44 protein-coding genes are annotated in these 43,762 nt (G+C 63.4%); 31 read left to right on the top strand and 13 right to left on the bottom strand.

Features of this window, described 5'->3' with window-relative positions; all coding sequences use genetic code 11:
- The first annotated feature begins 362 nt into the window (after positions 1–362).
- From tauA to NKK51_RS29580, 9 genes are all read left to right on the top strand, one after another.
- Positions 363–1,376 carry a taurine ABC transporter substrate-binding protein gene (gene tauA, locus NKK51_RS29620; protein WP_352555718.1) on the top strand — a complete coding sequence of 338 codons (1,014 nt, stop codon included), beginning with the start codon at positions 363–365 and terminating at the stop codon, positions 1,374–1,376.
- A gap of 125 nt (positions 1,377–1,501) precedes the next feature.
- Positions 1,502–2,293 carry a taurine ABC transporter ATP-binding protein gene (locus NKK51_RS29615; protein ID WP_023813438.1) on the top strand — a complete coding sequence of 264 codons (792 nt, stop codon included), beginning with the start codon at positions 1,502–1,504 and terminating at the stop codon, positions 2,291–2,293.
- The gene (locus tag NKK51_RS29610; protein ID WP_352555716.1) at positions 2,290–3,150 is read left to right on the top strand and encodes an ABC transporter permease subunit; all 861 of its coding nucleotides are present in this window, start codon (positions 2,290–2,292) and stop codon (positions 3,148–3,150) included. The genes NKK51_RS29615 and NKK51_RS29610 overlap by 4 nt, the downstream gene beginning before the upstream one ends.
- Positions 3,151–3,181: 31 nt before the next feature.
- Positions 3,182–3,367 (top strand): hypothetical protein, encoded by a 186-nt coding sequence (locus tag NKK51_RS29605; protein ID WP_031213663.1) that lies wholly within the window; start codon positions 3,182–3,184, stop codon positions 3,365–3,367.
- A gap of 183 nt (positions 3,368–3,550) precedes the next feature.
- Positions 3,551–3,838: a GIY-YIG nuclease family protein gene (locus tag NKK51_RS29600; protein WP_352555722.1), complete on the top strand. Its 288-nt coding sequence runs from the start codon at positions 3,551–3,553 to the stop codon at positions 3,836–3,838.
- Positions 3,839–4,094: 256 nt separating this feature from the next.
- Complete coding sequence (locus tag NKK51_RS29595) at positions 4,095–5,066, top strand: sulfonate ABC transporter substrate-binding protein (RefSeq protein WP_352555714.1); 972 nt, start codon at positions 4,095–4,097, stop codon at positions 5,064–5,066.
- Positions 5,067–5,157: 91 nt separating this feature from the next.
- Positions 5,158–6,321 (top strand): FMNH2-dependent alkanesulfonate monooxygenase, encoded by a 1,164-nt coding sequence (gene ssuD / locus NKK51_RS29590; protein ID WP_352555720.1) that lies wholly within the window; start codon positions 5,158–5,160, stop codon positions 6,319–6,321.
- A complete protein-coding gene (locus tag NKK51_RS29585; RefSeq protein ID WP_352555712.1) occupies positions 6,318–7,094 on the top strand; it encodes an ABC transporter permease subunit in 777 nt (258 codons plus the stop codon). Before ssuD ends, NKK51_RS29585 begins: the two co-directional genes overlap by 4 nt.
- A 10-nt stretch (positions 7,095–7,104) precedes the next feature.
- Entirely contained in the window at positions 7,105–7,896 is a 792-nt protein-coding gene (locus NKK51_RS29580; protein ID WP_127268050.1) for an ATP-binding cassette domain-containing protein, read from the top strand.
- 235 nt (positions 7,897–8,131) lie between these two features.
- On the opposite strand, the gene NKK51_RS29575 is transcribed toward NKK51_RS29580, so the two are convergent.
- The gene (locus NKK51_RS29575) at positions 8,132–8,308 is read right to left on the bottom strand and encodes a hypothetical protein (RefSeq protein ID WP_352555710.1); all 177 of its coding nucleotides are present in this window, start codon (positions 8,306–8,308) and stop codon (positions 8,132–8,134) included.
- Positions 8,309–8,617: 309 nt separating this feature from the next.
- Here NKK51_RS29575 and NKK51_RS29570 point away from each other — a divergent pair, with 309 nt between their 5' ends.
- From NKK51_RS29570 to NKK51_RS29550, 5 genes are all read left to right on the top strand, one after another.
- Positions 8,618–8,977: a septal ring lytic transglycosylase RlpA family protein gene (locus tag NKK51_RS29570; protein WP_127297693.1), complete on the top strand. Its 360-nt coding sequence runs from the start codon at positions 8,618–8,620 to the stop codon at positions 8,975–8,977.
- Positions 8,978–9,224: 247 nt separating this feature from the next.
- Positions 9,225–10,502: a polyhydroxyalkanoate depolymerase gene (locus NKK51_RS29565; protein WP_352555708.1), complete on the top strand. Its 1,278-nt coding sequence runs from the start codon at positions 9,225–9,227 to the stop codon at positions 10,500–10,502.
- Between the two features lie 235 nt (positions 10,503–10,737).
- On the top strand, positions 10,738–11,355 hold the full coding sequence (locus NKK51_RS29560) for a transglutaminase-like cysteine peptidase (RefSeq protein ID WP_352555706.1): 618 nt from the start codon (positions 10,738–10,740) through the stop codon (positions 11,353–11,355).
- 186 nt (positions 11,356–11,541) lie between these two features.
- Positions 11,542–12,348, top strand: coding sequence for a glycosyltransferase family 25 protein (locus NKK51_RS29555; RefSeq protein WP_128305612.1), 807 nt, complete (start codon positions 11,542–11,544; stop codon positions 12,346–12,348).
- 247 nt (positions 12,349–12,595) lie between these two features.
- The gene (locus NKK51_RS29550; protein ID WP_352555704.1) at positions 12,596–12,769 is read left to right on the top strand and encodes a hypothetical protein; all 174 of its coding nucleotides are present in this window, start codon (positions 12,596–12,598) and stop codon (positions 12,767–12,769) included.
- Between the two features lie 85 nt (positions 12,770–12,854).
- Here the strand turns inward: NKK51_RS29550 and NKK51_RS29545 are convergent, their stop codons facing one another.
- From NKK51_RS29545 to NKK51_RS29530, 4 genes are read right to left on the bottom strand one after another with little or no spacing between them, the layout of a single operon-like run.
- On the bottom strand, positions 12,855–13,223 hold the full coding sequence (locus tag NKK51_RS29545) for a helix-turn-helix domain-containing protein (protein WP_013528719.1): 369 nt from the start codon (positions 13,221–13,223) through the stop codon (positions 12,855–12,857).
- Positions 13,224–13,248: 25 nt separating this feature from the next.
- On the bottom strand, positions 13,249–13,776 hold the full coding sequence (locus NKK51_RS29540) for a Smr/MutS family protein (protein ID WP_023813424.1): 528 nt from the start codon (positions 13,774–13,776) through the stop codon (positions 13,249–13,251).
- On the bottom strand, positions 13,773–14,891 hold the full coding sequence (mltA, locus tag NKK51_RS29535) for a murein transglycosylase A (protein WP_352555702.1): 1,119 nt from the start codon (positions 14,889–14,891) through the stop codon (positions 13,773–13,775). Before mltA ends, NKK51_RS29540 begins: the two co-directional genes overlap by 4 nt.
- Before the next feature lie 25 nt (positions 14,892–14,916).
- The gene (locus tag NKK51_RS29530; protein ID WP_352555700.1) at positions 14,917–15,624 is read right to left on the bottom strand and encodes a Tim44/TimA family putative adaptor protein; all 708 of its coding nucleotides are present in this window, start codon (positions 15,622–15,624) and stop codon (positions 14,917–14,919) included.
- A gap of 217 nt (positions 15,625–15,841) precedes the next feature.
- Between NKK51_RS29530 and NKK51_RS29525 the strand changes: the two genes are divergently transcribed.
- The 3 genes from NKK51_RS29525 to NKK51_RS29515 all read left to right on the top strand — a co-directional run bounded on the left by NKK51_RS29525 (position 15,842) and on the right by NKK51_RS29515 (position 17,503).
- Positions 15,842–16,342 carry an FxsA family protein gene (locus NKK51_RS29525; protein ID WP_023813421.1) on the top strand — a complete coding sequence of 167 codons (501 nt, stop codon included), beginning with the start codon at positions 15,842–15,844 and terminating at the stop codon, positions 16,340–16,342.
- 129 nt (positions 16,343–16,471) lie between these two features.
- A complete protein-coding gene (gene secB, locus NKK51_RS29520) occupies positions 16,472–16,969 on the top strand; it encodes a protein-export chaperone SecB (protein WP_023813420.1) in 498 nt (165 codons plus the stop codon).
- A gap of 246 nt (positions 16,970–17,215) precedes the next feature.
- The gene (locus NKK51_RS29515) at positions 17,216–17,503 is read left to right on the top strand and encodes a GIY-YIG nuclease family protein (protein ID WP_023813419.1); all 288 of its coding nucleotides are present in this window, start codon (positions 17,216–17,218) and stop codon (positions 17,501–17,503) included.
- Positions 17,504–17,668: 165 nt separating this feature from the next.
- Here the strand turns inward: NKK51_RS29515 and dnaQ are convergent, their stop codons facing one another.
- The 5 genes from dnaQ to NKK51_RS29490 all read right to left on the bottom strand — a co-directional run bounded on the left by dnaQ (position 17,669) and on the right by NKK51_RS29490 (position 21,900).
- Positions 17,669–18,373 (bottom strand): DNA polymerase III subunit epsilon, encoded by a 705-nt coding sequence (gene dnaQ, locus NKK51_RS29510; RefSeq protein WP_023813418.1) that lies wholly within the window; start codon positions 18,371–18,373, stop codon positions 17,669–17,671.
- A 296-nt stretch (positions 18,374–18,669) separates the two neighbouring features.
- Positions 18,670–19,269: a dephospho-CoA kinase gene (coaE, locus tag NKK51_RS29505; protein ID WP_352555698.1), complete on the bottom strand. Its 600-nt coding sequence runs from the start codon at positions 19,267–19,269 to the stop codon at positions 18,670–18,672.
- Complete coding sequence (locus NKK51_RS29500; protein ID WP_352555697.1) at positions 19,266–20,108, bottom strand: shikimate dehydrogenase; 843 nt, start codon at positions 20,106–20,108, stop codon at positions 19,266–19,268. The genes coaE and NKK51_RS29500 overlap by 4 nt, the downstream gene beginning before the upstream one ends.
- Positions 20,101–20,700, bottom strand: coding sequence for a Maf-like protein (locus tag NKK51_RS29495; protein ID WP_352555695.1), 600 nt, complete (start codon positions 20,698–20,700; stop codon positions 20,101–20,103). The genes NKK51_RS29500 and NKK51_RS29495 overlap by 8 nt, the downstream gene beginning before the upstream one ends.
- A 378-nt stretch (positions 20,701–21,078) precedes the next feature.
- On the bottom strand, positions 21,079–21,900 hold the full coding sequence (locus tag NKK51_RS29490; protein WP_023813414.1) for a pyruvate, water dikinase regulatory protein: 822 nt from the start codon (positions 21,898–21,900) through the stop codon (positions 21,079–21,081).
- 403 nt (positions 21,901–22,303) lie between these two features.
- Here NKK51_RS29490 and hemE point away from each other — a divergent pair, with 403 nt between their 5' ends.
- The 4 genes from hemE to yddG all read left to right on the top strand — a co-directional run bounded on the left by hemE (position 22,304) and on the right by yddG (position 26,460).
- Positions 22,304–23,335 (top strand): uroporphyrinogen decarboxylase, encoded by a 1,032-nt coding sequence (gene hemE, locus NKK51_RS29485; RefSeq protein WP_352555693.1) that lies wholly within the window; start codon positions 22,304–22,306, stop codon positions 23,333–23,335.
- Positions 23,335–23,871: a protoporphyrinogen oxidase HemJ gene (gene hemJ, locus NKK51_RS29480; protein ID WP_352555691.1), complete on the top strand. Its 537-nt coding sequence runs from the start codon at positions 23,335–23,337 to the stop codon at positions 23,869–23,871. Before hemE ends, hemJ begins: the two co-directional genes overlap by 1 nt.
- Positions 23,872–24,101: 230 nt before the next feature.
- Positions 24,102–25,367, top strand: coding sequence for a transcription termination factor Rho (gene rho, locus NKK51_RS29475; RefSeq protein ID WP_013528732.1), 1,266 nt, complete (start codon positions 24,102–24,104; stop codon positions 25,365–25,367).
- 172 nt (positions 25,368–25,539) lie between these two features.
- Entirely contained in the window at positions 25,540–26,460 is a 921-nt protein-coding gene (yddG, locus tag NKK51_RS29470) for an aromatic amino acid exporter YddG (protein WP_352555689.1), read from the top strand.
- Position 26,461: 1 nt separating this feature from the next.
- On the opposite strand, the gene NKK51_RS29465 is transcribed toward yddG, so the two are convergent.
- Positions 26,462–28,480 (bottom strand): thioredoxin domain-containing protein, encoded by a 2,019-nt coding sequence (locus NKK51_RS29465; RefSeq protein ID WP_352555688.1) that lies wholly within the window; start codon positions 28,478–28,480, stop codon positions 26,462–26,464.
- Positions 28,481–28,542: 62 nt separating this feature from the next.
- Between NKK51_RS29465 and mnmE the strand changes: the two genes are divergently transcribed.
- The 5 genes from mnmE (at position 28,543) to NKK51_RS29440 (ending at position 34,620) form a co-directional block, all read left to right on the top strand.
- Positions 28,543–29,874, top strand: a complete 1,332-nt coding sequence (gene mnmE / locus NKK51_RS29460; protein WP_352555686.1) for a tRNA uridine-5-carboxymethylaminomethyl(34) synthesis GTPase MnmE — start codon at positions 28,543–28,545, stop codon at positions 29,872–29,874.
- A 420-nt stretch (positions 29,875–30,294) separates the two neighbouring features.
- A complete protein-coding gene (gene mnmG / locus NKK51_RS29455) occupies positions 30,295–32,175 on the top strand; it encodes a tRNA uridine-5-carboxymethylaminomethyl(34) synthesis enzyme MnmG (RefSeq protein WP_352555684.1) in 1,881 nt (626 codons plus the stop codon).
- Entirely contained in the window at positions 32,172–32,804 is a 633-nt protein-coding gene (rsmG, locus tag NKK51_RS29450; protein ID WP_031213658.1) for a 16S rRNA (guanine(527)-N(7))-methyltransferase RsmG, read from the top strand. Before mnmG ends, rsmG begins: the two co-directional genes overlap by 4 nt.
- Positions 32,805–32,859: 55 nt before the next feature.
- Positions 32,860–33,660: a ParA family protein gene (locus NKK51_RS29445; RefSeq protein WP_013528736.1), complete on the top strand. Its 801-nt coding sequence runs from the start codon at positions 32,860–32,862 to the stop codon at positions 33,658–33,660.
- Positions 33,661–33,729: 69 nt separating this feature from the next.
- On the top strand, positions 33,730–34,620 hold the full coding sequence (locus tag NKK51_RS29440) for a ParB/RepB/Spo0J family partition protein (protein WP_352555682.1): 891 nt from the start codon (positions 33,730–33,732) through the stop codon (positions 34,618–34,620).
- Between the two features lie 370 nt (positions 34,621–34,990).
- On the opposite strand, the gene holA is transcribed toward NKK51_RS29440, so the two are convergent.
- Positions 34,991–36,034 (bottom strand): DNA polymerase III subunit delta, encoded by a 1,044-nt coding sequence (gene holA / locus NKK51_RS29435; protein ID WP_352555680.1) that lies wholly within the window; start codon positions 36,032–36,034, stop codon positions 34,991–34,993.
- A 515-nt stretch (positions 36,035–36,549) separates the two neighbouring features.
- On the opposite strand from holA, the gene NKK51_RS29430 reads away from it, so the two are divergent.
- The 4 genes from NKK51_RS29430 to lpdA all read left to right on the top strand — a co-directional run bounded on the left by NKK51_RS29430 (position 36,550) and on the right by lpdA (position 41,791).
- Positions 36,550–37,782 carry a 3-methyl-2-oxobutanoate dehydrogenase (2-methylpropanoyl-transferring) subunit alpha gene (locus NKK51_RS29430; protein ID WP_128305948.1) on the top strand — a complete coding sequence of 411 codons (1,233 nt, stop codon included), beginning with the start codon at positions 36,550–36,552 and terminating at the stop codon, positions 37,780–37,782.
- Between the two features lie 3 nt (positions 37,783–37,785).
- Positions 37,786–38,799 (top strand): alpha-ketoacid dehydrogenase subunit beta, encoded by a 1,014-nt coding sequence (locus NKK51_RS29425; protein ID WP_027162844.1) that lies wholly within the window; start codon positions 37,786–37,788, stop codon positions 38,797–38,799.
- 1 nt (position 38,800) lies between these two features.
- Entirely contained in the window at positions 38,801–40,195 is a 1,395-nt protein-coding gene (locus NKK51_RS29420) for a dihydrolipoamide acetyltransferase family protein (protein ID WP_352555678.1), read from the top strand.
- A 198-nt stretch (positions 40,196–40,393) separates the two neighbouring features.
- Positions 40,394–41,791, top strand: a complete 1,398-nt coding sequence (lpdA, locus tag NKK51_RS29415) for a dihydrolipoyl dehydrogenase (RefSeq protein WP_023813399.1) — start codon at positions 40,394–40,396, stop codon at positions 41,789–41,791.
- Between the two features lie 158 nt (positions 41,792–41,949).
- On the opposite strand, the gene NKK51_RS29410 is transcribed toward lpdA, so the two are convergent.
- A complete protein-coding gene (locus NKK51_RS29410; protein ID WP_352555676.1) occupies positions 41,950–43,053 on the bottom strand; it encodes a saccharopine dehydrogenase family protein in 1,104 nt (367 codons plus the stop codon).
- Positions 43,054–43,168: 115 nt separating this feature from the next.
- Here NKK51_RS29410 and NKK51_RS29405 point away from each other — a divergent pair, with 115 nt between their 5' ends.
- On the top strand, positions 43,169–43,597 hold the full coding sequence (locus tag NKK51_RS29405) for an Lrp/AsnC family transcriptional regulator (RefSeq protein ID WP_023813397.1): 429 nt from the start codon (positions 43,169–43,171) through the stop codon (positions 43,595–43,597).
- Positions 43,598–43,762 lie beyond the last annotated feature (165 nt).

Here is a 43,762-nt window from a genome sequence, read left to right as displayed (position 1 = left end):
GCCTCCACAAAACTGAACTGACCGCTCGGCTTCGTCGTCATCGCAAGATCCCTGTTTCAAAAACAGGGAATCACATCCACACAATTTTGCAACAGGCCCCTTGCGGGGGAGATGGCCGGCAGGCCAGAGGGGGTGCTGTCCCGCCGACATCGGAAGACTTCGGACAGTAGCCGAGCCCCCAACGTCACGGCTTGGATCAAGCCAGGAGATCGCTTGCAGCCGCCACATCCGCTTCGCCACCCAGCACCGACAGCTTTTTTCTAACAAGCTCGCCTTGGTTGGAAGGATTTAACTCTACAAGAGCGATAGAATTAGCTGACTATCATAGGGCATTCCGGTTTTTCTCTTTTCAGGAGCCCTTCATGTCCACCATTTCGCGACGCATTATTCTGCTCTCGTCGGCGGCACTGGCCGGTGCGGCCTTCCTCGGCCCGGCCCTTGCCGACGACCTCAAGATCACCATCGGCTATCAAACGGTAGTCGAGCCTTCGAAAGTGCCGCAGGCCGACGGCGCCTATGAAGAGGCGACGAAAGCCACCATCGACTGGCGCAAATTCGATTCCGGCGCCGATGTCATCGCCGCGGTCGCTTCCGGTTCGGTCGATATCGGCTATGTCGGCTCGAGCCCGCTGGCGGCGGCGGCGAGCCGCGAGCTGCCGATCCAGACCATCTTTATCGTCGGCCTGATCGGCGAATCCGAGGCGCTGGTGGCGCGCAACGGCGCCGGCATCGCTGGGGTCGCCGACCTCGCCGGCAAGAAGGTCGCCGTGCCCTTCGTCTCGACGACGCATTACAGCCTGCTCGCCGCGCTGAAGCACGAGGGCGTCGATCCGAAGTCGGTCGAGATCCTCAATCTGCGGCCACCGGAAATCGCGGCGGCCTTTTCCCGCGGCGATATCGACGCGGCCTATGTCTGGGATCCGGCGCTCGGCCAGATCAAGACGACCGGCAAGGTGGTGGTGGATTCCTCGCAGGTCGCCGCCTGGGGCGCGCCGACCTTCGACGCCTGGATCGTGCGCACCGACTTCGCCGAAAAGAACCCTGAGGCAGTGCGCGACTTCGTCAAGGTGACGGGCACCGCCTATGCCGAGTTCCTCGCCAAGCCCGACGCCTGGTCGGTGTCGTCGCCACAGGCGGCCGCGATCGCCAAGATCACCGGCGCCAAGCTGGAAGAGGTGCCGCAGCTGCTCAAGGGCTATGTCTTCCCGACGCTCGAAGAGCAGGCTTCGGACAAGTTCCTCGGCGGCGGCACGGTCAAGGCGGTGGAAGCGACATCCGCCTTCCTCAAGGAGCAAGGCAAGATCGACGCCGTGCTTCCCGATTATTCCAAATACGTGTCGTCGAAATACGTCACCGAGGCGCTTGCCTCGAACTGAACGCCTGACGCCAAACGAACGCGCGCGGATCTTCTTCCCTGACGCCGCGTGCTGCCTGCCCCGGAACCGCTGACGAGGAGCGGTTTCGGGGCAGTCGGATTTGCTTCAAAATCGGCGAGGTATCCATGCCGCATCTCGTGCTCGACCCCCATCTCGTACTGGACAAGGTCTCGATCCACTATGACGGCCAGGCGGAGCCTGCCGTCGAACGGGTGTCGATCGATGTCGCCAAGGGCGATTTCGTCGTGCTGGTGGGCCGTTCCGGCTGCGGCAAGACCTCGCTGCTCAACGTCGCCGCCGGCCTTGTCGCGCCGGCGCGAGGTACGGCTTCCATCGACGGCAAGCCGATCACCGCGCCGGGCTCGGACCGGGCGGTGGTGTTCCAGAACGATGCTTTGTTCCCATGGCTGACGGCGCGCGAAAACGTTGCCTTCGCGCTCAGGCTGCGCGGTGTCAGGCCAGCCGAGCGAGCCCAGCGCGCCGATGAGTTGCTGGCGCTGGTGAAGCTCACCGACGCCGGCGACAAGCGCATCTGGGAGCTTTCCGGCGGCATGCGCCAGCGCGTCGGCCTGGCCCGGGCGCTCGCCGCCGAACCCGAATTCCTGCTGCTCGACGAACCGCTCGGCGCGCTCGATGCGCTGACGCGCGAACGCATGCAGACGACGCTGCTCGATCTGTGGACGGCAAGCGAGGTCGGCGTGCTGATGGTGACGCATGGCATCGAGGAGGCGCTGGTGCTGGCCACCCGCATCGTCGTGCTGGCGCCCGGGCCGGGCCGCGTGGTGCGGACTTTTGAACCCGGCTTCTCCAGGCGCTACGCGTCTGGCGAAGCCATTCGCACGATCAAGGCCGATCCGATTTTTTCCGAAGCCCGCGCGGACTTGACCGATGCGATCTTCGAAGGAGAAGCGGCATGACCGTTACTTCCTACACGGAGCGACCGGGACACAAGATCGACGAGGCCGACGGCCTGTCGGTGCCATGGTCGCGACCCAGCCCCAAGCGTAAAGGCGTTTCGGCCCGCGCGGTCAGCGCTGTCACCATCCTGGTGGTGCTGGCGCTGTGGGCGCTGTCGGCCCGCCTGCAACTGGTGTCGCCAGTGTTTCTGCCATCGCCTGCCGCCGTGTGGAACAAGTTCATCACCGTCGCTCGTGACGGCTTCGTCGATGCGACGCTGCTGCAGCATGCCGTCGCCAGCCTGTGGCGGATATTCGCCGCGCTGGTCGCCGCCATCCTCATCGGCGTGCCGGTTGGGCTCGCCATCGGCATCAGCACGATCGGGCGCGGCATCTTCGATCCGCTGCTGGAATTCCTGCGGCCGATCCCGCCGCTCGCCTACCTGCCGCTGGTCATCATCTGGTTCGGCATCGGCGAGCCGTCGAAGATCCTGGTGATCGCCATTGCCATGCTGGCGCCGGTGGCGCTGTCGACCGCGTCCGGCGTTCGCGGCGTCTCGCAGGAGCGCATCAATGCGGCGCGCTCGCTGGGTGCTACCCAGCGCCAAGTGGTCCGCCACGTCATTCTGCCCAGCGCGCTGCCGTCGATCCTGACCGGACTGCGCATCGCGCTCGGCGCCGGCTGGTCGACGCTGGTCGCCGCCGAACTGGTGGCGGCGACACGCGGGCTTGGCTTCATGATCCAGTCGGCCGCCCAGTTCCTCGTCACCGACGTGGTGGTGATGGGCATATTGGTGATCGCGGCCATCGCCTTCGTGCTCGAATTCACCATCCGCAGGCTCGAACGCGTCCTCGTCCCGTGGGCGGGACGCGAATGATTGGAAACCAGAAGAGCAGGAGAGAATGACGATGACCCATTCCACCGCCGTGCTGTTCGCCCAAGCCGGTAACTGGCTTCTCGCCTGGACCAGGGAAAGCCAGCCGCTAGAACAGCAACTGAAATCGCCAACGCCGGTCCGCTGGGACGCCGAGCGCGACCGCCTGCCGCCACGCGACGAGAGTTTTTACTGGGCCTGGCAGTATTGGTCGCAGTGAAGGGCGTGGGGCACGACTTGTGTCACGAAGACGGCTTAACTTAAGCTTCGTCATCCTAGGGCGAAGCAAGGAGCGAAGCGACGCGGCGCAGGCCCTAGGATCCATGCCGTGACGGTGGTCGTAGAATGCGGCGGATCAGAAATGTCGCTTTGCACGCCAACTCACGCGGGCTACCCTTCAACCATGACCGGCTATGCCTACATGACCGCGAGTCAGAAGCGCCGTACGATCTACATCGGTGTCACCAACGACCTCGGCCGCCGCGTACCCGAGCACAAGTCCGGCCAAGGCTCAGGCTTTACCAGTCGCTACGGCGTGCAACGCCTTGTCTGGTACGAAGAGTATTTCGACATTACCGACGCCATCCAACGTGAGAAATCACTGAAGCGCTGGCCACGACAATGGAAGATCGAACTGATCGAGAGGGCCAATCCGGAGTGGTTCGAGCTCTTTCGTGGAACCGGCTGGTAGGCGCTCGGTTCCTTGCACCGCCGGAGCATAGCATCACCGTCACGGCATGGATCCTAGGGTCTGCGCCCCGTCGCTTCGCTCCTTGCCTCGCCCTAGGATGACGAAAGCTGGGGCTGCCCGCAGAAAACAAATCCGCTCTTCAAGTCCATCTCGCAAAATCATTCCTCTACTAAATTTATAGAACTACCTAGCCTGATTCATCTTCCAACCGGCGAGGTCATTTCCGGCGCCGATCCGCAGCGAAGGAGAGGGATCAATGTTCAATCTGACCAAGCCTTTCAATCTGACGAGACGTGTTTTCGGCATCGGCCTGCTGGCGGTGACGGTTGTCCTGTCATCCGGCGCCACAGCGCAGGAGCTGAAGCAGCTCAGCATCGGCTATCAGAAGACCGGCCTGCCGGTGATCGCCAGGCAGCAGCAGGTGATCGAAAAGGCACTTGAAGACAAGGGCGTGACGGTCAAATGGGTCGAGTTCACCGCCGGGCCGCCGCTGGTCGAGGCGCTCAATGTCGGCGCCATCGATGTCGGCTGGACCGGCGACGCACCGCCGATCTTCGGCCAGTCGGCCGGCGCCAACATCGTCTATGCGGCGGCGCTGCCGTCGAATGGCGACGGCGAGGCGATCTTCGTCAAGCCGGCGTCGCCGATCCAGTCGGTCGCCGACCTCAAGGGCAAGCGCGTCGGCGTCGGCAAGGGCACCAGCGCTCACAACCTGCTCGTCGCCGCGCTGGAAAAGGCCGGTGTTCCGTTCGACCAGATCACGCCGGTGTATCTCAGCCCGGCGGATGCGGCCGCAGCCTTCGCCAGCGACCAGATCGATGCCTGGACTGTTTGGGATCCGTTCTTCGCCATCGCCGAAACCCGCTACCAGCCGCGTGTGCTGGCCCGCTCCAGCGAGGTGCTCAAGGTCAACACCTACTTCCTCGCCAACAAGGATTTCGCCAAGGCGCACCCCGAAACCGTCACGACGACGATATCGGCCCTCGGCGAGGCGGCGAAATGGGCCGACCAGAACCGCGACAAGGTGGCCGCGGCGCTGCATGAGGTGACGGGTGTGCCGCTCGACGCGCAGATCATCGCCGCCAACCGCACCAAGTTCGGCATCTTTCCGATCACCGACGAGATCATCGCCGGCCAGCAGGCCACCGCCGACCGCTTCTATAAGCTCGGGCTGATCCCGAAAGCGGTCCGCATCTCCGACGCGGTGTGGACAGCACCCGGCAACTAACTTGTCCCCTGACGGCGCCGGGTGAGAACGCCCGGCGCCATTTGCGTTTGCACCCATATCTCCAGGAGATCCGCCCGTGACTGTGCCAGACATGACCGCGCCTGCCAGCACCGCACCGCTCGATTTCTTCTGGTTCATCCCGACGCATGGCGACGGTTCTTATCTCGGTTCCGAGGAGCAGCAGCGACCGCCCGAATTCGGCTACTTCAAGGAGATCGCGCAAGCGGTCGACCGGCTCGGCTTTCCCGGCGTGCTGCTGCCCACGGGTCAGAACTGCGAGGATTCCTGGATCACCGCGACAGGTCTCGCGACGCTGACCGAAAAGCTGAAGTTTCTCGTTGCGCTGCGGCCGGGCGTCACGCTGCCGACTTTCGCCGCGCGCCAGACCGCCGCCCTCGATCGCTTGAGCAATGGCCGCCTGCTGCTCAATGTCGTGGTCGGCGGCAACCCGACCGAGCTCGCCGGCGACGGCGTCTTCCTGCCGCATGACGAGCGCTATGCCCAGGCGCATGAGTTCCTGACCATCTGGCGCGGCCTGGTGTCGGGCGAGCGGGTTAATTTCGACGGCAAATATTACCGCGTCGAGAGTGGCCGCCTCGACCTTCTGCCGCACCAGGAGCGGCCGCCGCTCTATTTCGGCGGGTCGTCCGACGCAGGCCAGGACCTCGCCGCCGACCTCGTCGACATGTATCTGACCTGGGGCGAGCCGCCGGCACAGGTGGCCGAGAAGCTCGCCTCGGCGCGCGCAAAGGCGGCACTGTGCGGCAGAAAACTGCGTTTCGGCATCAGGCTGCATTTCATCGTCCGCGAGACCGAGGACGAAGCCTGGCGCGCCGCCGACCGGCTGATCAGCCATGTCACCGACGCGCAGATCGAAAACGCGCAGGCGCGCTTCCTCAACCAGATGGATTCAGTCGGCCAGCGCCGTATGGCGCAATTGCATGGCGGACGCCGTGACAGGCTGGTCGTCTCGCCCAATCTGTGGGCCGGTGTCGGGCTGGTGCGCGGCGGCGCCGGCACGGCGCTGGTCGGCACGCCGGAACAGATCACCGAGCGCATCCGGGAATACCAGGCGATCGGCATCGATACCATCATCGGCTCGGGCTATCCGCATCTCGAGGAGGCCTACCGCGTCGCCGAGCTTCTGTTCCCGAAACTCGGGCTCGGCACCAGACGGCAGCGGGCGCATGAGAACATCGCCAACGAATTCTCGGTCGGCTTCCATGGCGCCAACCGCCTGCAGGCTTCGTCATGAGCTTTTCCACGCGCCTGCATAGCAATGCCATCGGCTGGCTGCTGCCGGCGCTGGTTATTGTCGGCTGGGAGATTGCCAGCCGCGCGGGCGTCATGCCCGCCAACGTGCTGCCGGCGCCGAGCGCGGTCGCCGAAGCCTTCTGGCGGCTGACGCTGTCAGGCGAACTGATCCGCAACATCGGCGTTTCGACCGCGCGCGCCCTTGCCGGCTTCGCCATCGGCGGCTCGATCGGCTTTGCGCTTGGCCTTGCCAACGGGCTGTCGACGCTCAGCCGCGGCCTGACCGACACGACGCTGCAGATGATCCGCAACATCCCGCACCTGGCGCTGATCCCGCTGGTCATCCTGTGGTTCGGCATCGACGAGGAAGCCAAACTGTTCCTGGTGGCGCTCGGCGTGTTCTTTCCGATCTACGTCAACACGCTGCTCGGCATCCAGAGCGTCGACCCGCAGCTGGTCGAGATGGGCCGCGTCTACGGCATGGACCGACGCGCCCTGTTCTTCCGCGTCATCCTGCCCGGCGCGCTGCCGGCGATCTTCGTCGGCCTGCGCTATGCCCTGGGCATCATGTGGCTGACGCTGATCGTCGCCGAAACCATCTCGGCCAGCTCCGGCCTCGGCTACATGGCCATGCAGGCGCGCGAATTCCTGCTGATCGACGTCGTCGTGCTGTCGATCCTGATCTACGCGCTGCTCGGCAAGCTCGCCGACAGCCTCGCCCGCCTGCTCGAGCGGCTGTCGCTCGGCTGGCATCCGGCCTTCCAGAACGGATGAGAGATTGCCCATGACCGCCGCCAGCCTGACCGCAGCCCGTTCCTTCGTCGCCACGCCGGTGCGGCCGATCGGCTCCGTCGAAGGGCAGCGGGCCTTTGCCTTCAGGCAAGCCGGCAAGCGCTTCGGCGACAAGACCGTGCTCGACGGCATCGACCTGGACGTGCCGGCCGGACAGTTCCTTGCCGTCATCGGCAAGAGCGGCTGCGGCAAGAGCACGCTTTTGCGGCTTCTGGCCGGGCTCGACCGGCCGACATCGGGATCGCTGACATTCGGCGTCGAAGAGGAAGGACACAGCCGCACGCGCTTCATGTTCCAGGAGCCACGGCTCCTGCCCTGGGCCAGCGTGGTGAAAAACGTCGAGGTCGGGCTGACCGGGATTGCTTCCGGCGCGGAGGCAAGGCAACGCGCGCTCGACATTCTCGGCGAGGTCGGGCTTGCCGATCGGGCCGACGAATGGCCTTCGGTGCTGTCCGGAGGTCAGAAGCAGCGCGTGGCGCTGGCCCGCGCGCTGGTCGGCCACCCGCAGATCCTGGCTCTCGACGAGCCGCTCGGCGCACTCGACGCCCTGACCCGCATCGAGATGCAGCAGCTTCTGGAACGCATCTGGATCGCGCAGAAGTTCACGGCTGTGCTGGTCACGCATGATGTCGCCGAAGCGGTCGCGCTGGCCGACCGGGTCGTGGTGATCAGCGAAGGCCGGATCGCGCTTGATCTGGATGTGCCCGTGGAACGGCCGCGCCGGCGCGGTTCGGTGGAGTTGGCCCGGCTGGAGGGCAAGATTCTGGATCGGCTGTTCGGGTAGCTTTTTGACGATATACAACATTTGGAGGCGTCGGCGGGACAGCGCGCCCCTCTGCCCTACCGGGCATCTCCCCCTCGAGGGGGAGATTAGCAGCTTCGGCCTCGCTGCCCTCTTTCAATGATGGAGATTAGCGAAAGCAGTGATGACGGCCAATCTCCCCCCTCGAGGGGGAGATGCCCGGTAGGGCAGAGGGGGGCGCCACAGATCGCCGCCCCTCGTTCTACAGCTCACACCCCTACCGGTTCGCCCACACCAATCCCACCAGCCCGACCAGCATGGTGACGACGCCGATATAGAGCCATTGCGACTGGCCGGTCATGAAGCTGCCGCCGACCACGCCGAGGCCTTGTAGCGACCACAGCGCGCCGACGGCAAGCACAATCAAGGCCAGCAGATTTTTGCTCATCCTCATTGCCGGATCTCCCTTTTCAAGTCGATTGGTTGCAGCATCGGGGCCGCGATAAAAGAGCTAAAGGAAGTGGTCCGACCGCGCCAGACTCTACTTGGATATTAATGTTCGATCTTGTCAAACGGATGCCTGGCAGCAGGACAAAGATCATCATTGACAGATCATCGCGCGGCGGAAAATGCCTGACAAACTGTTACCCAGCGACTCCAAACGTGTGCCATTGCCACGGAACCGCCAGATGACTGCCGCATTTCGCGCCTTATTTGGCACCTAACGGCTGGGGTCTGTCAAAAACGGAGCCATCCCCCAAATATGAAGAACCCAAAACAGACCGCGCTTGTCGCGGTAACGATCGCTGCTGGCCTGATGGTCGGCGCTTCTTCGGCAACCGCGGCCAGCCAGTGCGGCCGCGCCTCGTGGTATGCCCTGCACTCCAAGACCGCATCGGGCGAGCGCATGAACCCTTCGGCGCTGACCGCTGCCCACCGAACCTTGCCTTTCGGCACCAAGCTCCGAGTGACCAACAAGAACAACGGCCGCAGCGTCGTCGTGCGCATCAACGATCGCGGTCCGTTCATCAAGGGACGCGTGCTCGACCTGTCGAAGGGTGCGGCCGGCCAGCTCGGCTTCATCGGCTCCGGCCACACGTCCGTGTGCATGGCGCGCGTCTAGAGCTTCCTGTGTCCGGCAAGAGAGCCGGACACATTGCCTACACATTTCGGCTTACACATTTCGCAGTCGCACACTGAGCCGGCTGGCACCGTTCGGCCCCGATTTCCACGGCCTTGAACCAAAGAAGCATTGGTCACGCCGCGTGACGTATTGCATCGCAGCAATTAGTTGTTAACTTCCCCGCGAGACATCTAGGGCTCGGCGCGGCTCGTCGTCCCTTCGGTCGCAGGCAGCAGCGGGGTTCTCGATGTTCTACCAGCTCTATGAGATGAACCACGCGGCCCTGCAGCCGGCGCGCCTCTATGCCGACGCGGTGCGGATGTTTTACTCCAATCCGCTCAATCCGTTTTCCCACACGCAATGGGGCCGTTCGATCGCGGCGACGGCCGAACTGTTCGAGCGCACCACGCGCCGCTACGGCAAGCCGGCCTTCGGCCTGACCAAGACCGTGGTCGACTGGAAGAGCGTCGAGGTCACTGAAAAGACCGTCTGGTCGAAGCCGTTCTGCAATCTCGTCCGCTTCGAGCGCACTGTCCCCGCAGGACGCAAGCCCGATCCGAAGCTTCTGATCGTGGCGCCGATGTCAGGCCACTATGCGACGCTGCTGCGCGGCACGGTCGAAGCCATGCTACCCTATGCCGACGTGCACATCACCGACTGGGTCGATGCCCGCATGGTGCCGCTGGCCGACGGCCAATTCGATCTCGACGACTACATCGACTACGTCATCGACATGCTGCACACGCTGGGGCCGGACACGCATGTGATGGCGGTGTGCCAGCCTTCCGTGCCGGTGCTGGCCGCCGTGGCGCTGATGGAAACGAAGGGCGATCCCTTCGTGCCCTCGACCATGACCTTGATGGGCGGCCCGATCGACACCCGCAGCAACCCGACCGCGGTCAACCTGCTGGCGCAGGAAAAAGGCATCGACTGGTTCCGCGACAATGTCGTGATGCAGGCGCCCTGGCCGGTGCCGGGCTTCGGCCGCGAGGTCTATCCAGGCTTCCTGCAGCTGTCCGGCTTCATGAGCATGAACCTCGACCGCCACATCATCGCCCACAAGGACTTCTTCATGCATCTGGTGAAGCATGATGGCGACAATGCCGAGAAGCACCGCGATTTCTACGACGAGTATCTTGCTGTCATGGACCTGACGGCGGAGTTTTATCTGCAGACCGTCGACACGGTCTTCGTGCGCCAAGCCTTGCCCAAGGGCGAGATGACGCATCGCGGCACCAGGATCGATCCCTCAGCGATCCGCAACGTCGCGCTGTTCACGGTCGAAGGCGAGAACGACGACATATCGGGCCTTGGCCAGACCAAGGCGGCGCATGATCTGTGCCCCAACATCCCGGCTGAGCGGCATGCCCACTACATGCAGCCGGCGGTTGGCCATTACGGCGTGTTCAACGGTTCGCGCTTCCGTTCCGAAATCGTGCCGCGCATCGTCGACTTCATCACCAGCTATGGCCGCCAGGAGCGTGTCGCGGTGAAACCGAAGCTGGTCCGCGCCGCCAAGAGATAATGCAAGGCCGCCCAAAATTGCGGGTTTTGGGACAATGACCTGCGTAAAGCCAAGCTTAACGGCGACAACCGGTGCAATGGACCGGTATAAGCCGGCTGACTGGCCGATTCTGTTGCACAAGTGCCGCTGTCCAGCCCTTCGGGTAACCATGCCGACAATCCGACCGTCGTCGTAATTGACACGGACTGTAAATCCCCCTTAACCTTTCGTTAATAACAAAGGGTGAGCGGGGACAATGATTTCCTCATCGATGGTGCGACGGCTGCGCGTGTATGTGGCGGCCGGGCTGGCAATGACGGCAGGCTGGGTGGCACCGGCTTTGGCGGGTGGAGCGATGGCGACCGGGGGGCTCACCTCGCAGCCGATCGGCCACTATGATTTCTGCAAGCTGCATCCGGGCGAATGCTCGATCCGCCCGACCAATCTGGCGCCGGCCACGATGAGCGACGGGCTGATGCGCAAGCTTCTCAATGTCACCGCCAGGGTCAACGCCGCCGTCAAGCCGATGAGCGACATGGATATCTACGGCAAGGACGAAGTCTGGGCCTATCCCGACAAGGGCGTCGGCGATTGCGAGGACTATGTGCTGGAAAAGCGGCGCCAGCTTTCGCGCATGAGCATCTCGCTTGCCGATCTTCTGATCACCGTCGTGCGCAAGCCCGACGGCGAGGGTCACGCCGTGCTGACGGTGCGCACCGACGAGGGCGACTATGTGCTCGACAATCTGACCGACAAGGTCAAACCATGGGACGCGACCGGTTACCGCTTCCTCAAGCGGCAGGCGATCGACAACACCGGCCGCTGGGTCTCGATCCGCGGTGGCCAGCAGGTTCTGGTCGGCGCGGTGCAGTAATACGGCGTTTGCCGGAAGCATCCATCGCTTCGTCATCCTAGGGCGAAGCAAGAGCGAAGCTCCGTCACGGCGACTCTAGGCCACGCTCGATCGCTCCACTTCCTCAATATCATCCTCACTGACAACCGGCGCAAAAAGTTCATCGCTGATGAGCTGGTGCGTGCTCCTGGCAAACGAGAATAATCAATGAGATCCTATGTGATCAACCTGGACCGCAGTTCCGATAGACTGGTGCGGATGACTGATCGATTCGCGTCTGTCGGGCTTAGCTTCGAGCGAGTCTCGGCGGTGGACGGACGACTGCTGAGCCCGACCGACATCTCCGATGTCTACAAGCCCGTTTTCGGGGCGGCCACAATGACGCCGGAAGAGGTAGGCTGCTTCTTGAGCCATCGCCGGTGTTGGGAAAGGATCGCCTCGGAAGCAGACCCCTACGGCTGTGTTTTCGAGGACGACGTGTTGATGTCCAGGCATGCGGATCTGTTTCTTGGCGATGACACCACATGGATTCCAGCAGGCGCGGACATCGTAAAGATCGAGGCGATTGCTGGACGGGGGGTATGGCTTGACCGCGCTGTCAAGCTGCTGTCTGGAGACTTCAAATTGGGGCTTCTTCGCGGCTTCGCATTCGGGTCCGGCGGGTACATCCTCTCGAGGTCGACAGCCGAGCGCCTTCTATTGATCACGCGGGTATTCTCGGATGCCGTCGACCATGTGAAGTTCAACCCCGGATGTGGGATAGCTGACAGTCTGAAATCCTATCAGATGTTCCCGGGTCTCTGTATTCAAACCCAAGTCTTTTATCCCAAGGGATCTAGTCTAGTCGATGCGCCTGCACTCGCCACCCATAGTGTACCGCGTTTTCCGGGGAGAAGTAGGCCATGGCTGGTACAGAAGAGCCTGCAGGCTTTTCGTCGGATGTCGCACAAGTTGCGTCGTCATCGACGAACCGTGATACTCTTTGCCGATGAGGGCTGCCCGGCAGAGCCATGAGATATCGGGAGTACACCCCGGTCGCTGGCAAACTCCAACCAAACGCCTGACGGCCCATCTGATCCTTGGGTCTGCGTGCCCGCTTCGCTCGTAGATGACAGAAGTTATATTTCTCCGTGAACCATTTCGCTCCGGCCTGCGACACACAGCCGTGAACCGAAACCAACCATGGAGACTTCAGATGACTGCTTTTCTGCGAAATACCCTTCTTGCCGCTCTCGCGGTGTCGAGCATGGCCGGATCCGCCATGGCCGATCAGACCACCACCAGCTGTGCCAAAACCAACCTCAACGACCTCTGGGCCGGCCGCTGTTGCGGTGATGCCGGGGCGTCGGACTGCCTGGGTGGCGGAAACAATGGCCATGGCGGAAATGGCGATCACGGCCGGGGCGGAAATGGCGGCACGGCCGGCAAGAAGTGATCTCACCACTGTGCCCGCTGGCGGTCCGCCGGCGGGCAGTTTCCTTCTGAAGCAGGCGAACTTGCATCACGCTCGGATCGTCGGACTACGGCCGCTGGTTTAACGCCGCGCGGATCGATGCGGTGATGCGGCGGAGCTCGGTTTCGTCGAGTTTCTCGATGTTTTCCGCCAGCAGATTGGCAAGCTCGGTGGCGGCGGGGGAAAGACCCGACGTGTCGAGTTTTACACGCGGATGCGAGGCCTCGGCCAGCCGCGCCAGTTCCTCGGCATCGTCCCAGATGATGTTGAAATAGCCGATGATCTTCTGGATCAGCGTCCAGGTCGGGGCACCGCGCCTGCCATGTTCGAGCGCCGACAGATAGGCGGCGCTGACGCCGATCGCCGCCGCCATGTCCTTCTGGCGGACACCGCGTTCGCTCCTAAGCGTCCGCAGCTTCTCTCCGAACGGGGTCATGTCCCCACCCTCATGATAGAGCTCCTCACAGGCGCGCCCGCCGCAGGCGGATATAGAGCGCACCCGAACCGCCATGATTGCGGGCGGCATGGTCGTGGCTGGAGACCAGCGGCCGGAAGGCGGGCGTCGACAGCCAGGCCGGTACCGCGCGCCGCAACACGCCATCGCCGCCGGAGGACGAGCCCTTGCCGGTGATGACCAGGACATAGCGGACGCCGCCGGCATGCGCCCGGTGCAGGAATGAAAACAGCAGCGAATAGGCCTCGTCCTGGGTCAGGCCGTGCAGATCGACGCGGCCCTCGATCGGCAGCCGGCCCTTCGACAGCTTGTCCAAGGTCGGTTCGTCGAGCGCATGCGCGACATGCTGCGTCTTTGGTTTGGCTGCCCCGGGATTGGCCATGGGCTGAACCGGTTGCGGCTGACTTGGCCTGACCTCGGCAGGGATTTCAGGGATGTCGACGGCAAATTTGCCCTTCAGCGGCTTGGCCGTGCGCGCCACCAGGTTCCACAGAACCCGGTCGTCCTCGCTGAGCTTGTCCGGGCGCCGGGTCATCGGACCGCACCTGCAACGAGCGCGCGTGGGATCAGCGCATAAAAATCCGCGGCATTGCGGACCACGCCGGCGATCTCGCCCGCGGCATCGCCCGAACCGGCGAACAGGTCGCCCCGCGCCGGCCCGGTGATGGCCGAGCCGGTGTCCTGCGCGATCATCAGGCGGCGGAACGGTTCTGCGTCGAAAGCAGTGAGCGTCGGCGCGTCGATGTAAAAGGGCGTGCCGAATGTATGCAGCAGGCGGTCGACGGCGATCGAGCGGCCCGGCGTCAGCGGCACCTTGGCGGCGGCGATCGGGCCAAGGGCGGCGTCCTCGACATCGGCCTGGCGGAAGAAGATGTAGGAGCGGTTCTGCCACAGGATCTCGTCGACGCGGCCCGGATGCGCCTTGAACCAGGCGCGGATCGACTGCATCGTCACCTCCGCCAGCGGGATCTCGCCCAGCTCGCTCAGGATCTTGCCGGGCCCGGTGAAGCGCTGGCCGGATTTGGCGGCATAGGTGACGCGGACAAGCCGGCCGTCGGTCATGGCGAGGCGTGCGGCACCTTGCACGTGAATGAAGAAGGCATCGACCTTGTCGGCCAGCCAGGCGATTTCCAGACCCTTGCCGTCGAGCGCGCTACGCTCGATCTCGCCACGGTCGGGATACTCGACCGGCCCGCTCGGCGTCTGGCGCGCGAAAGCGAGGTAGGGATCCAGGCCGGGCGGCCGGTTGCTCTCGTCGATATCGACGAGATCGGCCGGGCGCGACAGCAACGGCACCGAAAACCGATCCGTGCGCACCGGTGACGCCTCGACCTGCGGCTCATAGAAACCAGTGACGAGCCCGGCGCCGGCATGTTCGGCGGGGATAAGCGCCGGGACGAAATGGCGCTCGAAGAAGGCGCGGGCTTCCCCGCGGGTCGGCGACTGATTCGCCAGCGAAACGGTCCGGGCCTTGGCGTAGGCATCGGCAAAGGCGTCGAAGTCGATGCCGAGCGCACCACTGCGATAGGGTTTGGTCAGGACATGGAAGGCCGAGCGGCGAAAGGCGGCGAAAGCCGCCGAATGGTCGTCATCTCCCCAGCCGGGCAGGTCGCCGAAGGCTTTCTCGACAAAAAGAGGCGATAGCGACACCGGAGCCTCGCCGCGTGTTTCCGAACTAGTCTTCTTCCTCGGTGGCGACGAGCTTCCAGTTCGGGTCGCGCGAGCGCGTGTCGCGGGCGAAGGTCCAGACATCCTTGACCTCTGCGACGGTTTCCGGGTCGCCGTCGATGACCGCGCCGGCCTTGTCGCGGGTCGCCGAAATCAGCTCGCTGATGATGCGCAGCGTGACATGCGCCTCGCCGCCCTTCATCTCGGCCGAGACGATGTCGGCCTTGTCGATGCCGACGAAGGAGGACTGGATCTTTTCCGCCTTGGCCTCGCGCTCGCCGATGGCGGCGACAAAACCGTCATAGACCTCGCGCGACAACAGGTTCTTCAGCGTTTTGCGATCGCCGTCGGCATAGGCCATGACGATCATCTCGTCAGCCCTCTTGGCGCCGTCGACGAAACCCTTCGGCTCGAAGGACGGATCATTGTCCTTGATCGTGCGCAGGCCCTTGTTGAGGTCGGTATCGGGCTTGGCGAAAGCGTCGATCGCGGCATAGGTGTCGGGAGCCGGCTCGCCTGGCGGGCGCTTGCGCGGCAGCGAGACGACATTTTCTGATTTCTGGGCGGCATCCTTGTCGCCGGTGCGAGCCGCCGAATAGGGATCGAAGGGCGGCCGTTCGCTGCCGGTGCGGCGGCCCAGCACATTGCGCAGCTGGAAAAAGATGACCACCGCCGCAATCAGGAAGAAAATCGTGCCGAAGTCGAAGAATCCCATATCTTCCGCCAATCAATCCCTGCCCTGTGGCCGGACCGTCAGGCCCAATGGCCACGGTCGCATAGCGTTCAACATTCAAAGCATATAGAACGCAAGGCGCAATCATTCAAATCAAAGGCAGGCATACCTATCTAACAGCCTCAGTGCCAGCGGCGATTGCCAACTGGCGGCCAAAACAATCGAAACGTCATAACAATCGAAAAAAGGTTGGCAAGACTTGCGCATTTCGCTGCTTCCCTTCTTTCTCCTCGCGCTTCCGCTGCTGGAAATCGCCGGTTTCGTCATCGTCGGCCGTGAGGTCGGAGCGCTGGCGACGGTCGGCCTCGTGCTGGCCTCGAGCATCGCCGGCGTGCTTTTGCTCCGGTACCAGGGCTTTGGTGTCATGGCCCGCATCCGCACCGAGATGGCCGCCGGCCAGAACCCAAGCCGCCACCTTGCGCACGGCGCCATGATCGTGGTTGCGGCGATCCTCCTGATCATCCCCGGCTTCATATCAGACATCATCGGCCTGCTTCTGTTCCTGCCGCCGTTGCGCGACTTTGCCTGGAACCGGTTCAAGGGCCGTATTGTCGTCGCCACCGATTTCTCGACCGGCGGTTTTCGCAGCCGCCAGCGCGACAGGGTCATCGACCTCGAAGACGGCGACTATTCGCGCGAGGACGATCTGAAGCGCGGCCCGGATCACAACTCGCCGTGGCGCCGCCTGAAGGACGATTAGGGCGCCGTCCCATCTATATCCGCAGCCGAGAAGCAAGGCGGCAAACCTTGTCTTGTCATCCCCGCCATGGTAGCGAACGCCCGATTTCAATTCGGTCAGCGACGCTGCCCAGGCAAGAGGACAAGGCTTATGGCCAGCAAGGATGACGCGCCGGTCGGCGCAGCCAACGGAAACGGCAATGCGGCGCAGCCGTCGCTCAACGTTCTGGCGCAATATGTGAAGGACCTGTCGTTCGAAAGCCCCGGCGCGCCGAATTCGCTGCGCGGCCGCGACAAGGCGCCGGGCATCGCCATCAACGTCAACGTCAACGCCAACCCGCTCTCCGACAAGCAGTTCGACGTCAATCTGACGCTGAACGCCAAGGCGTCCTTCGACCAGGAAGTGCTGTTCAATGTCGAGCTGGTCTATGGCGGCGTGTTCGCCATCGCAGGCTTTCCGCAGGAGCACATGCTGCCGATCCTGTTCATCGAATGCCCGCGCCTTTTGTTCCCGTTCGCCCGGCAGATCATCGCCGAGGCAACCCGCAATGGCGGCTTCCCGCCGCTGATGCTCGACCCGATCGACTTCGCCCAGATGTTCCAGCAGAAGCTGGCCGAGGACGAGGCGTCCAAGGTCAAGGTGAGCTGAGGCCTGCTGTCATCGTTGTTGTTTCTGAGAACCCGGCCTTGTGCCGGGTTTTCTGTTTGGAACGCTGGCGGGGCAGCGCCCCTTCGAGGTTGGCTGAAGGCCCCTCGCGTCTTCGTCATCCTAGGGCGGAGCAAGGAGCGTAGCGACGCAACGCAGACCCTAGAATCCATGCCGTGACATTCGCCTTAGAATGCAACGGATCAGAATGGCGCTTGTTCCCGCGCCTGTGCTCGCTACGCTAAAACCATGACCGGTTATGTCTACATGACTGCGAGCCAGAAAGGTGGCACCCTCTATATCGGTGTCACCAACGACCTCGGTCGCCGCATGCCGGAGCACAAGTCGGGCCAAGGCTCTAATTTCACCAGCCGCTACGGTGTTCAGCGGTTGGTCTGGTACGAGGAGTTTTTCGACATCACCGATGCGATCCAACGTGAGAAGTCCCTGAAGCGCTGGCCGCGCCAATGGAAGATCGAATTGATCGAAAAGGCCAATCCAGAGTGGTTCGAGCTGTTTCGCGGGACGGGGTGGTAACGCTCGGTTTCTTGCACCGCCGGAACATATCATCACCGTCACGGCATGGATCCTAGGGTCTGCGCCGCGTCATTCGCTCCTTGCTTCGCCCTAGGATGACGAAGTTATGGGGGTCCGCTGCCAATCTTGAGGGTCGGCCCTTCCAGCCTTGCCGCCATCGCTTCTCTAACTGCCAGCAGCAACCTTCAGCCACAACGCCTTCTCACCCAACGTCCCGACCATGCCGGCGTGCGCGGCGCGTTCGGCTTCGGTGAGGCGGGGCCGCAGGGGTGCCGGGCGCTGGCTGATGATGATCTCGATCTGGCGGACATTTTCGCCTTGCGCCGGCGCGGTGGCGCTGTCGAGGATAAGGGCCGCCTGCTTGCCGCCGATCAGCTCGATATAGACCTCGGCCAGCAATTCGGAATCGAGCAGGGCGCCGTGCTTGGTGCGCCTGGTGTTGTCGATGCCGTAACGCCGGCAGAGCGCATCGAGCGAATTGGGGCCCATCGGGTGCTTGCGGCGCGCCAGCGCCAGCGTGTCGACGACGAGGCCGTTGTCGATGACGGGATGACCGAGCCGGCCGAATTCAACGTTCAGGAAGCCGATGTCGAAGGTTGCGTTGTGGGCGACCAGCTTGGCGCCGTCGGTGAAGTCCAGCCATTCCTGCACAATCTCGGCAAAGGTCGGCTTGCCCGCGAGGTCCGCCGCGCTGATGCCGTGCACCGCCTGTGCCTCGGCATGGATCGCGCGCCCTTGCGGGTTGATGTAGTGGTGGAAGGTCTTTCCGGTCGGGAAGCGGTTGACCAGCTCGACGCCGCCCAGCTCGATCACGCGGTCGTCGCGCGAATCGAGGCCGGTGGTTTCCGTGTCGAAGATGATCTCACGCATCGAATCAGTCGCTCCAAAGGAGCAGAATCATGAGACCGGAACAAAATGGCAATGGGAAACGAAGCTGATCAGGGCAATCACTACAGGTTTGCGCTGCCCCTCATCGCCCTGCCGGGCACTTCTCCCCGTATAGTGACGGGGAGAACGACGCCTTCGCAAAGGATTTCGCCAATCTCCTGCGTTAGCAAGAGAGTAGCCGAGGTCGCGGCCAGCTCCTTCTCCCCGTCACTATACGGGGAGAAGATGCCGGCAGGCAGATGAGGGGCGGCGCTGACGTTGACAGACGGCAGCCAGTGTCAATGGCCCGGCTTGCCGACCCCGATCAGTTCCGCAATGATCGCATTCACCTGATCCCGCGCGGCGTCCAGCCCCTGGCCGGTGTCGACCACGAAATCGGCCTGACGACGCTTTTCCGCATCCGGCACCTGCTTGGCCAGGATCGACGCCAGTTTTTCCTCGGTCATGCCTGGCCGCGCCAGCACACGCTCGCGCTGGGTCTCGGCCGATGCGGTGACGACGACGACCTTGTCGACGCGGTTGCGGCCGCCGGTTTCGAACAGCAGGGGAATATCGAGGACGGCGATCGGCGCGCCTGATCCACGATGCCTGGCCAGAAAGGTATCGGCGTCGGCGCGCACCAGCGGGTGAATGATCGCCTCGAGCCGCTTCAGCCCGGCGGCGTCGCCGAGCACGCGCGCGCCAAGTTTTGTCCGGTCGACCACCCCGGCAGATGTGGTGCCCGGAAACGCCGCCTCGACCAAAGGGGCTGCCTTGCCGGCATAGAGGCGATGCACCGTCTCGTCGGAATCATGGACCGGCACGCCGGCGTCAGTGAACATCCTGGCCGTGGTCGACTTGCCCATGCCGATCGAGCCTGTGAGGCCGAGCACGATCATGGTTTTGGTACCAGATCGGCAACAATGATCGCCCGGAGTTCGGCCGTCACCCGCGGCCTGACACCGAACCATCGTTCGAAGCCGGGCACGGCCTGATGCAGCAGCATGCCGAGGCCGTCGACCGTCTTCAGCTTTCGCGCGCGGGCGGCCGCGAGCAGCGGCGTCTCCAGCGGCACATAGACGATGTCGGTGACGATGGCATGGTCGGGCAGCCGGGCGGGATCGGCCGACAGGCCTTCATTGCCATGCATGCCGAGCGCCGTGGTGTTGACCAGCAGGCCGGCATCGCCGAGCAGTTCATCCGTAGCCGCCATGCCATGCGCCGACACGCCGGCGCCGAAACGATCGCGCAGTTCTATAGCCCGGGAGAGCGTACGGTTGACGATGCGGATGTCGGTCACGCCGCGCTCCTTCAGCGCATGGATGACGGCGCGCGACGCGCCGCCGGCGCCAAGCACGACCGCCGGGCCCTTGCTCGCCCAGCCCGGCGCATGATCGTCGAGGTTGGCGGCAAAGCCGTGACCGTCGGTGTTGCCGCCCCACAGGACGCCATCCTCGAACCACAGCGTGTTGACGGCGCCGATTTCTTGCGCCGCCTGGTCGCGGCGTTCGGCCAATGCGAAAGCCGCTTCCTTGTGCGGGATGGTGATGTTGCCGCCGCGGTAATTGTTTGCCTGCAGCGTTTTCACGAATACGGCAAAGTCTTGCGGCGCGATATCGATGGCCCGGTAGCTCCCGTCGATGCCATGTTTGGCCAGCCAGTGGCCATGAATCTTCGGCGAGCGCGAATGCTTGACCGGATGGCCCGACACGAAGGCTTTTTTCGACGCCTCAGCCATCGATCGCTCCCAGCGTGCGCAGTTCGGCCAGCAGCGGCAGAAGCGGCAGGCCGACAATGGTGAAATGATCGCCCTCGATTTTCTCGAACAATTGAATGCCTTCGCCTTCGATCTGATAGGCGCCGACGCTTCCCAGCGCCTTGGCGCCGACGCGGGCGAGATGGCGGCCGATGAAGGCCGGGTCGAGCTTGCGCATGGTCATCGAGGCGATGCCGACATGCCGCCACAAAACCCTGCCGTCGCGGACCAGAACAGCGGCGCTGTTGAGCTGATGGGTCTTGCCCGACAGCGCCAAGAGATGACGGCGTGCGCCTTCCCTATCGGCCGGCTTGTGGAACACCTCGTCGCCAAGGGACAGCGTCTGATCGCAGCCCAGCACCAGGGCGCCCGGCCTGCGCTCGCTGACGTCGGTGGCCTTGGCCTCGGCCAGCACCAGGGCGACGTCCTCGGGCGAGACGCCGCTATCCTGCAAAGGCCCCTCGAGCGCCCGCTCGTCGACTTCAGCCGGCACCGCCTCGACATCGACGCCGGCATTGACGAGCATCGCCTTGCGGAACGGGCTGCCCGAAGCGAGGATGATTTTCTCAGTCATGATTTTTCGCCTGATCAATTGTCTAACCGTTGTTGAGATTCTGGCTCCAACAGAAAACCGCTGCACCTTCGACCACCGTCACGGCATGGATCCTAGGGTCTTCGCGACGTCGCTTCGCTCCTGCTCCGCCCTAGGATGACGAAGGCGTGGTGGCTTTTTGGCCAATCGCGGATGTCGGGCCTGGCACCTGCGCCGTCAAAGTGCAGTTGGTGGCAATCGCAAACCTTCGAAATTGGCCGAGACAATCGTCCCTTCGTCATCCTAGGGCGAAGCAAGGAGCGAAGCGACGCAGCGTAGACCCTAGGATCCATGCCGTGACCTTCGAACTTCGCGGCGTCGAAATAGCCGGGCAAAACCTCACCCGGCTGCTGGCCTCATTTATCTCGACTTCCCGCGCAGGGCAACGATCGCCGCCGCCGTTTCCTCGATCGAGCGGCGGCTGACGTCGATCATCGGCCAGCCATGGCGCGTGCAGATCTTGCGGGCATAGGCGAGCTCTTCGCTGATCGCCGCGCGGTCGACATAATCCGATGCCTCATACGAGCTGCTGTTGCCGAGGATGCGGTTTTGCCGGACATGCGAGATGCGCTCGGCGGTGGCGATCAGCCCGACGATCAGCGGCTTGCTGGCGGCAACCAGGCTTTCCGGCACCGGGACGCCAAGCACGATCGGGATGTTGGCGGTCTTGATGCCGCGGTTGGCGAGATAGATGCTGGTCGGCGTCTTCGACGTGCGAGAAATGCCGATCAGCACCACATCGGCATCGTCCATATTGAGCGGCAACTGGCCGTCATCATGGTCCATGGTGAAATTGAGCGCGTCGATGCGGCGGAAATATTCGGCGTCGAGGACATGCTGGGCGCCGACGCGGCGACCGGCCGGGGTGCCTAGATAGGACTGGAACACGGTCAGCACCGGCTCCAGCACCGACACGCAGGGCAGGCCCATGGCCGCGCAGCGCTCGTCGATGCCGCGCGCCAGCTTCTGGTCGACGACCGTATAGAGGATGATGCCCGGTTCCTCCTCGATGTCCTCGAACACCTTTGCCACCTGCTTTTCGGTGCGGATCAGCGGATAGATATGCTCGATGGCGCGCGCGTCCTTGTACTGCGCCGAAGCTGCCCGGCCGGCGGCAAGCAGCGTTTCGCCGGTCGCGTCGGAAATCAGGTGCAGGTGGAAGAAGCTCTGGGGTTTGTTCACAGGGGTCACCTGGGGCTGTGGGCTTCTGTGGATAAGCGGGATGAAAAGACGGGCCTGTCGGAGGCGACTGTATCAGATGGCAGTTTGTCCACAATTCGATGCACTGTCAGCTTCGTCGGGCGACTGGGGACAAGTTTGGGGACGGCTTTTTTCGACTGCGGTCCGTCCACAGGACCCGCCTTTCATCGCTGTGCCTAACACTTTGACTCGATTGATCGATTCGGAGCTATCCCCAGAACCCTACATCTGGGAAAAAGAAGCACGCGACAATATGTTGGCTGGTGTTTTCCGGGGCAAAGCGGGACAGGTGACAACCACCAGAACCAACAGACTCTTAGAATCAGAAGAATCTTAGATATAAGAATCTTTGATTATAGAAGAGGCTGGGAGAAGCGAGCACCCGATGCCCCAGAACCGGATCATGCTGGATGTCCTCAGGGGCAAGGCTCATTTTCCGCCTCCGCTCTGGATGATGCGTCAGGCCGGGCGCTATCTGCCGGAGTATCGGGAGACACGCAGGCGAGCAGGCTCGTTCCTGGACCTCTGCTACGATCCTGACCTTGCGGTCGAAGTGACCTTGCAGCCGATCGAGCGTTTTGGTTTCGATGCCTCGATCCTGTTTTCCGATATCCTTGTCGTTCCGCATGCGCTTGGCCGTGACGTGCGCTTCGAAGAGGGCAGAGGGCCGCTGCTGACGCCGATCACCGCGCCGGAGATTTTGGCTCTGGAAGGCAAGGTGTTTCACGTGAATCTCGAACCGGTCTACGAGACGGTTCGCCGGTTGCGGGCCAAACTGCCCGAAGAGACAACCCTGATAGGCTTCTGCGGCGCGCCGTGGACGGTGGCGACCTACATGATCGCCGGCCATGGCACACCCGACCAGGCGCCGGCGCGGCTTTTTGCCTATCGCGAGCCGGTGGCGTTTCAACGACTGCTGAAGGTGCTTGCCGAACATTCGGCCGCCTATCTCATCCGCCAGATCGAGGCGGGCGCGGATGTGGTGCAGATTTTCGATTCCTGGTCCGGCGTGCTGGACGATGAAACTTTCGACCTGTTCTGCGTTCAGCCAATGGCCGAGATCGTTGGCCGGGTGCGGGCGGTTCATCCCGATGTTCCGATCATCGGTTTTCCCAAGGGCGCCGGTTCGCGCTACCGGACCTATCGGCAAAAGACCGGCGTAACGGCGCTGGGGATCGACTGGACGGTGCCCTTGGTCGCGGCGAAGGAATTGCAGCGCTCAGGTGCGGTTCAGGGCAATCTCGATCCCTTGCGGCTCGTGGCTGGCGGCAAGGCGCTGTCGGATGGTGTCGAGGCGATCCTGAAGGCGCTGGGAGACGGGCCGCTGATCTTCAATCTCGGTCACGGCATCACGCCGGAGACGCCGATCGCTCATGTCGAGGCGATGGTGAAACAGGTGCGGAGCGCGACACGCTGATGGCTGAGATGAAAAACACGAACAGCACCGGCCAGGCGATGATGCGCATGACGATCGGTATCGCCGTGCTGGTCGTTTTCACCGCGCTTTTGTATTTCGCCGCACCCGACAGTTTCTATCCCTGGGCCAAGGCGATCCATATCCTCGCCGTCATCTCATGGATGGCGGGCATGCTCTATCTGCCGCGGCTGCTGGTCTATCACGCCGATGCCGAGAAGGGCTCGGTGCAGTCCGAGACCTTCAAGGTAATGGAGCGGCGCCTGCTGCGCGGCATCATCAACCCGGCGATGATCGTCACCTGGGTATTCGGCCTATGGCTCGCCTGGAAGGGTTTTGGTTTCCAGGGCGGCTGGCTTCACGCCAAGATCGGAGCGGTGCTTTTGCTGTCGGCCCTGCACGGCTATCTCTCGGGCGCGGTGCGCAAATTCGCCGATGACCGCAATGAAAAACCGGCCAGGCACTGGCGGATGGTCAACGAGATCCCCACATTGCTGATGATCGCAATCGTCATCCTGGTGGTGGTCAAGCCGTTCTGATGCATGCTGCTCAGAAACGACCAGGAGACAGCGACAGGCATTGACGCGTTTTAAGCCTTCATAGGGCACGCAAAACGCAGCTTGCTCTTTCACCCGACCGACGATAAAAGACGGGTCTTCCTTCCCGTCATGCGCCGCCCCTCGTTGTTTTCGGCCGCGCCCGGCATTTGTCGCATCCCGCCGATATTTTCCCAAAGCCTACCCAGACTCCATCTATTCAAGGTCCGTCTATGCAAGAAATGAAACTCGCCGAGTTCAAGAACAAGAAACCGCCAGAGCTGATCGCTTATGCCGAGTCGCTCGAGGTCGAAAACGCCAGCGTCATGCGCAAGCAGGAGCTGATGTTTGCGATCCTGAAGAAGCTGGCCGCCCAGGAGATCGAGATCATCGGTGATGGCGTGGTCGAGGTGCTGCAGGACGGTTTCGGCTTCCTGCGCTCCGCCAACGCCAATTATCTGCCAGGTCCCGACGACATCTATATTTCGCCGTCGCAGATCCGGCGCTTTTCGCTGAAGACCGGCGATACGGTCGAAGGGCCGATCCGCAGCCCGAAAGAGGGCGAGCGCTATTTCGCGCTGCTCAAGGTCAACACCATCAATTTCGACGATCCCGAGAAGATCCGTCACAAGATCCACTTCGACAATCTGACGCCGCTCTATCCGACCAAGCGGCTGAAGATGGAGATCGAGAATGTGACCACCAAGGACATCTCGGCCCGTGTGATCGACCTGGTAGCGCCGATCGGCAAGGGACAGCGCGCTTTGATCAACGCGCAGCCGCGTACCGGCAAGACGGTTCTGATGCAGAACATCGCCCACTCGATCACCGCCAACCATCCGGAATGCTATCTGATCGTGCTTCTGATAGACGAGCGGCCGGAAGAAGTGACCGACATGCAGCGCTCGGTGAAGGGCGAGGTGATCTCCTCGACCTTCGACGAGCCGGCCGTGCGCCACGTGCAGGTCGCCGAAATGGTCATCGAGAAGGCCAAGCGCCTGGTCGAACATGGCCGCGATGTCGTCATCCTGCTCGATTCGATCACCCGCCTCGGCCGCGCCTACAACACCGTCGTGCCGTCATCCGGCAAGGTGCTGACCGGTGGTGTCGACGCCAACGCCCTGCAGCGGCCGAAGCGCTTCTTCGGCGCCGCCCGCAACATCGAGGAAGGCGGCTCGCTGACCATCATCGCCACCGCGCTGATCGATACCGGCAGCCGCATGGACGAAGTCATCTTCGAAGAGTTCAAGGGCACCGGCAACTGCGAAATCCAGCTCGACCGCAAGGTGGCCGACAAGCGCATCTATCCGGCCATGGACATCTTGAAGTCCGGCACCCGCAAGGAAGACCTGCTGGTTTCCAAGCAGGATCTGCAGAAGATTTTTGTGCTGCGCCGCATCCTGGCGCCGATGGGAACCACCGACGCGATCGAGTTCCTGATCGATAAGCTCAAGCAGACCAAGACCAATGCGGATTTCTTCGATTCGATGAACACGTAAAGGTCAGGCCGAAATCTTCCGGTCTGTGTATTGAAGCCCCATTCCGCGAAACCGGGATGGGGTTTTTCATTGTCCGGCGGCAAGTCGCTTTCCCGATATCGGGCGGCTGTATGTGGCGGCAGACGATTTCGCGTTCATGCAAAGCTCGTGTCTGCAAACTGGAAGCAGCGACGTGAAGAAGACAATCCCGACCCTGATCGGCTTTTCGGCCATCCTGACCTGGTCCTTCCTGGCGCTGCTGTCGACCGCTGCGGGCTCGATCCCGCCGTTTCAGCTGGCAGCCATGACCTTCCTGCTCGGAGGGCTGGTCGGCGCCGGCAGCTGGATTTTCCGCCCAGGCGCGATCCGGTCGCTGCGGCAGCCATGGCCGGTCTGGGCGATAGGCACGGCGGGACTGTGCATCTACCACTGCGCCTATTTCTTTGCGATCCAGTCGGCGCCGCCGGTCGAGGTCAGCCTGATCGCCTATCTCTGGCCATTGCTGATCGTCGTCTTTGCAGCTTTCCTGCCCGGTGAGAGGCTGAAGGCTCACCACGTCGTGGGCGTCGTTCTCGGGCTTGCCGGCGCCATCGTGGTGATCACCAAGGGCGGCAATGTCGGCCTAGCCAATGGGGTGATGAAGGGCCATGTCATCGCGCTCTTCTGCGCCTTCATCTGGGCTGGCTATTCCGTCCTGTCACGCCGCTTCGGCCAGGTGCCGACGGATGTCGTGGCCGGTTATTGCTTCATCACGGCGGCGGTCGCTTTCTCGCTGCACCTGATGCTTGAGACCACGGTCTGGCCGCAGACGCCGACGCAGTGGACGGCTATCGTCATTCTGGGCACGATTCCTCTGGGAGCCGGCTTCTACGCCTGGGATTTTGGCTGCAAGCACGGTGACATCATGATCCTTGGCGCCCTGTCCTACGCCGCGCCGCTGTTGTCGGTCATCGTGCTGTTGCTGGCAGGCTTTGGTGTGTTTCACTGGTCGGTGGCGCTCGCCTGCGTGCTGATCACCATCGGTGCGGTGATCGCCGCCAAGGATTTGCTGTTCAAGCGCCGGCCGGCTGGTTCTTCGACCGAGGCGTTCTCCGAGCCGGCGCAAGGCGCCTGACCTATTGGTGGTTGAGAAGGCGTTCCAGCTCTTCGGGACCCGTGACGGCGGGAAGACAAACCTGGCCGGTGCAGAGCCAGGCGCCCGCTTTATCGGTCGGCGGCAGCATCCCGCCGGGTAGCAAGGGTCGATTCGTATCCGTACCGATCGGCACGATGATGTCCACCCGCCTTGGATCCGGGTTTTGATTCGCAACCGGAACGAGCTTTGGATCGCCCAGCGTATCGACGATGACCAGTTTGAGCGGCTCGATCGCCAGCGCGCAGGCGTTGACGATGCCGGCCTGGCCATAGGCTTGGTTTGCGGCACGGCCGGCGGCATGTTCGGCGACCTCCCAGGCTTTCTCGTGCAGCTCGAGATCGCCGGTGACGGAGGCGAGCCGGACCAGTGCTTCGATGATTTGGCCGGTGGCGGACGGAATGGCCTCGTCGACATCGCCGCGGATGCGGATCGGCACGTCGGTGCTGTCCGAGGCAGTCAGGTAATAACCTGCCTTTTCGGTATCGGCGTGCCAATGGTCGAGCTGCTCGACAAACTGGCCGGCCTGGTCGACATAGCTCCAATCCCCAGTGGCCTCGAACAGCGAGATGGCTGCGTTGGTCATGGCGGCATAGTCGCTGGACAAAGCAGGAAACAGTTTTCTGGCGCCGAGCATCGAATGCGGCAAGCGGCCGTCGCGGCTGGCAGCGCGGATATGGGCAAAGGCTTTTGCCGCCGCATCGATCCAGTCAGGCCGCGCCAGCGACCGGCCGGCTTCTGCAATCGCCGCGATCATCTGGCCGTTCCAGTCGGTGAGGGTCTTTGCGTCAAGGCCGGGCCTGACCCGCTCTTCCCGGACTGCAAGGAGTTTCCCCTTGAGCGGGCTGATCTCTTCGCGATCGATCACATATTGCGATTGCTGGGACAGGGTTTGGTGAACAACCGGCTTGCCTTCCCAGCCATGCGGGCTGGAGAGCGTGAAGTGATTGACAAACAAGGCGGAATCGTCACCGAGTGCGGCCTCGACCTCGTCTTTGCTCCAAGTGTAGAACAGCCCTTCCTCGCCGTCGCTGTCGGCGTCGAGACTGGCGGCAAATGCGCCGCCGTCGACGCGCATTTCGCGCAGCAGCCAGTCGATCGTCTCTTCGATTCGGACCCGGAACAACTCGTTGCCGCTTGCGGCATAGGCCCAGTTGCAGAAGCGGATCAGCTGGGCATTGTCGTAAAGCATCTTTTCGAAATGCGGCACCAGCCATTCGGCGTCGGTCGAGTAACGGCTGAGCCCGCCGCCGATATGGTCGTAGATGCCGCCGCTCACCATCTGCTCAAGACTGAGTAGGACGTCGTCGCGGTGGCTGGCGTTGCCGTCGCGCAGCCAGGACAGCCACAGCGTTTGCATGAACGGCGCAATGGGGAATTTCGGCGCGCCGCTTAAGCCGCCGAGATCGCGGTCGATCATGCCGTCTATGCCCTTGGCAAGCTCAGCCAGCGTGCCGCGATCGAGCCCTGTTTTCGCATGCGAGCCGGCAAGCCGCGCCTCGACATGTAAGGTCAGGCCGTCGGCACTCTGGTTGAGGCTCGCCCGCTTCTCGCGCCAGGCCTTGTCCACCGCCTCCATCACCTGGATGAAACCGGGGCGGCCATAGCGTGGCTCGCGCGGAAAATAGGTGCCGCCCCAGAACGGCTTGCCGTCCGGCGTCAGGAACATGGTCAGCGGCCAGCCGCCTTGCTCGCCCATGGCGGAGAGTGCAGCCATATAGATCTGGTCGATGTCGGGACGCTCCTCGCGGTCGACCTTGATATTGACGAACAGACGGTTCATGACGGCGGCGACACCATCGTTCTCGAAGCTTTCATGCGCCATGACGTGGCACCAGTGGCAGGCGGCATAGCCGACCGAGAGCAGGATCGGCCTGTCCAGCGCCTTCGCCTCCTCGAGCGAAGCCGGCGACCAGGCGCGCCAGTGCACGGGATTGCCGCTGTGCTGCTGCAGATAGGGGCTTGCTTCTTCAGCGAGCAGGTTTTGCGCGGGCAACGTCACGATGGGCAAACTCGGATGGGTCGGATAGGCGTAAAGCTAGGGCGGTTCGGTAGAGCGGGCAAATGATTTCAGGCGGTTCCATCGTAGCGCTGTCGAGCGGCCGGCTTCCGGCCGGGGTTGGCGTCATCCGCATTTCCGGCCCGCAGACTCGATTCGTGGTCGAAACGATTGCCGGCAGCATGGTTAAGGACCGCTCGGCAGTTCTGCGCCGATTCAGGGCACCCGACGGGACCGTGCTCGACACCGGCCTGGTCGTTTTCTTTCGCGGTCCGGCCAGTTTCACCGGCGAGGACGTTGCGGAATTCCATGTTCACGGCGGTCGTGCCGTTGTGGCAAAAATGCTGGAGACGATCGCAGGCCTTGACGGCGTCAGGCACGCGGAACCCGGCGAATTCACGCGCCGGGCCTTTCTCAACGGCAAGGTCGACCTTGTCGAGACCGAGGCATTGGCGGATCTCGTCAACGCCGAGACCGAGGCGCAGCGGCGTTTTGCCGTTCAAAATGCCGAAGGCGTTCAGAGCGAACTCTATCTCGGCTGGCGCCGCAGACTGATCCATGCCCGCGCCATGATCGAGGCGGAAATCGATTTCGCCGATGAGGACGATGTCCCCGGTTCCGTTTCGGATACGGTCTGGTCCGATGTCAGGACGATGATCGGCGAGATCGATCGCCACATCGCCGGGTTTCGCGCCGCCGAGATCATTCGCGACGGCTTCGAGGTCGTGATCCTTGGCGCGCCCAACGCCGGTAAGTCGAGTCTGTTCAATGCCCTGGCCCGGCGGGATGCCGCTATAGTAACGGATGAACCCGGCACGACGCGGGATCTGCTTGAAGTGACACTTGATCTCCAGGGGCTGCGGGTCCGGCTTACCGATACGGCCGGGCTGCGCGATGCGCCGGGGAAGGTCGAGGCGATCGGCATCGAGAAGGCGAGGGCCAAGGCGCATGGCGCCGATCTCTTGCTGTTGCTGCAGGATGTTACGAATCCTGGGGATATTCGTTCATTGCCGACCGCGGCGCCGACCTTGCGCGTTGGCACCAAGCGCGATCTGCTGGAAGACCGCGCGGCGAGCGGGGCGATGGAAGACTACAACCTTGTCATTTCGGTAAAAAACGGGACGGGCGTGGAGAGACTGCTGGCGGAAATCGGCCGGCGAGCTGCCGAAGCAGCCGGCAGCGTCGGTGATGTTTTGCCATCGCGCCTGCGCCACGTCGAATTGCTTGGCGCAGCGAATAGGCACCTGCTTCGTGCAACCGACGGCCAGACTGTCGGGCAGGAATTGCGCGCCGAAGAGTTGCGGCTTGCCGCGGATCGCCTGGGCCGTATTGTCGGCGCCATCGACGTCGAGGAGATGCTGGATGTGATTTTCTCACAGTTCTGTATTGGGAAATGACTCACGTGAAACAGTGCGGTGTATCGCTTCGTCATCCACGGGCGAAGCAAGGAGCGCAGCGACGCAGCGCAGACCCGAGGATCCATGCCGCGACATCAAAGCAGCGGCCACGATGCAGAATTCTGCTCCGCTGTACCCTTTGGCCAAGGTCACGGCATGGATCCTCGGGTCTCCGCGACGCCGATTCGCGGACGCTCCGCCCGTGGATGACGAAGGCGGGGAGGCTTCGTCTGGGCCACCGCGCTGCGCTGCCTGTGTGACTCACGTGAAACGCGTCAGGCAGCCTTGGTGACTCACGTGAAACATGGGGCTGACAGCCCGCAAGGTTGTTTCACGTGAAACGACCCGCGGAGTTTTCTTGACAGCAAAGCCTCACGGGGACATGTGTCCCTGATTCATTTGAGTCTAGGACGTTTGGAAATGACCAATCACTATGATGTGGTTGTGGTGGGCGGTGGCCACGCCGGGTGCGAGGCGGCCAGCGCTGCAGCGCGCGCCGGTGCGAAGACCGCTTTGGTGACGCTGCGTTTCGACACGATCGGGGTCATGTCGTGCAATCCGGCGATCGGCGGGCTCGGCAAGGGTCACCTGGTCCGCGAGATCGATGCCATGGACGGCTTGATGGGGCGGGTGGCGGATACTGCCGGTATCCAGTTCCGCCTGCTCAACCGCCGCAAGGGCCCAGCAGTACGCGGGCCGCGCACGCAGGCCGACCGAAAGCTCTATCGCCTCGCCATGCAGGAAGCGATTCGGCAGCAGAAAGATCTCGACGTGGTCGAAGGCGAGGTTCTGGACTTCGAAATCGACGATGGGCAGATCGTGGCCGTTCTCCTGGCCGATGGAAGGCGGCTTGCCTGTGGCGCTGTCGTTTTGACGACCGGAACTTTCCTGCGCGGACTTATCCATATCGGCGAGAAGAAGATTGTTGCCGGCCGCATGAACGAACAGGCCAGTCTTGGTCTGTCGGCGACGATGGACCGCGCCGGCTTCAAGCTCGGTCGGCTGAAGACCGGCACGCCGCCGCGGCTCGACGGCCGGACCATCGACTGGGCGTCGCTGGAAAGCCAGGCGGCGGATGAGAATCCTGTGCCGTTCTCGCTGATGACCGACCGCATCACCACGCCGCAGATCGAGTGCGGCATCACCCGCACGATGACGGCCACGCATGAGCTGATCCGCGCCAATCTCGGCCGCTCCGCCATGTATTCCGGCTCGATCGAAGGTGTCGGACCGCGCTACTGCCCGTCGATCGAGGACAAGATCGTCAAGTTCGGCGACAGGGACGGGCACCAGATCTTTCTGGAGCCGGAAGGGCTGGACGATGATACCGTTTATCCCAATGGTATTTCGACCTCGCTGCCCGAAGACGTACAGCTCGATATATTGAAAACCATCCCAGGGCTGGAGCGCGCAACCATGCTGCAGCCCGGCTATGCCATCGAGTATGATCACGTCGATCCGCGCGAACTGCATCAGACGCTGGAGACGAAGCGCATCAGTGGTCTTTTCCTCGCCGGGCAGATCAACGGCACGACCGGCTATGAGGAAGCAGCCGGGCAAGGCTTGCTCGCAGGCCTCAATGCGGCGCGGCGGGCGGCGGGGAGCGAGCAGATCGTGCTCAGCCGCACCGAAGCCTATATTGGGGTGATGGTCGACGACCTGACCAGCCGCGGCATCAGCGAACCCTACCGGATGTTCACCTCTCGGGCCGAATTCCGGCTGTCGCTGCGTGCCGACAATGCGGATGAACGACTGACGCCTCTGGCTGCGAAGCTGGGCATCGCTTCGGCACAGCGCATGCAACGCTACGGGCAGGTCATGCAAAGCCTGGATGAGGCGCGGGACTTGGCGAAGTCGCTCGCCCTGACGCCGAACGAGGCGGCGCGACACGGGCTGGACATCAACCGGGATGGCGTGCGCCGGTCCGGCTATGAATTGCTGTCCTATCCTGACGTCGATGTCGCTTGGCTGGCCGGCGTCGATCCGCGCTTTGCGGCGATCGACGGCAAGACGGCGGAGCGCCTCGAGACGGAAGCGAAGTATTCTGTCTATCTGGATCGTCAGAAAACTGACGTGGCGCAAATCCGGCATGAGGAGAGCCGGCTTATCCCCGAGACGGTCGATTTCGCCGGAGTGCCGGGTCTGTCGAACGAGCTGAAGCAGAAGATGCAGGCGCGGCGGCCGCGCTCCATCGCTGATGCCCAGCGCATGGAAGGCATGACGCCGGCGGCGCTGGCGATCATCGTCGCGCATGTCCGTCACGCGGAAAGCACCCAGCGCCCACAAAAGGAAGTTGCGTGAGTTCTATTTCCCTAGAGAGCCTGCAGGACGCGGCAGGCCCGGTTTCACGTGAAACATTCGATCGGCTGGTGGCCTTCGAGCAGATGTTCCAGAAATGGAATCGCAGCATCAATCTGGTGGCGCAATCGACGTCGGGCGATGTCTGGCAGCGCCATATCCTGGACAGCGCCCAACTCGGACGCATAGAACCGGTTGCCACGCGCTGGGTGGATCTCGGCTCGGGCGGCGGATTTCCGGGCCTTGTCATGGCTTTCCTGCTTGCCGAGCGCGACGGCGCCAGCATCGACCTGGTTGAAAGCAATCGCAAAAAGGCGTCCTTCCTGCAGACCGTCGTCGGGCAGTTCAGGCTGCCGGCGCGAGTCGTGGCGCGCCGCATCGATGACAGCCATGCGCTTGTTTCGACACCGCAAGTTGTCACGGCGCGGGCTTTGGCGTCGCTTTCGACCTTGCTGGACCTGTCGGCGCCATGGCTGACGTCAGGCGCGCGCGGCCTGTTCCACAAAGGCCGGGATTACCGCGCCGAAGTGGAAGAAAGCGTTCACCGATGGTCCTTCGATCTGGTAGAACATCCAAGTGTGACCGACCCGCATGGGGTCATCCTTGAACTGTCCAACCTGCGACCTGTCTGATCCGCGACGTGTCAGACGCTTTGGCGATCCCAAAATGAACTTCTGGCATAGACCCATGATGAAGAATGGCCCCCGAATCATCACCGTAGCCAACCAGAAGGGCGGTGTCGGCAAGACAACGACCGCCATCAATCTGGCGACCGCGCTGGCCGCGATCGGCGAAAAGGTGCTGATCGTCGATCTCGATCCGCAGGGAAATGCCAGCACCGGCCTCGGCATCGATCGCAAGGACCGCACGGTGTCCTCCTATGACGTGCTGACCGGCGAGCTTGAGCTGGAGGCCGCGGCCATCCCCACAGCCGTGCCCGGCCTGTCGATCGTGCCGTCGACGCTCGACCTGCTCGGCATCGAAATGGAGATCGCCTCCGCGCCCGACCGGGTGCTCAAGCTGCGCAATGCGCTGCGCGCTGCGACCGAGCGCGGCGCACCATTCGGCTATGTGCTGATCGACTGCCCACCATCGCTCAACCTTTTGACTTTGAATTCAATGGCCGCGGCCGATTCTGTTCTTGTACCGCTGCAATGCGAGTTTTTCGCGCTCGAAGGTCTCAGCCAGTTGCTGGAGACGGTCGAGCAGGTGCGCCGCTCGATCAATCCGGATCTCACCATCCAGGGCATCGTGCTGACCATGTATGACGGCCGCAACAATCTCGCCAACCAGGTGGTGCAGGATGTGCGGGCGCATATGGGCGACAAGGTCTACGAGACCGTCATTCCGCGCAATGTGCGGGTGTCCGAGGCGCCGTCCTACGGCAAGCCGGCGATCCTCTATGATTTGAAGTGCTCCGGCAGCCAGGCCTATCTGCAACTGGCGTCGGAAGTGATCCGCCGCGAGCGCAAGTTACGCGCCGCTTGATTAGGCCGGATGCATAGCTAAAAGCCGATTCGATACCGAAACGATTTGGAATAGCCAACTGGAATAAAGATGAGCGAAGACCTTTCAAGAAAGAGACTGGGGCGTGGACTGGCTGCGCTTATCGGCGAGATCGATCGCCCCGCAGCGCCTGAGAAGCCCGGCATGAGCGCCGACGGCAAGGTGCCGATCGAGTTCCTGACCCCCAATCCGAAAAATCCGCGCCGGCATTTCGGCGACGCCGAGCTGACCGATCTTGCCCAGTCGATCCGCGAACACGGCGTCGTCCAGCCGGTGGTGGCGCGGCCTTCGCCGACACAGGCCGGCCGCTACGAAATCATCGCCGGCGAGCGGCGCTGGCGCGCGGCGCAGCGCGCCGGGCTGTCCGAGATCCCGGTCATCATCCGCGAGGTCAACGACCGCACCGCGCTCGAACTGGCGATTATCGAGAACGTCCAGCGCACCGATCTCAATGCGGTCGAGGAGGCGCTTGGTTATCAGCAACTGATCGACGAGCACGGCTACACCCAGGCCGATCTCGGCCAGGTGATCGGCAAGAGCCGCAGCCATGTCGCCAACACGCTCAGGCTCTTGAAGCTGCCGGACGTGATCCGCGACATGCTGGTCGACGGCGCTCTGTCTGCCGGCCATGCCCGCACGCTGGTGACGGCGGAAGATCCGGCCGGCCTTGCCAAGCGCATCGTCGAAGAGGGCCTTTCGGTGCGCCAGGCCGAAGCGCTGGCGCAGATGCCGGCCGGCACCAGCAGCGCCAGGGAAGCCAAGCCGGCGCCAAGTCCTGACGAAAAGGACGCCGACACGCTGGCGCTGGAAAAACTGTTGACCGACACGATCGGCATGATCGTGTCGGTGGATCACAAGGGCAGAGGCGGCGTGCTGCGGGTTTCGTACCGGTCGCTGGAACAGCTTGATGAGCTGTGCCGCAGGCTGAAGCAGGATCGGTAGTTAGCCGGCAAATTAACTCCTGGCTTAAGGTCCAGCTGAGCTGGTTGGCACGGGCTTGAGAGCATAAAGGGCTGGCGGTAGCCGGCCCTTCTCTTTGCGGCGCCTGTGTTTGGCTCCCCTTGTGGGGAGGGGTTAGGGGTGGGGGTCCGTGCCGGGCAGACATCTCAGGAATTCCATATGCGATAGCCCTGCCACTTGTGGGGAGATGCCGGTAGGGCAGAGGGGGCGTGAAGGAACGCCAGCTTTGGTCACTTTCGAATAGCTGACAAGCTGTCAGGTGGCGCATTCTAGCCAATAGAGACGTCGGCGGGACAGCGCCCCCTCTGGCTTGCCAGCCATCTCCCCCACGAGGGGGGAGATCGCCAATCTCCTACCTTTGCGCCAGCCGGCTGCTCTCCACGGCAATACCAAGCAGCGCCTGCCTTGCCAGCGCGACGGAAAGATCCGGCCTTCGCCGCGTCTGCAGGACCGCTGTCTGCAGCCGCGTCAGCGCGCGGCCGAGCGCGTCGGTGCTCCAGCGCTCCAGCGCCTTCTCGACCAGCTTGCGCCGCGAAAAAAACACCGGCGGGCGAGCGGCGGCGACGACCGAGGCGGCGTTGCGGTTGCCGGACTCCATCTGGCCGCGCATGACCTGGATCTGCTGCAACTGCCGCATTGCCGAGGACAGCACCAGGAAGGGCTGGCCGCCGGACTGGCAATGCCGGCTGAAGGCGGTGTCGAAGTCGCCGATCTTGCCTTCGAGAAGCGCGTCGACCGCGTCGTCGAAAGAGGCGCCGGAGACATCACCCGACATCGCCTTGACCTCTTCCAGGCCGATCTCGTTCTGGCCATGGGCGTAGAGCACGAGCTTTTCCATCTCGCCGCGCGAGGCCAGCCGGTCGCCGCCGAGATTGCGGCGCAGCGCCTGCCTCGCCTCCATGGTCATCGACATGCCGGCCTTGCTCAATTCGGCGTCGATGACGCCGTCGATGTCGCGCGCCTCATCGGCATAGCACGGCAGCGCCATGGCATTGTCCGCCGCCTCGACGATGGCGCGCAGGCCGACACCCTTCTTGAGGTCGCCGGCCTCGATGAGAATGATGGCATCGCGCGCGGGCTCCGCCGTCAGCGCCTTGACGTCGTCGGCCAGCGCCTTCTGGCCGCTGGCATTGCGCACCCACAGCAGCCGCCGGTCGGAAAACATCGGCACGGTGCGCGCTTCGTCGAGCAGCCGGCCCTCATCGCGGTCGACCTCCGAACCCTCCAGCCGGACCACGCAGAAGGGATCGTCGAGAGGCAGGCCGGTCTTGCCGGCAAAGGCCTTCGCCCGCTCGGAGACGAGGCCGCGGTCAGGGCCGTACAGCAGGACGATGGAGATGCGCTGGTCCGGCTTCGCGAGCCAGCCATCGACCTCGTATGCTTTCTTCTGTGCCATGGCGGGTTGGTTAGCATGATGCGGGGGCGGGGTGAATGGAGGTTGGTGATTGGGGCAAAGGATGATGCGCGTGATTTTCTCGCAGCGTGGAAGATTGGCAAAAGCGGCGGAGCGCGTAATCTCCCCCTTGAGGGGGAGATTACGCCGAAGGCGACAGAGGGGGTCGTTGCGCGTGGAGCGCTAACCTTCATCTGTCGCAAGGAGGTCGCATCCAGTCGAACCGACCCCCTCTGGCCTGCCGGCCATCTCCCCCTCAAGGAGGGAGATTACGCTTCGCCGCCTTCGCCAATCACCTTATCTTCCGGCAAACCCAGCCCAACCTTCTCCCTAATTGCGCGCCGTCCCCCAACATCGACAAGAAATTTCGTCGACATATCTTCATCTTGGTGCTGGGGAGGCTGGATCGGCCGGCGCGGCCGGGACCGACGTCCGCATGCTACCCCGACGAATTCGCACTGGCCTGGCGGCGCAGATATGCAAATATCGGCACCAGGCAACATTGGAGGACAGACGTCATGGCCGATGCTGGGATGTTGCGTTTCCACGTTCCGGAACCGGAAGTGCGGCCGGGCGGGACGCCTGACTTTTCCAATGTGCCGATCCCCAAGGCCGGCTCGGTGCCGCGCCCCGAGATCGATGTCGATCCGCGAACCATCCGCGATCATGCCTTCTCGATCATCCGTGTGCTGAACCGCAATGGCGAGGCCGTCGGTCCCTGGGCCGGCCTGCTTTCCAGCGACGAGCTGCTGGCCGGGCTGCGCCACATGATGACGCTGCGGGCCTTCGACGCGCGCATGCAGATGGCGCAGCGGCAGGGCAAGACCTCGTTCTACATGCAGCATCTGGGCGAAGAGGCGGTGGCTTGCGCCTTCCGCAAGGCGCTGGCGCCGGGCGATATGAATTTTCCGACCTATCGCCAGGCAGGGCTGCTCATCGCCGACGGCTATCCGATGGTCACGATGATGAACCAGATCTATTCCAACGAGGCCGATCCGCTGAAGGGCCGGCAATTGCCGGTCATGTATTCGTCGAAGGAGCACGGCTTCTTCTCGATCTCCGGCAATCTGGCGACGCAGTACATCCAGGCGGTCGGCTGGGCGATGGCCTCGGCGATATCGAACGATTCGCGCATCGCAGCCGCCTGGATCGGCGACGGCTCGACGGCCGAATCCGACTTTCATTCGGCGCTGGTGTTCGCCTCCACCTATAAGGCGCCGGTCGTGCTCAACGTCGTCAACAACCAGTGGGCGATCTCGACCTTTCAAGGCATCGCGCGCGGCGGCTCGGGCACGTTTGCTGCCCGGGGCCTCGGCTTCGGCATCCCGTCATTGCGCGTCGACGGCAACGACTATCTCGCGGTGCATGCGGTTGCCAAATGGGCGGCGGAGCGGGCGCGCAGCAATCTCGGGCCGACGCTGGTCGAATATGTCACCTACCGTGCCGGCGCGCATTCGAGCTCGGACGACCCCTCGGCCTATCGGCCAAAGACCGAATCCGACGCCTGGCCGCTCGGCGATCCGATCGTGCGGCTGAAGAACCATCTCATCGCGCTCGGCGTCTGGTCGGACGAGCGGCACGCGCAGGCCGAGGCGGAAATCCTCGACACGGTAATCGCGGCGCAGAAGGAAGCGGAAAGCCACGGCACGCTGCATGCCGGCGGCAAGCCGTCGACGCGCGACATGTTCGAAGGGCTCTATGCCGAGATGCCGCCGCATCTCAGACGCCAGCGCCAGCAGGCGGGGGTTTGAGCCATGCCGAGACGGACCATGATCGAGGCCATTCGCGATGCCATGGACGTGTCGATGGGGCGCGACGACAAAGTCGTCGTGTTCGGCGAAGATGTCGGCTTCTTCGGCGGCGTATTCCGCTGCACGCAAGGCCTGCAGGCCAAATACGGCAAGAGCCGCTGCTTCGATGCGCCGATCAACGAATCCGGCATTGTCGGCTCGGCCATCGGCATGGCCGCCTATGGCCTGAAGCCGTGCGTGGAGATTCAGTTTGCCGACTACATGTATCCGGCCTACGACCAGCTGACGCAGGAAGCGGCACGGCTGCGTTACCGCTCCAACGGCGATTTCACCTGTCCGATCGTGGTGCGCATGCCGACCGGCGGCGGCATTTTTGGCGGCCAGACGCACAGCCAGAGCCCGGAAGCGCTGTTCACCCATGTGTCGGGACTGAAGACCGTGGTGCCGTCCAACCCACATGACGCCAAAGGGCTACTCATCGCGGCGATCGAAGACCCCGATCCGGTGATTTTTTTGGAGCCGAAGCGGCTCTACAACGGCCCTTTCGACGGCCATCACGACCGGCCGGTGACGCCGTGGTCGAAACATGAGCTCGGAGAGGTCGCCGACGGCCACTACACCGTGCCGCTCGGCAAGGCGGCGATCCGCCGGGCAGGCTCGGCCCTCACCGTGCTCGCCTACGGCACCATGGTCTATGTCGCGCAGGCCGCGGTCGAGGAAACCGGCATCGATGCCGAGATCATCGATCTCAGGACCCTTTTGCCGCTCGATCTCGACACGATCGTCGCCTCGGTCAAGAAGACCGGGCGCTGCGTCATCGTGCACGAGGCGACGCTGACGTCGGGCTTCGGCGCCGAACTGTCGGCCCTGGTGCAGGAAAACTGCTTCTATCACCTCGAAGCGCCGGTCGCTCGCGTTGCCGGCTGGGACACGCCCTATCCGCATGCGCAGGAATGGGACTATTTTCCCGGTCCCGCCCGGGTAGGCCGTGCTTTGCTTGAAACCATGGGGGCCTGAGATGGGCGAACACATCATCAAGCTGCCCGATGTCGGCGAGGGTGTCGCCGAAGCCGAGCTCGTCGAATGGCACGTCAAGATCGGCGACATGGTGCGCGAGGACACCGTGCTTGCCGCTGTCATGACCGACAAGGCGACGGTCGAAATCCCGTCGCCTGTCGACGGCGAAATCCTGTGGCTGGGCGCCGAGATCGGCGACACGGTGGCGATCGGCTCGCCCATCGTGCGGCTGAAGGTGGCAGGCGAGGGCAATGTTGCGGGTGGTGCGACGCCGGCAAAAGTCACGGCTGAGAGTACCCCCACCCCTAACCCCTCCCCACAAGGGGGAGGGGGACGCGCCACGGTATCCAAGGACGAAGCAAAGTCCGCTTCGCCTCCAGCGGGAACTGCTGCGAAGAGTGCGCGGATAGCAGAGACGGGATCCCCCTCCCCCTTGTGGGGAGGGGCTAGGGGTGGGGGTACTGCGCCGACGTCCCGAGGTGCCGCGCCCCCCGGCGCGCCGCGTCCCGAAGGCGAAAGACCGTTGGCCTCTCCGGCCGTCCGTCTGCGGGCAAAAGAGGCCGGCATCGATCTCCGGCAGGTTGCGGGATCCGGCCCGGCCGGCCGCATCGGCCATGAGGATATCGAGGCGTTCCTGGCGCGCGGCCCGCAGGTCGCCAGGACATCCGGTCTCGCCCGCAACGATACGATACAGGACATCAAGGTGGTCGGGCTGCGGCGCAAGATCGCCGAGAAGATGACGCTGTCCAAATCGCGCATCCCGCACATCACCTATGTCGAGGAGATCGACGTCACCGCGCTGGAGGAATTGCGCGCCGCACTCAACAAGGAGAAGCGCCCAGGTAAGGGTGGCGTGGAGCGGCCGAAGCTGACGCTGCTGCCGTTCCTGATGCGGGCGATGGTCAAGGCGATAGCGGACCAGCCCAACCTCAATTCGCTGTTCGACGACGAGGCCGGCATCATCCACCAGCATGGCGGCATCCATATCGGCATTGCCGCGCAGACGCCGTCGGGGCTGGTGGTGCCTGTGGTCAGGCATGCCGAGGCGCGCGATATCTGGGAGTGCGGCGCAGAAATCATCAGGCTGGCCGAGGCGGCCAAGTCCGGCACGGCGACACGCGACGAGCTGTCTGGCTCGACCATCACCATCACCTCGCTCGGCGCCATGGGTGGCGTGGCGACGACACCGGTCATCAATCATCCCGAAGTGGCGATCATCGGCGTCAACAAGATGATGGTGCGGCCGGTGTGGGACGGCACCCAGTTCATCCCGCGCAAGATGATGAACCTGTCGTCGAGCTTCGACCACCGCGTCATCGACGGCTGGGATGCGGCGGTGTTCATCCAGCGGATCAAGACGCTGCTGGAAACGCCGGCGCTGATTTTCGTGGATTGAGGGGATGAGAACCGTCGCAAAGGCCCCCTCACCCGGATTGCCAGCCGAATTGCAAAGGCAATTCGGGGCAATCCGACCTCTCCCCGAGGGGAGAGGAGGTCGTCAGCGCAGGCGCCAGTCTCTTCTCCCCAGCGGGGAGAAGGTGGCCGCGAAGCGGTCGGATGAGGGGGCCTTCGTCACCATAGAGAGCGTGCCGTCATGAAAGAAATCTCCTGCAAGCTGCTCGTTATCGGCGCCGGGCCCGGTGGCTATGTCTGCGCCATCCGCGCGGGACAGCTCGGCGTCGATACGGTAATCGTCGAGGCCGGCAAACCGGGCGGCACCTGCCTCAATGTCGGCTGCATCCCATCCAAGGCGCTGATCCATGCGGCGGAAGAGTTCGAGAGGGTCTCGCACATGGAAGGCGGCAAGAGCCCGCTTGGCATTTCGCTCACCGCACCGACGCTCGACCTGGCTAAGACGATCGCCTGGAAGGACGGCATCGTGAGCCGGCTCAACAGCGGCGTCGCCGGCCTGCTCAAGAAGGCAGGCGTGAAGACCGTGCATGGCTGGGCGAGCTTTCGCGACGGCAAGACTGTGGAGGTCGAGACTGAGACGGGAAGCCAAGTCATCCGCGCCGAGGCGATCGTCATCGCCACCGGCTCGACGCCGGTCGAACTGCCGTTCCTGCCCTTTGGCGGTCCGGTGATTTCCTCCACGGAGGCGTTGGCGCTCAGCGATGTGCCGAAAAAACTCGCGGTCGTCGGTGGCGGCTATATCGGCCTGGAACTCGGCATGGCCTTCGCCAAAATGGGCGCCAAAGTGACCGTGGTCGAGGCGTTGCCGCGCGTGCTGGCGCAATATGATGCGGAACTCACCCGGCCGGTGGTCAAGCGGCTCAACGCACTCGGCATCGAGGTGATGCTGGGTGCAAAGGCCAAGGGGCTGTCGACCAAAGGCGACGCGCTGCTGATCGAGACATCCGACGGCAAGAGCGCCAAGGTCGCCGCCGAAAAAATCCTGGTGACGGTCGGCCGCAAGCCGGTGACCGAAGGCTGGGGGCTCGACCAGATCGACCTTGATATGGCTGGAAAATTCATCCGCATCGACGAGCAGTGCCGCACCTCGATGCGCGGCATCTTTGCCATCGGTGACGTCACCGGTGAGCCGATGCTGGCGCACCGGGCGATGGCCCAGGGCGAGATGGTCGCCGAGATCATCGCCGGTCACAAGCGCAACTGGGACAAGCGCGCCATTCCCGCCGTTTGCTTCACCGATCCGGAACTCGTCACCGCTGGTCTTTCACCGGAAGAGGCCAGGGCTCTGGGCGGCGAGATCAAGATCGGCATGTTCCCGTTCGCCGCCAATGGCCGGGCGATGACGAAGCTGGGCGAAGACGGCTTCGTCCGCGTGGTGGCGCGGGCCGACAACCATCTGGTGCTTGGCATCCAGGCGGTCGGGAAAGGTGTGTCGGAACTGGCGGCGTCATTCGGGCTGGCGCTGGAGATGGGCGCGCGGCTGGAGGACATTGCCGGCACGATCCATGCGCATCCGACGCAGGGCGAAGGGTTCCAGGAAGCGGCGCTCAAGGCGCTGGGGCACGCGCTGCATATTTGAGGATGCTTACCCTCCCCCTTGTGGGGAGGGTCGATCCGCGAAGCGGAGCGGGGTGGGGGTCCTCGCCGACCGTCAGCGCTCACCCCACCCCGTCTCGCAGTCTACGCTTCGCTACGCATGCGAGCCGACCCTCCCCACAAGGGGGAGGGTGAAGAACTTCAGCTCGCCAGCCGGCTCACCATCTCGTGCTGGGCATAGGCGCGGCCGAAGCGGTTGGCTAGGAATGCGTCGAGCGCGATGTCTTCCTGCTTGACGAAGCCGGTCGCCGGCAGGCTGCCGTCGGCCAGCATGTCGAGCACGGCGCAGATGCCGGATGCGGTGGTGATCTGGATGGCGCTGCGCACCGTGTCGCCGACACGCTTCGAGTAGATCTTGTTGGCGTAGGTCTCCTGCAGCAGGCGGCCGTTCTTGCGGCCCGAGACGGTGACGAAGACGATGACCACATCCTGCAGCGTCGCCGGCAGGGCGCTCTCGAAAATGTCCTTCAGCACGTCGCGGCGGTGGCGCAGGCCAAGGTCGTTGAGCAGCGCCTTCATGATCGCGGCGTGGCCGGGGTAGCGGATGGTGCGGTAGTTCAGCGTGCGCACCTTGCCCTTCAGCGTCTCGGCCAGCGTGCCGAGCCCACCGGAGGTGTTGAAGGCTTCGTAAGTGACGCCGTCGAGTGAGAATTCCTCGCGCTCCTCCAGCGGCGGCACCTCGACCAGTTCGCCCTCGACGATCGCCTCGCAGGGCTCGCAATATTCGTTGATGACGCCGTCGGTGCTCCAGGTCAGATTGTAGTTCAACGCATTGGACGGGTATTGCGGCAAAGCGCCGACGCGCATGCGCACGCTTTCGAGCGTGTCGAATCGGCTGGCGAGATCGTTGGCGACGATCGAGATGAAGCCCGGCGCCAGGCCGCATTGCGGAATGAAGGCGTTTCTGCCGGAGCGCGCCAATTCCTTGACGCGGCGGGTCGAGACGACATCCTCGGTCAGGTCGAGATAGTGCACGCCGGCACTGGCCGCTGCCTCGGCGATGCGGGTGGTCAGATGGAAGGGAGCGGCGCTGAGCACCGCGAATTTGCCGGCGAGGGCGGCTTCCAGCGTGCCGGATGCCTCGATGTCGAGCTCCAGCGTCGCGACCGTGGCCGGCAGTTCGGCGGAAGCGAGCTGTGCTGCCGAGCGGTCGACGAGCGTGACCTGATAATCCCCCATGGCGGCGAGCATCTCGGCAATGGTCGAGCCGATCTTTCCGGCGCCGACAACGACAATTTTCTTCATGACCGATCCCTCACTGATTGTAAGCCCAGATTCGCAGCTTGCCCGTCGAATGGAAGCGTGGTTTTGTTCGAAACGAAACCATCTATTGGCTAGTCTGCCGAGAAGAATCGTCGAAATGCTCAGTGACGCCGAACAAGCCCTGCTTTCCCTGCTGCGCGAGAATGCGCGCGCCTCGACCGCCGAGCTGGCGCGGCGGCTTGGCGTCTCGCGGACCACGGTACAGAGCCGGATCGAACGGCTGGAGCAGCGCGGCATCATATCAGGCTATGGCGTGCGGCTGGCGCCGGACTACGAGCAGGGGCTGGTGCGGGCACATGTGCTGCTCACCGTGACGCCCAAGCTCGCCGACAAGGTGGTGCGCGCCCTGCGCGGCCTGGCGACGGTCAGGACGCTGCATTCGGTCAGCGGCAATTTCGATATGATCGTCATCGTCGACGCGCCGTCGATCCGCGACCTCGACATGCTGCTCGACCAGATCGGCGCCATGGACGGAGTCGAGCGGACTTTGTCGTCGATCATCCTGTCGACGCGGATAGATAGGTGAAGCTGCTGATCTCCCCCCTTGCGGGGGAGATGGCCGGCAGGCCAGAGGGGGGTGCTCAGGCGCTAGAGCCTTTCACGTTTTGACGGAAGCGTATCCGGCGTTTTCGAAGTAGTTCTTGCATTCGGCTGCCTCGATTGTTTCGACGAGGTGGCCGATGTGGCGCCA

Source organism: Mesorhizobium sp. M0011, assembly GCF_040324155.1.
Lineage (GTDB): Bacteria > Pseudomonadota > Alphaproteobacteria > Rhizobiales > Rhizobiaceae > Mesorhizobium.
This window is presented reverse-complemented; position numbering and strand designations above follow the sequence as displayed.

Coding starts and splice junctions, on each gene's coding strand:
- tauA (WP_352555718.1), top strand. CDS start 363: ATGTCCACCATTTCGCGACGCATTATTCTGCTCTCGTCGGCGGCACTG.
- NKK51_RS29615 (WP_023813438.1), top strand. CDS start 1,502: ATGCCGCATCTCGTGCTCGACCCCCATCTCGTACTGGACAAGGTCTCG.
- NKK51_RS29610 (WP_352555716.1), top strand. CDS start 2,290: ATGACCGTTACTTCCTACACGGAGCGACCGGGACACAAGATCGACGAG.
- NKK51_RS29605 (WP_031213663.1), top strand. CDS start 3,182: ATGACCCATTCCACCGCCGTGCTGTTCGCCCAAGCCGGTAACTGGCTT.
- NKK51_RS29600 (WP_352555722.1), top strand. CDS start 3,551: ATGACCGGCTATGCCTACATGACCGCGAGTCAGAAGCGCCGTACGATC.
- NKK51_RS29595 (WP_352555714.1), top strand. CDS start 4,095: ATGTTCAATCTGACCAAGCCTTTCAATCTGACGAGACGTGTTTTCGGC.
- ssuD (WP_352555720.1), top strand. CDS start 5,158: ATGACCGCGCCTGCCAGCACCGCACCGCTCGATTTCTTCTGGTTCATC.
- NKK51_RS29585 (WP_352555712.1), top strand. CDS start 6,318: ATGAGCTTTTCCACGCGCCTGCATAGCAATGCCATCGGCTGGCTGCTG.
- NKK51_RS29580 (WP_127268050.1), top strand. CDS start 7,105: ATGACCGCCGCCAGCCTGACCGCAGCCCGTTCCTTCGTCGCCACGCCG.
- NKK51_RS29575 (WP_352555710.1), bottom strand. CDS start 8,308: ATGAGGATGAGCAAAAATCTGCTGGCCTTGATTGTGCTTGCCGTCGGC.
- NKK51_RS29570 (WP_127297693.1), top strand. CDS start 8,618: ATGAAGAACCCAAAACAGACCGCGCTTGTCGCGGTAACGATCGCTGCT.
- NKK51_RS29565 (WP_352555708.1), top strand. CDS start 9,225: ATGTTCTACCAGCTCTATGAGATGAACCACGCGGCCCTGCAGCCGGCG.
- NKK51_RS29560 (WP_352555706.1), top strand. CDS start 10,738: ATGATTTCCTCATCGATGGTGCGACGGCTGCGCGTGTATGTGGCGGCC.
- NKK51_RS29555 (WP_128305612.1), top strand. CDS start 11,542: ATGAGATCCTATGTGATCAACCTGGACCGCAGTTCCGATAGACTGGTG.
- NKK51_RS29550 (WP_352555704.1), top strand. CDS start 12,596: ATGGCCGATCAGACCACCACCAGCTGTGCCAAAACCAACCTCAACGAC.
- NKK51_RS29545 (WP_013528719.1), bottom strand. CDS start 13,223: ATGACCCCGTTCGGAGAGAAGCTGCGGACGCTTAGGAGCGAACGCGGT.
- NKK51_RS29540 (WP_023813424.1), bottom strand. CDS start 13,776: ATGACCCGGCGCCCGGACAAGCTCAGCGAGGACGACCGGGTTCTGTGG.
- NKK51_RS29530 (WP_352555700.1), bottom strand. CDS start 15,624: ATGGGATTCTTCGACTTCGGCACGATTTTCTTCCTGATTGCGGCGGTG.
- secB (WP_023813420.1), top strand. CDS start 16,472: ATGGCCAGCAAGGATGACGCGCCGGTCGGCGCAGCCAACGGAAACGGC.
- NKK51_RS29515 (WP_023813419.1), top strand. CDS start 17,216: ATGACCGGTTATGTCTACATGACTGCGAGCCAGAAAGGTGGCACCCTC.
- dnaQ (WP_023813418.1), bottom strand. CDS start 18,373: ATGCGTGAGATCATCTTCGACACGGAAACCACCGGCCTCGATTCGCGC.
- coaE (WP_352555698.1), bottom strand. CDS start 19,269: ATGATCGTGCTCGGCCTCACAGGCTCGATCGGCATGGGCAAGTCGACC.
- NKK51_RS29500 (WP_352555697.1), bottom strand. CDS start 20,108: ATGGCTGAGGCGTCGAAAAAAGCCTTCGTGTCGGGCCATCCGGTCAAG.
- NKK51_RS29495 (WP_352555695.1), bottom strand. CDS start 20,700: ATGACTGAGAAAATCATCCTCGCTTCGGGCAGCCCGTTCCGCAAGGCG.
- hemE (WP_352555693.1), top strand. CDS start 22,304: ATGCCCCAGAACCGGATCATGCTGGATGTCCTCAGGGGCAAGGCTCAT.
- hemJ (WP_352555691.1), top strand. CDS start 23,335: ATGGCTGAGATGAAAAACACGAACAGCACCGGCCAGGCGATGATGCGC.
- rho (WP_013528732.1), top strand. CDS start 24,102: ATGCAAGAAATGAAACTCGCCGAGTTCAAGAACAAGAAACCGCCAGAG.
- mnmE (WP_352555686.1), top strand. CDS start 28,543: ATGATTTCAGGCGGTTCCATCGTAGCGCTGTCGAGCGGCCGGCTTCCG.
- mnmG (WP_352555684.1), top strand. CDS start 30,295: ATGACCAATCACTATGATGTGGTTGTGGTGGGCGGTGGCCACGCCGGG.
- NKK51_RS29445 (WP_013528736.1), top strand. CDS start 32,860: ATGATGAAGAATGGCCCCCGAATCATCACCGTAGCCAACCAGAAGGGC.
- NKK51_RS29440 (WP_352555682.1), top strand. CDS start 33,730: ATGAGCGAAGACCTTTCAAGAAAGAGACTGGGGCGTGGACTGGCTGCG.
- holA (WP_352555680.1), bottom strand. CDS start 36,034: ATGGCACAGAAGAAAGCATACGAGGTCGATGGCTGGCTCGCGAAGCCG.
- NKK51_RS29430 (WP_128305948.1), top strand. CDS start 36,550: ATGGCCGATGCTGGGATGTTGCGTTTCCACGTTCCGGAACCGGAAGTG.
- NKK51_RS29425 (WP_027162844.1), top strand. CDS start 37,786: ATGCCGAGACGGACCATGATCGAGGCCATTCGCGATGCCATGGACGTG.
- NKK51_RS29420 (WP_352555678.1), top strand. CDS start 38,801: ATGGGCGAACACATCATCAAGCTGCCCGATGTCGGCGAGGGTGTCGCC.
- lpdA (WP_023813399.1), top strand. CDS start 40,394: ATGAAAGAAATCTCCTGCAAGCTGCTCGTTATCGGCGCCGGGCCCGGT.
- NKK51_RS29410 (WP_352555676.1), bottom strand. CDS start 43,053: ATGAAGAAAATTGTCGTTGTCGGCGCCGGAAAGATCGGCTCGACCATT.
- NKK51_RS29405 (WP_023813397.1), top strand. CDS start 43,169: ATGCTCAGTGACGCCGAACAAGCCCTGCTTTCCCTGCTGCGCGAGAAT.